Origin of the sequence: Streptomyces sp. NBC_01166 (assembly GCF_045039765.1) — a bacterium.
GTDB lineage: Bacteria > Actinomycetota > Actinomycetes > Streptomycetales > Streptomycetaceae > Streptomyces.
Genome location: NZ_CP108613.1, coordinates 5462133 through 5517981 on the forward strand (window position 1 = coordinate 5462133; position 55849 = coordinate 5517981).

The 55849-nt window shown below is 71.7% G+C and carries 57 protein-coding genes (2 of these 57 only partly in view); 34 read left to right on the top strand and 23 right to left on the bottom strand.

Annotated features, from left to right (window positions below; translation table 11 throughout):
- On the top strand, nucleotides 1-1265 hold the 3' portion of the coding sequence (locus OG379_RS25295; RefSeq protein WP_405665306.1) for a hypothetical protein. Its footprint begins 907 nt before the window's first position; only the last 1265 of its 2172 coding nucleotides appear in the window; its start codon lies beyond the left edge, outside the window; its stop codon occupies nucleotides 1263-1265.
- 91 nt (nucleotides 1266-1356) lie between these two features.
- Entirely contained in the window at nucleotides 1357-1794 is a 438-nt protein-coding gene (locus OG379_RS25300; protein ID WP_405665308.1) for a VOC family protein, read from the top strand.
- 67 nt (nucleotides 1795-1861) lie between these two features.
- Here OG379_RS25300 and OG379_RS25305 read toward each other — a convergent pair whose 3' ends face one another.
- From OG379_RS25305 to OG379_RS25315, 3 genes are all read right to left on the bottom strand, one after another.
- On the bottom strand, nucleotides 1862-3655 hold the full coding sequence (locus OG379_RS25305) for a coagulation factor 5/8 type domain-containing protein (RefSeq protein ID WP_405665310.1): 1794 nt from the start codon (nucleotides 3653-3655) through the stop codon (nucleotides 1862-1864).
- Between the two features lie 283 nt (nucleotides 3656-3938).
- On the bottom strand, nucleotides 3939-4787 hold the full coding sequence (locus OG379_RS25310; RefSeq protein ID WP_405665311.1) for a transglutaminase-like domain-containing protein: 849 nt from the start codon (nucleotides 4785-4787) through the stop codon (nucleotides 3939-3941).
- Nucleotides 4788-4817: 30 nt separating this feature from the next.
- Entirely contained in the window at nucleotides 4818-5819 is a 1002-nt protein-coding gene (locus tag OG379_RS25315; protein WP_405665313.1) for a GNAT family N-acetyltransferase, read from the bottom strand.
- A gap of 117 nt (nucleotides 5820-5936) precedes the next feature.
- On the opposite strand from OG379_RS25315, the gene fdxA reads away from it, so the two are divergent.
- Both fdxA and dapC read left to right on the top strand, forming a co-directional pair.
- Nucleotides 5937-6257, top strand: coding sequence for a ferredoxin (gene fdxA, locus OG379_RS25320; protein WP_014154250.1), 321 nt, complete (start codon nucleotides 5937-5939; stop codon nucleotides 6255-6257).
- 153 nt (nucleotides 6258-6410) lie between these two features.
- Complete coding sequence (dapC, locus tag OG379_RS25325; protein WP_405665315.1) at nucleotides 6411-7517, top strand: succinyldiaminopimelate transaminase; 1107 nt, start codon at nucleotides 6411-6413, stop codon at nucleotides 7515-7517.
- A gap of 83 nt (nucleotides 7518-7600) precedes the next feature.
- On the opposite strand, the gene OG379_RS25330 is transcribed toward dapC, so the two are convergent.
- Nucleotides 7601-7948: an ATP-binding protein gene (locus tag OG379_RS25330; RefSeq protein WP_405665317.1), complete on the bottom strand. Its 348-nt coding sequence runs from the start codon at nucleotides 7946-7948 to the stop codon at nucleotides 7601-7603.
- A 307-nt stretch (nucleotides 7949-8255) separates the two neighbouring features.
- Nucleotides 8256-9152, bottom strand: coding sequence for a hypothetical protein (locus OG379_RS25335; RefSeq protein WP_405665319.1), 897 nt, complete (start codon nucleotides 9150-9152; stop codon nucleotides 8256-8258).
- Nucleotides 9153-9213: 61 nt separating this feature from the next.
- On the opposite strand from OG379_RS25335, the gene dapE reads away from it, so the two are divergent.
- Nucleotides 9214-10293: a succinyl-diaminopimelate desuccinylase gene (gene dapE / locus OG379_RS25340; protein WP_393764328.1), complete on the top strand. Its 1080-nt coding sequence runs from the start codon at nucleotides 9214-9216 to the stop codon at nucleotides 10291-10293.
- 85 nt (nucleotides 10294-10378) lie between these two features.
- Nucleotides 10379-11164, top strand: coding sequence for a TIGR00730 family Rossman fold protein (locus OG379_RS25345; RefSeq protein WP_393764326.1), 786 nt, complete (start codon nucleotides 10379-10381; stop codon nucleotides 11162-11164).
- A 57-nt stretch (nucleotides 11165-11221) separates the two neighbouring features.
- Here the strand turns inward: OG379_RS25345 and folP are convergent, their stop codons facing one another.
- Together folP and OG379_RS25355 are read right to left on the bottom strand one after the other, a co-directional pair.
- Nucleotides 11222-12094, bottom strand: coding sequence for a dihydropteroate synthase (gene folP, locus OG379_RS25350; protein WP_393764324.1), 873 nt, complete (start codon nucleotides 12092-12094; stop codon nucleotides 11222-11224).
- A gap of 66 nt (nucleotides 12095-12160) precedes the next feature.
- Complete coding sequence (locus OG379_RS25355; protein ID WP_405665321.1) at nucleotides 12161-13102, bottom strand: aldo/keto reductase; 942 nt, start codon at nucleotides 13100-13102, stop codon at nucleotides 12161-12163.
- Between the two features lie 46 nt (nucleotides 13103-13148).
- Here OG379_RS25355 and OG379_RS25360 point away from each other — a divergent pair, with 46 nt between their 5' ends.
- From OG379_RS25360 to OG379_RS25370, 3 genes are all read left to right on the top strand, one after another.
- A complete protein-coding gene (locus OG379_RS25360) occupies nucleotides 13149-14567 on the top strand; it encodes a PLP-dependent aminotransferase family protein (RefSeq protein WP_405665322.1) in 1419 nt (472 codons plus the stop codon).
- Nucleotides 14568-14630: 63 nt separating this feature from the next.
- Nucleotides 14631-15023: a DivIVA domain-containing protein gene (locus tag OG379_RS25365; protein ID WP_405668641.1), complete on the top strand. Its 393-nt coding sequence runs from the start codon at nucleotides 14631-14633 to the stop codon at nucleotides 15021-15023.
- Complete coding sequence (locus OG379_RS25370; RefSeq protein ID WP_405665323.1) at nucleotides 15020-15604, top strand: DNA-3-methyladenine glycosylase I; 585 nt, start codon at nucleotides 15020-15022, stop codon at nucleotides 15602-15604. The genes OG379_RS25365 and OG379_RS25370 overlap by 4 nt, the downstream gene beginning before the upstream one ends.
- A 44-nt stretch (nucleotides 15605-15648) precedes the next feature.
- On the opposite strand, the gene OG379_RS25375 is transcribed toward OG379_RS25370, so the two are convergent.
- Nucleotides 15649-16449 carry an enoyl-CoA hydratase/isomerase family protein gene (locus tag OG379_RS25375; protein ID WP_393764318.1) on the bottom strand — a complete coding sequence of 267 codons (801 nt, stop codon included), beginning with the start codon at nucleotides 16447-16449 and terminating at the stop codon, nucleotides 15649-15651.
- A 314-nt stretch (nucleotides 16450-16763) separates the two neighbouring features.
- Here OG379_RS25375 and OG379_RS25380 point away from each other — a divergent pair, with 314 nt between their 5' ends.
- Nucleotides 16764-16931, top strand: a complete 168-nt coding sequence (locus tag OG379_RS25380) for a DUF3117 domain-containing protein (protein WP_003966491.1) — start codon at nucleotides 16764-16766, stop codon at nucleotides 16929-16931.
- 101 nt (nucleotides 16932-17032) lie between these two features.
- On the opposite strand, the gene OG379_RS25385 is transcribed toward OG379_RS25380, so the two are convergent.
- Nucleotides 17033-17698, bottom strand: coding sequence for an O-methyltransferase (locus tag OG379_RS25385; protein ID WP_356716108.1), 666 nt, complete (start codon nucleotides 17696-17698; stop codon nucleotides 17033-17035).
- A gap of 178 nt (nucleotides 17699-17876) precedes the next feature.
- On the opposite strand from OG379_RS25385, the gene sigE reads away from it, so the two are divergent.
- From sigE to OG379_RS25410, 5 genes are all read left to right on the top strand, one after another.
- Entirely contained in the window at nucleotides 17877-18638 is a 762-nt protein-coding gene (sigE, locus tag OG379_RS25390) for an RNA polymerase sigma factor SigE (RefSeq protein ID WP_187355817.1), read from the top strand.
- On the top strand, nucleotides 18635-19579 hold the full coding sequence (locus tag OG379_RS25395) for an anti-sigma factor family protein (protein WP_405665326.1): 945 nt from the start codon (nucleotides 18635-18637) through the stop codon (nucleotides 19577-19579). The genes sigE and OG379_RS25395 overlap by 4 nt, the downstream gene beginning before the upstream one ends.
- An 89-nt stretch (nucleotides 19580-19668) precedes the next feature.
- Nucleotides 19669-21501, top strand: coding sequence for a trypsin-like peptidase domain-containing protein (locus OG379_RS25400; protein WP_405665328.1), 1833 nt, complete (start codon nucleotides 19669-19671; stop codon nucleotides 21499-21501).
- A gap of 118 nt (nucleotides 21502-21619) precedes the next feature.
- Nucleotides 21620-22075, top strand: a complete 456-nt coding sequence (locus OG379_RS25405) for a sec-independent translocase (RefSeq protein ID WP_405665330.1) — start codon at nucleotides 21620-21622, stop codon at nucleotides 22073-22075.
- A 125-nt stretch (nucleotides 22076-22200) separates the two neighbouring features.
- Complete coding sequence (locus OG379_RS25410) at nucleotides 22201-22863, top strand: hypothetical protein (protein ID WP_393764309.1); 663 nt, start codon at nucleotides 22201-22203, stop codon at nucleotides 22861-22863.
- Between the two features lie 52 nt (nucleotides 22864-22915).
- Here the strand turns inward: OG379_RS25410 and OG379_RS25415 are convergent, their stop codons facing one another.
- The 3 genes from OG379_RS25415 to OG379_RS25425 are packed head-to-tail and all read right to left on the bottom strand — an operon-like array spanning nucleotide 22916 to nucleotide 25916.
- Entirely contained in the window at nucleotides 22916-24049 is a 1134-nt protein-coding gene (locus OG379_RS25415) for an Mrp/NBP35 family ATP-binding protein (RefSeq protein ID WP_104788851.1), read from the bottom strand.
- Between the two features lie 42 nt (nucleotides 24050-24091).
- A complete protein-coding gene (locus OG379_RS25420) occupies nucleotides 24092-24652 on the bottom strand; it encodes a DUF1003 domain-containing protein (protein ID WP_405665332.1) in 561 nt (186 codons plus the stop codon).
- The gene (locus OG379_RS25425) at nucleotides 24642-25916 is read right to left on the bottom strand and encodes a magnesium transporter MgtE N-terminal domain-containing protein (RefSeq protein WP_405665334.1); all 1275 of its coding nucleotides are present in this window, start codon (nucleotides 25914-25916) and stop codon (nucleotides 24642-24644) included. The genes OG379_RS25420 and OG379_RS25425 overlap by 11 nt, the downstream gene beginning before the upstream one ends.
- Before the next feature lie 173 nt (nucleotides 25917-26089).
- Here OG379_RS25425 and OG379_RS25430 point away from each other — a divergent pair, with 173 nt between their 5' ends.
- The gene (locus OG379_RS25430; protein ID WP_393764303.1) at nucleotides 26090-26842 is read left to right on the top strand and encodes a hypothetical protein; all 753 of its coding nucleotides are present in this window, start codon (nucleotides 26090-26092) and stop codon (nucleotides 26840-26842) included.
- Between the two features lie 9 nt (nucleotides 26843-26851).
- Here the strand turns inward: OG379_RS25430 and OG379_RS25435 are convergent, their stop codons facing one another.
- Nucleotides 26852-27370, bottom strand: a complete 519-nt coding sequence (locus OG379_RS25435) for a hypothetical protein (protein WP_405665336.1) — start codon at nucleotides 27368-27370, stop codon at nucleotides 26852-26854.
- A gap of 74 nt (nucleotides 27371-27444) precedes the next feature.
- Nucleotides 27445-28560 carry a magnesium and cobalt transport protein CorA gene (locus OG379_RS25440; RefSeq protein WP_393764299.1) on the bottom strand — a complete coding sequence of 372 codons (1116 nt, stop codon included), beginning with the start codon at nucleotides 28558-28560 and terminating at the stop codon, nucleotides 27445-27447.
- 410 nt (nucleotides 28561-28970) lie between these two features.
- Here OG379_RS25440 and OG379_RS25445 point away from each other — a divergent pair, with 410 nt between their 5' ends.
- Nucleotides 28971-29555 (top strand): suppressor of fused domain protein, encoded by a 585-nt coding sequence (locus tag OG379_RS25445; RefSeq protein ID WP_362933417.1) that lies wholly within the window; start codon nucleotides 28971-28973, stop codon nucleotides 29553-29555.
- A gap of 77 nt (nucleotides 29556-29632) precedes the next feature.
- Here OG379_RS25445 and OG379_RS25450 read toward each other — a convergent pair whose 3' ends face one another.
- A complete protein-coding gene (locus OG379_RS25450) occupies nucleotides 29633-30865 on the bottom strand; it encodes an MFS transporter (protein WP_405665338.1) in 1233 nt (410 codons plus the stop codon).
- 157 nt (nucleotides 30866-31022) lie between these two features.
- Between OG379_RS25450 and OG379_RS25455 the strand changes: the two genes are divergently transcribed.
- The 3 genes from OG379_RS25455 to OG379_RS25465 all read left to right on the top strand — a co-directional run bounded on the left by OG379_RS25455 (nucleotide 31023) and on the right by OG379_RS25465 (nucleotide 33344).
- A complete protein-coding gene (locus OG379_RS25455; protein WP_393764295.1) occupies nucleotides 31023-31667 on the top strand; it encodes a DUF6758 family protein in 645 nt (214 codons plus the stop codon).
- Between the two features lie 88 nt (nucleotides 31668-31755).
- On the top strand, nucleotides 31756-32622 hold the full coding sequence (locus OG379_RS25460) for a PHP domain-containing protein (RefSeq protein WP_405665340.1): 867 nt from the start codon (nucleotides 31756-31758) through the stop codon (nucleotides 32620-32622).
- Between the two features lie 116 nt (nucleotides 32623-32738).
- Nucleotides 32739-33344 carry a MarC family protein gene (locus OG379_RS25465; protein WP_362933428.1) on the top strand — a complete coding sequence of 202 codons (606 nt, stop codon included), beginning with the start codon at nucleotides 32739-32741 and terminating at the stop codon, nucleotides 33342-33344.
- Between the two features lie 114 nt (nucleotides 33345-33458).
- Here OG379_RS25465 and OG379_RS25470 read toward each other — a convergent pair whose 3' ends face one another.
- Nucleotides 33459-33611 carry a hypothetical protein gene (locus tag OG379_RS25470; protein ID WP_007446805.1) on the bottom strand — a complete coding sequence of 51 codons (153 nt, stop codon included), beginning with the start codon at nucleotides 33609-33611 and terminating at the stop codon, nucleotides 33459-33461.
- Between the two features lie 210 nt (nucleotides 33612-33821).
- On the opposite strand from OG379_RS25470, the gene OG379_RS25475 reads away from it, so the two are divergent.
- On the top strand, nucleotides 33822-34733 hold the full coding sequence (locus OG379_RS25475; protein ID WP_393764290.1) for an NYN domain-containing protein: 912 nt from the start codon (nucleotides 33822-33824) through the stop codon (nucleotides 34731-34733).
- 38 nt (nucleotides 34734-34771) lie between these two features.
- Here OG379_RS25475 and OG379_RS25480 read toward each other — a convergent pair whose 3' ends face one another.
- Together OG379_RS25480 and OG379_RS25485 are read right to left on the bottom strand one after the other, a co-directional pair.
- A complete protein-coding gene (locus OG379_RS25480; protein ID WP_405665342.1) occupies nucleotides 34772-35626 on the bottom strand; it encodes an alpha/beta fold hydrolase in 855 nt (284 codons plus the stop codon).
- Between the two features lie 107 nt (nucleotides 35627-35733).
- Nucleotides 35734-37722: a DEAD/DEAH box helicase gene (locus OG379_RS25485; protein WP_405665343.1), complete on the bottom strand. Its 1989-nt coding sequence runs from the start codon at nucleotides 37720-37722 to the stop codon at nucleotides 35734-35736.
- A gap of 449 nt (nucleotides 37723-38171) precedes the next feature.
- On the opposite strand from OG379_RS25485, the gene OG379_RS25490 reads away from it, so the two are divergent.
- Complete coding sequence (locus OG379_RS25490) at nucleotides 38172-38918, top strand: ferritin-like fold-containing protein (protein WP_393764284.1); 747 nt, start codon at nucleotides 38172-38174, stop codon at nucleotides 38916-38918.
- A 15-nt stretch (nucleotides 38919-38933) separates the two neighbouring features.
- On the opposite strand, the gene OG379_RS25495 is transcribed toward OG379_RS25490, so the two are convergent.
- The 4 genes from OG379_RS25495 to OG379_RS25510 all read right to left on the bottom strand — a co-directional run bounded on the left by OG379_RS25495 (nucleotide 38934) and on the right by OG379_RS25510 (nucleotide 40791).
- Complete coding sequence (locus OG379_RS25495) at nucleotides 38934-39206, bottom strand: hypothetical protein (RefSeq protein WP_393764282.1); 273 nt, start codon at nucleotides 39204-39206, stop codon at nucleotides 38934-38936.
- 196 nt (nucleotides 39207-39402) lie between these two features.
- Complete coding sequence (locus OG379_RS25500; RefSeq protein ID WP_056793994.1) at nucleotides 39403-39630, bottom strand: DUF3107 domain-containing protein; 228 nt, start codon at nucleotides 39628-39630, stop codon at nucleotides 39403-39405.
- Between the two features lie 135 nt (nucleotides 39631-39765).
- The gene (locus OG379_RS25505; protein ID WP_099174612.1) at nucleotides 39766-40407 is read right to left on the bottom strand and encodes a TetR/AcrR family transcriptional regulator; all 642 of its coding nucleotides are present in this window, start codon (nucleotides 40405-40407) and stop codon (nucleotides 39766-39768) included.
- Between the two features lie 168 nt (nucleotides 40408-40575).
- Nucleotides 40576-40791 (bottom strand): hypothetical protein, encoded by a 216-nt coding sequence (locus OG379_RS25510; RefSeq protein WP_405665344.1) that lies wholly within the window; start codon nucleotides 40789-40791, stop codon nucleotides 40576-40578.
- Nucleotides 40792-40902: 111 nt separating this feature from the next.
- Here OG379_RS25510 and OG379_RS25515 point away from each other — a divergent pair, with 111 nt between their 5' ends.
- The 12 genes from OG379_RS25515 (at nucleotide 40903) to moeZ (ending at nucleotide 55368) form a co-directional block, all read left to right on the top strand.
- Entirely contained in the window at nucleotides 40903-41868 is a 966-nt protein-coding gene (locus OG379_RS25515) for an alpha/beta fold hydrolase (RefSeq protein WP_405665345.1), read from the top strand.
- A gap of 8 nt (nucleotides 41869-41876) precedes the next feature.
- On the top strand, nucleotides 41877-43202 hold the full coding sequence (locus OG379_RS25520) for a DUF3152 domain-containing protein (protein WP_405665346.1): 1326 nt from the start codon (nucleotides 41877-41879) through the stop codon (nucleotides 43200-43202).
- 89 nt (nucleotides 43203-43291) lie between these two features.
- Nucleotides 43292-43387, top strand: coding sequence for an Ms4533A family Cys-rich leader peptide (locus OG379_RS25525; protein WP_405665347.1), 96 nt, complete (start codon nucleotides 43292-43294; stop codon nucleotides 43385-43387).
- 201 nt (nucleotides 43388-43588) lie between these two features.
- On the top strand, nucleotides 43589-45319 hold the full coding sequence (locus tag OG379_RS25530) for an ABC transporter substrate-binding protein (RefSeq protein ID WP_405665348.1): 1731 nt from the start codon (nucleotides 43589-43591) through the stop codon (nucleotides 45317-45319).
- A 2-nt stretch (nucleotides 45320-45321) separates the two neighbouring features.
- Nucleotides 45322-46329, top strand: coding sequence for an ABC transporter permease (locus OG379_RS25535; RefSeq protein ID WP_393764269.1), 1008 nt, complete (start codon nucleotides 45322-45324; stop codon nucleotides 46327-46329).
- Entirely contained in the window at nucleotides 46326-47315 is a 990-nt protein-coding gene (locus OG379_RS25540; RefSeq protein WP_393764267.1) for an ABC transporter permease, read from the top strand. Before OG379_RS25535 ends, OG379_RS25540 begins: the two co-directional genes overlap by 4 nt.
- Nucleotides 47312-48952: a dipeptide ABC transporter ATP-binding protein gene (locus tag OG379_RS25545; protein ID WP_405665349.1), complete on the top strand. Its 1641-nt coding sequence runs from the start codon at nucleotides 47312-47314 to the stop codon at nucleotides 48950-48952. The genes OG379_RS25540 and OG379_RS25545 overlap by 4 nt, the downstream gene beginning before the upstream one ends.
- Nucleotides 48953-49143: 191 nt before the next feature.
- Entirely contained in the window at nucleotides 49144-50952 is a 1809-nt protein-coding gene (locus OG379_RS25550; RefSeq protein ID WP_405665350.1) for a DUF3492 domain-containing protein, read from the top strand.
- Between the two features lie 34 nt (nucleotides 50953-50986).
- Nucleotides 50987-52186, top strand: coding sequence for a hypothetical protein (locus OG379_RS25555; protein WP_405665351.1), 1200 nt, complete (start codon nucleotides 50987-50989; stop codon nucleotides 52184-52186).
- A 138-nt stretch (nucleotides 52187-52324) separates the two neighbouring features.
- Nucleotides 52325-53290: an NAD-dependent epimerase/dehydratase family protein gene (locus OG379_RS25560; protein WP_393763347.1), complete on the top strand. Its 966-nt coding sequence runs from the start codon at nucleotides 52325-52327 to the stop codon at nucleotides 53288-53290.
- Nucleotides 53278-54105, top strand: coding sequence for a spherulation-specific family 4 protein (locus OG379_RS25565; protein WP_405665352.1), 828 nt, complete (start codon nucleotides 53278-53280; stop codon nucleotides 54103-54105). The genes OG379_RS25560 and OG379_RS25565 overlap by 13 nt, the downstream gene beginning before the upstream one ends.
- 84 nt (nucleotides 54106-54189) lie before the next feature.
- Entirely contained in the window at nucleotides 54190-55368 is a 1179-nt protein-coding gene (moeZ, locus tag OG379_RS25570; RefSeq protein ID WP_104788889.1) for an adenylyltransferase/sulfurtransferase MoeZ, read from the top strand.
- Nucleotides 55369-55433: 65 nt separating this feature from the next.
- On the opposite strand, the gene OG379_RS25575 is transcribed toward moeZ, so the two are convergent.
- Nucleotides 55434-55849, bottom strand: the final stretch of a protein-coding gene (locus OG379_RS25575; RefSeq protein WP_405665354.1) for an alpha/beta hydrolase. The gene runs 1135 nt beyond the window's last position; the window shows 416 of its 1551 coding nt (coding positions 1136-1551); its start codon lies beyond the right edge, outside the window — the gene reads right to left on this strand; it ends in the stop codon at nucleotides 55434-55436.

Consider the following 55849-nt stretch of genomic DNA (forward strand, 5'->3'; position numbering starts at 1 on the left):
AGGTGCCCGGCGGCCCGTCCGGTCCCCGGCCCGGCGGCCCCGGCGGCGTACCCCCGCGGATGTCGGACGACACCGCGATCCTGACGCCGCAGGCCCCCGCCCCGGGGCCCGGGGCCGGCTCCGGCGGCAACGTCTCCGGCGACACGCTCACCAGCGGTATCCCCGTCATCCCCGCGGAGCCCCGTTCGGCGTTCCCGGGCGGACCCGGCGGGATCCGGCCGCCCGAGGGCCCCATGGGCGGCGGACCGGTGGACGAGGGTGCCCCGGCGCCCGCTCCCGCCCCCCGGCCCGCTCCGAAGGCCGCGGCGCCCGCCAGGAAGGGCCGCTCCAAGGTGGTCCTGCTGGCCGTGGCAGTCGTCGTGCTGCTCGGTGTGGCCTACGGCGCCGGCCTGCTGATGAACCACTCCGAGGTCCCCAAGGGCACCACCGTGCTCGGCGTCGACATCGGCGGCGGCACGAAGGAGGAGGCGGTCACCAAGCTCGAGGCCGCCCTCGGCAAGCGCGCCCAGGCGCCTCTGCAGCTGTCCGTGGACGGCAAGGAGGAGAAGCTCGCCCCCGACAAGGCCGGCCTCACCCTGGACAGCCAGGAGACCGTCCGTGGCGCCGCGGGCAGCGACTACAACCCGGTCTCGGTGATCGGCTCCCTGTTCGGCGGGGCACGTCCCGCCGACCCGGTGATCCCGGTCGACGAGGAGAAGCTCGGGGTCGCGCTGACCGACCTGGCCGGCGTCTCCGGCTCCGCCAACGACGGCACGATCAAGTTCGAGCCGAACAAGGCCGTGGCCGTCCCGGGCAAGTCGGGGAAGTCGCTGGACGTCAACCGGTCGATGATCTCCGTCCGCGACGCCTATCGCGCGCAGGTCCAGACCGGTGAGCCGGCCGTCGTCGAACTGCCGGTGGCTGCCACCGAACCCACCATCACCAAGGCCGAACTGGACCGGGCGATGAAGGAGTTCGCCGAGCCGGCGATGTCCGGCCTGGTCACCATCAAGGCAGGGCCCAAGCAGATCGACTTCGGCCCCGCGAGGTCCCTGCCGCAGATCCTGTCCATGAAGCCGGTCGACGGCAAGCTGGTCCCCGTCTACGACAGGGAAGCGATCGACACCCTGCTGGACGGCGTCTTCGACGGCATCATGATCACCAAGGGTGACGGGAAGAAGCACCAGGTCAGCTCGACCGACGTGGCCCAGGCCATGCAGGGCGCGCTGCTCGGCAAGACCCCCGCGGAGCGCACCGTCGCGATCGACCTGACCGGCGCGGGCTGACCGGACGCGGCACACCGCACGACCCGCCCCCGCCCGGCCTCCGGGCGGGGGCGGTCGTCGTAAGGCCCCGGCACGCAGAGGAGACGGAATCATGTCCACCCCGTGGAGTCTGACGATCGACTGCGCACACCCGAAGGCCCTGGCGGGATTCTGGGCGCAGGCGCTCGGCTACGTGGAGAAGCCGCCGCCCGCCGGATTCGGCAGCTGGGAGGAGTGGTTCGCCCACCACGACGTCCCGGAGGAGGAGTGGGACGACGGCGCCTATCTGTCGGACCCGGACGGCACGGGCCCGAGCCTGTCCTTCCTGAAGGTCCCGGAGCCCAAGACGGCGAAGAACCGCCTGCACGTCGATGTGCAGGCGGGCGGCGGCCGCGAGACCCCGTGGGAGACCAGGTGGCCGCGGGTGGCCGAGGCGGTGGAGCGGCTGACGGCCGCCGGCGGCACGGTGATCCGGGTGCACGAGTTCCAGGGCCGGCCGGACCATGTGGAGATGGCCGACCCGGAGGGTCATGAGTTCTGCGTGGTCTGAACGGCACACGTGACCGGACGGGACAGGGCCCGGCCGCACTCGCGGCCGGGCCCTGTCTCCCCCCGGTCTACGGGAAGGACACCACCTGGGACGGGATGGTGTCCGTACCGGATGTGGGGGATCCGGTGTCGTTGATGACGTGGTCGTACTGTCCCTGGCCGCCGAGGGAGACGACGAGCAGGTCGTGGAACTTGACTCCGGGTTTCACCGGGGCCTGGAAGCCGTGCTGCTGGCGGATGGTCGGGTCGACGTTGAAGTAGCAGTAGCTGCCCATGCCCCAGCCCTCGTGGGTGGTGACGGAGTCGTCGACCTTGTAGGCGGCGTAGCCCTTGATGTCACCGTTCTGGATGGCGGCCTGGTCGGGGGCGTCGTACGCCTTCTCGTTCTGGAAGAAGATCGTCTTCCCGTTCTCCCCGGACCACTGGACGTCGTACTTGTTGAAGTGCTCGACGAACAGCCCGGTGGCGAGCACGTCGTCGCCCTTGACGTGGACGCCGTAGTCGGCGCGGTTGGTCTCCCAGCCGACGCCCTCTCCGTGGTCGGCGCGCCAGACCCAGGTGTGGTCGATGATCGTGTCGTCGCTGTTGACGACGATGCTGGTGGTCGCCTTGCCGGGGCCGGCTCCACCGATGCGTACGAACACGTCCTGGAGGCTGGTCGGGTTGGCCGAGTGGTCACCCGAAGCGCCGTCGGGGCCGACCTCGACGAGCGTCTCGGAGTTGACCGGTCCCGCGTCCACGAGGAGTCCGGCGAGCTTGACGCCGTCGACGTCGCCGACCTTGATCGCGGTCACGCCGTTGTCCGGGATGATGGTGGCGAGCCCGAGGCCGAGGGCCACGGTGTTCGCGCGGTCGATCTCGATGGGCTGGTCGACGTGGTAGACGCCCGGGGTGAACAGCAGGTGCAGCCCCTGGTCCACGGCCGCGTTGATCGTCTGCGCGGTCGCGCCCGGCTTCACCACGTAGAACTGGTCGAGGGGGATGGATTCACCCTCGGGGGTTCCGTCGGCCCAGGTCGTGCCCCGTGCGTTGGTGCGCTTGGCGGGGACGAAGACCTTGTAGTCGTCGCCGTCGAGGTAGAGGAAGGGCTTCTCGCGGGAGACCGGGGTGGTGTCCAGCGTGGTGTACGGCGGCTCGGGGAAGCTCTGGGCGGGGGCGCCCTCGACGCCGGAGAACGTCATGTTCCAGACGCCGTTGCCCCAGCTGCCGATGGAGCTGTCGCGGGTGTACCACTGCTGCTGCGAGTAGGGGCCGACCTGGCCGTCGATCTTGCTGTCGGCGATGTAGCCGCCGCTCGCCCAGCCGTAGCCGTCGGGTGCGAGGTTGAGGCCGCCCTTGACGTGCATGCGGCGGAAGGGGGCGGCCTGGGAGACGGCCCAGCGGTTGGTGCCGCTGACGGGGTTGAGGGCGAGGTTCTCGGCCGAGCGCCAGAAGTTCTGGGTGGCGTTGCCGTTGAACCAGCCCGCGTCCACGGTCACGTCACCGTTGAAGGTGGTGTCGTCGGGCTTGAGGCCGAGTCCGGCGATCGAGGTGTAGAAGCCGATCTGGGCGTTGATGTTGTCGTACGTGCCCGGCTTGAACATCAGCGCGTAGCGGTCGGTGCCGAACTGGTTCGACTCCTGCTTCTTGAAGACCTCGTCGACCTTGCCCTGGATATCGGGCGTCGAGGGGTCGAAGACCAGCACGTTGGGGCCGAGGTCACCACCGCCGGGGACCTCCTCGGCCTCGTCACCGAACGCCGACTGGGCTGTGGGGAAGGCCATGAGCAGCGAAACGGCGAGCGCGGCGAAGCCGAACGCCCTGGAGCGGCGGTGTCGGCGAGGTGCGGTGGGGGGCGCGGAACTCGTGGGGGGAGCTTGCATGGATGACGTCTCCTGGGTCGTGGTACGGGTGCACGACGGAACCTCGAGAGAGGCGAGAGAGCGCTCTCTCGTGTCGCCGATGTAACCGCTGTCGCCCTGAACACGTCAAGAGGTGTGCGTCAGGAGCCTCGGCCGATCGCCGAACGGGCAACAAATGACGTGCGCTGTACGGCAATTCAGGGGCTTTGCGTGCAGACGGCGCTCCCTGTGGGTTCACAGGGTGACCGCACGGGAGGCCACCCCGGGCCGCGTCCGCAGAGTCCCGCCCGGCCCGCGACACGCCCTAGTTCAGCAGCGCTCTGGCGGCCTGGGCGCGGTGGCGGATGGCCTCGGCCGCCGTCGGCTCGATGCCGTCGACGATCTCGGCGTACTCGTCCATCTCCGCCGCCCCCCGCAGGAACTCCCCGCGCTGCACGAGGAGCTGGGCCCGCTCGTAGCGGAGCCTGGCGGGGTGCGAGGGCAGCAGCAGGGAGAGTTCGAGGGCCCACAGCGCCACGTCCGTACGCTCGGGTCGCGCCGTCGCCCAGGCCCGGACGTTGTTCAGGATCCGCAGCACCGTCTCCAGGGGCCTGGCGGGCACCGGCGTCGCCGCCGGGGGCTCTCCGGTCATCCCGGTCACCATCAGGTCCGCGTCCTCGCCGCTCAGGGGCGCACCACCGGCGAAGGGGTCGGCCAGCACCCGCTCGGCCGGGTCGCCGAAACCGACCACGTAATGGCCGGGGAGGGCCAGCCCGTAGACGGGCGCCCCGGCCCTCCGCGCGACCTCGATCCAGACCACGGACAGCAGGATGGGCAGCCCCCTGCGGCGCCGCAGCACCTGCTGGAGCACCGACGAGTCGAGCCTCTGGTAGTCCTGGGACGAGCCCGCGAAACCGCAGCGCTCGCCGAGCAGTTCGGCCAGTGCGGACGCCCACGCGCGGGCGTCGCGGGCTCCGTACGGCAGGAGGCCGGCCAGCCGGTCCAGCTCGATCTGCGCCGCGTCGATGCCGTGCGGATCGGCGTCCCCGGACGACGGCGGCGCGGCCTCCGCGCCGAGCAGCAGGCAGAGCAGCGCGAGGTCGGGCCGTTCGGCGCGCGCCTCCTCGGCGAACCGCCGTCGTCGTTCGGCCGTGCCGGGATCGTCGGCGCTCATGTGTGCACGTCCCCCTTGCTGCTCTCCCCGCTACGCGGGCCGGAAGTGGTGATAGCGGTGGTGGGTGGCGAAGCCCATGCCGTCGTACAGCGCACGGGCACCTTCATTGTCCGCCTCCACCTGGAGCCACGCGGCCGAGGCGCCCTCGTCCAGCGCCGTGCGGGCCAGCGCCGTCATGACGGCCGTCGCGAGACCGCGGCGCCGGTGCTCCGGGCCCACCTCGACGGCCATGAACCCCGCCCAGCGGCCGTCCACCACGCAGCGCCCGATCGCGGCGGGCACCCCCGCCGGACCGTCGCCCGGGACGGAGGCGAACCACACCGAAGGCCCGCTGCCCAGCACCTTCAGCACATGCGGACCCGGGGTCGCGAAGCGCTGGTACCGGGAGAGCCACGCCTCGTCCGGCTCGCGGGCCATCCGTACGGCGGAGATGTCCGCGTCCAGGTCCCCGACGGGAGCGAGCGCCGCGATCCGCACCTCGGCGGTCACCTCGCGCCGCCACCCGTGCTCCTCCAGGTCCGCGCAGAGCGCCTCCTGCGCACCCTCGGCACCCGTGGCGGTCTGGACGTAGGCGGGTAGGCCCCGTTCCCCGTACCAGCGGCGGACACGCCCGAGCGCCTCGCCGATCGGGAGGCCCGGATCGCCGAGCGGCAGCACGGAGTTGGCGCGGCGGGTGAATCCGCCGGCGGCACGCAGCCGCCAGTCGCCCAGGAGTTCGCTCTCGACGGGCTCCCAGGCGCGCGCGGTCGCCCGGGCGAGTTCGCCGAACGACGCGGCGGGCCCGCGGCGGCGAGCCGGGGCCGGGGGTACCACCTTGCCCGCCACCAGCGTCGATTCCGCGATGCGGATGCTCTCGCCGTTCTTCGTCGTGACCGACAGCACTCCGCCGTCCCACGATGTGAGAACCCCGACCGTGTCGGTGAACTTCGTGCCCTCGCCCCGCACGTCGGCGGCGCGCCGCACGGACACGCGTTTGCCCACGTCAGCAGGGGTTATGCGAACCTCGAGTCGTCCGCCCATGGTGAATTCCACAGCTCTGTCTGCCCCTCCTGTTCGGATCGTGCCCCGGAACGGAGATACTAGGGGCGGGCATCGACGACGCCGCGCTCCCGCGCGAGAGCCAACGCCCTACCGAGGAGGAACGACAGCGTGACCTACGTCATCGCGCAGCCTTGTGTCGACGTGAAGGACAAGGCCTGCATCGAAGAGTGCCCCGTCGACTGCATCTACGAGGGCTCCAGGTCCTTGTACATCCATCCGGACGAGTGTGTCGACTGTGGAGCCTGTGAGCCGGTCTGCCCGGTCGAGGCCATCTTCTACGAGGACGACACCCCGGAGGAGTGGAAGGACTACTACAAGGCGAACGTCGAGTTCTTCGACGACCTCGGCTCGCCGGGTGGCGCCTCCAAGCTGGGGCTCATCGAGCGCGACCACGCGTTCATCGCCGCGCTGCCGCCGCAGAACCAGTAACGGCCTCACCCGCGGCAGGGAGTGAGCCGGCTCCCTGCCGCGGGGTGAGCCGCCGGCGGCGGCACGGGCGTCGCCCGGTCCCGTACGGCTTGTCACCGTGCGGGACCGAGGCGTTTCCCGGCCGTCACGCCCCGTACGAGAAAGCAGAGTTCCGTGTCCGCAGCAGTTCCCGTCTCCTCCCGTCTCCCGGTCTTCCCGTGGGACAAGCTGGCGCCCTACAAGGCGACGGCCGTGGCCCATCCGGACGGCCTCGTGGACCTGTCGGTCGGTACGCCGGTCGACCCGGTGCCCGAGCTGATCCAGCGGGCGCTGATCGCCGCGGCGGACAGCCCCGGCTATCCGACGGTGTGGGGGACCGAGGCGCTGCGTGACGCGCTGACCGGCTGGGTGGAGCGCAGGCTCGGCGCGGCGCCCGGTGTGACGCACGAGAACGTGCTCCCGGTCGTGGGCTCCAAGGAACTGGTCGCCTGGCTGCCGACCCAGCTCGGTCTCGGCGCGGGCGACAAGGTCGCCTACCCGCGGCTCGCCTACCCGACGTACGAGGTCGGCGCGCGGCTCTGCGGCGCCGAGCCCGTCGTCTACGACGACCCGACGGAGCTGGACCCGGAGGGCCTGAAGCTGCTCTGGCTCAACTCCCCGTCCAACCCGACGGGCCGTGTCCTGCCGAAGGACGAGCTGACCCGCATCGTCGCCTGGGCGCGCGAGCACGGGGTGCTGGTCTTCAGCGACGAGTGCTACCTGGAGCTCGGCTGGGAGGCCGAGCCCGTCTCCGTGCTCCACGCGGACGTCTGCGGTGGCACGTACGAGGGCGTCGTGGCCGTCCACTCGCTCTCCAAGCGCTCCAACCTCGCCGGTTACCGCGCGGCCTTCGTCGCGGGTGACGCGGCCGTCCTCGGCGAGCTGCTCCAGATCCGCAAGCACGGCGGGATGATGACCCCGGCCCCGGTCCAGGCGGCGACCGTCGCGGCGCTGGGCGACGACACGCACGTGGCGGAGCAGCGGGAGCGCTACGCGCGGCGGCGCACGGCGCTGCGGGCCGCGCTGGAGGCCCACGGCTTCCGGATCGAGCACAGCGAGGCGAGCCTCTACCTCTGGGCCACGCGCGACGAGCCCTGCTGGGAGACCGTGGCGCGTCTGGCGGAGCTCGGCATCCTCGTGGCGCCGGGCGACTTCTACGGGCCTGCCGGCGACCGCTTCGTACGGGTGGCCCTGACGGCCTCGGACGAGCGCGTGGACGCGGCGGTCAAGCGGCTCTCCTAGTCGCCCCGGTACGCCGAGGGGCCTCGGGAGTACGCACTCCCGAGGCCCCTCCGTGCGCTCGTGACAGCGCGTGTTCCGGCGGATCAGCCGATCGGCAGGCCCTTGGTCGGCAGGCTCTTGGTCGGGAGGGTGTCCTCCGTCAGCTCGCCCTCCGCCACGGTGCCGGCCTTCTGGAGGGTCTTGCCCGCGGCGGGAAGGGTCGTGCCGACCACCTTGCCGCCGGTCTCGTTCGCCACCTCGGAGCCCTGCTTCGAGGTGGAGTCCAGCGTGCTGCTGAGTCCGGCGCCGTCGAGCGAGGTGAGGCCGCCGAGCGCGGGGGTCTGCGGGAGCCCCGCGGCACCCGCGGCACCGGCCGCGCCGACCACAGGGGCCGCACCCGCGGCGATCAGCAGCGCGGCACGGGCGATCCGGCGGGTCAGGGGGAGGGACATGATGCTCCTTCGACGGGACGTCAACGGTTACGCGGCGGATGTGGAATCCGCCTGTCCGGTGATCGGACGCACTGAACAACCGGTCCGGGGGCGGGGAAGGTTGCGGGGCACCGAGGTAAAGACTGAGTAATGCGTCAGATAATCCGCAATGGAGGAACCCGGGCGAACGGCGCATTCGGCAGGCACCTGATGAACCGTCACTTCACCGCGCGGCCAAGGAAATCAGCCTGGAGTGCAGGGTCGGGGAAACGTCGTGGCAGCGGGGGTCCGGCGGTGGCCGAACGGCCCGTACGGATGACGGACCGTACTACTGAGCGAGACGCATTCGGACCGCTGTGGCGCCCGATTCCCCGCGTTCCGTCCGCCAGCCCGACTCGGTGGTCCACGTGCGGCCCGCGTACGAGACCTCCGCGATCCGCAGGGTCCCGGCCCGCGCGACCGCCCAGTGGGCGAGCTCCCAGCCGCGCCGGGGCGCGGCTCCGTCCGCGGCTCGCACGGGCACCGACACCGTGCCCGCCGCGGAGGCGCCCGCCGACCCGGCGGACGGCAGGACGTCCTTCCCGAAGGCGCGCACCAGATCGGACCGGACCTCCGCCGCGTCCCCGGACTCCCCGGCGGCCGGCGCCGGGACCGTGCAGGTCAGCGAGGCGGGGGCGCGTCCGGTCAGCGCGTCCGCCAGCAGCCGGGCGTCCGGCTCGTGCTTGGCGTACGCGTCCGGGAACGCGCTCTTCTGCACCCACTGGGCCGCGACGGTCAGCTTCAGGTCCTGATAGCGCGGGACCTCGACGAGGTGCTCGTAGAACTTCCCGGCCGAATAGACCGGGTCCATGATCTGCTCGGGCGTGCCCCACCCCTGCGAGGGGCGCTGCTGGAAGAGCCCGAGTGAGTCCCGGTCGCCGTGGTCGAGGTTGCGCAGCGTGGACTCCTGCAGCGCGGTCGCCAGCGCGATGGTCACCGCGCGCTCCGGCAGCCCCCGCGTGGTGCCCACGGCGGAGATCGTGGCGGCGTTGGCGGCCTGGTCCGGGCTCAGCTCGTACGTGCGTCCCTCACCCCCGTCCGCGGGGCCGACGGTGCAGCGGGGCACGCTCCTGTCGCCGGAGACGTACTGCACGGCCAGATAGCCGGCCAGCGCCATGAGCACGGCGAAGGAGGCCGCGACACGGAGGGCGCGGCCTCGGCGGGGGGAGGTACTGGTCCGGGGCACGGGGCCACCGTACTGGAGGGTAGGACCGGGGCCGGGACACGAGTCCCTTAGGGTCGTGGCCATGGATGGACACACGCTCGACCTCGCCCTGGACGGCCCGGCGCTCACCGCACGGCTGGTCGATTTCCCGTCGGTCAGCGGGCAGGAGAAGGACCTCGCCGACGCCATCGAGGCGGCCCTGCGCCCGCTGCCGCACCTGACCGTCGACCGCCACGGCAACAACATCGTGGCCAGGACGCAGCTGGGCCGTGCCGAGCGGGTCGTGCTGGCGGGGCACATCGACACCGTCCCGATCGCGGACAACGTGCCGTCCAGGCTCGACGACGACGGTGTGCTGTGGGGCTGCGGGACCTCCGACATGAAGTCGGGCGTCGCCGTCCAGCTGCGCATCGCGGCGACGGTGCCGGAGCCCAACCGCGACCTCACGTTCATCTTCTACGACAACGAAGAGGTCGCCGCCCACCTCAACGGCCTCGGTCACGTGGCCGAGGCGCATCCCGAATGGCTCGACGCGGACTTCGCCGTCCTCCTGGAGGGCTCCAACGGCGAGGTCGAGGGCGGCTGCCAGGGCACGCTCCGCGTCCATCTGCGGTTCAAGGGTGAGCGGTCCCACTCCGCGCGCGGCTGGATGGGGTCCAACGCGATCCACGCGGCCGCCCCGGCGCTGGCCCGGCTGGCCGCGTACGAGCCGCGCCGCCCGGTCATCGACGGCCTCGAGTACCGCGAAGGGCTCAACGCCGTCGGCATCGAGGGCGGCGTCGCCACCAACGTCATCCCGGACGCCTGCACCCTGGTCGTCAACTACCGCTACGCCCCCGACATCACGGCCGAGGAGGCCGAGGCACACGTCCAGGAGGTCTTCGCGGACTGCGGTGTCGACGAGTTCGTCGTGGACGACCACACCGGAGCCGCGATGCCCGGTCTCTCGCACCCCGCCGCCAAGGCCTTCATGGAGGCGGTCGGCGGCGTCGCGAAGCCGAAGTTCGGCTGGACGGACGTGTCCCGGTTCGGCTCCCTGGGCGTCCCCGCGGTGAACTACGGTCCGGGCGATCCGCTCTTCGCGCACAAGCGGGACGAGCACGTGCGTGTCGAGAGGATCACGCACTGCGAAGACCGCCTCCGCTCCTGGCTCACCAGCTGACTCACGGCATTCCCCTGCGCGTAACCTCCGCCGATCTACGCTGAAGCGACACACGCACATCGCAGGTCGGCGGAGGGAGCAGGTCATGGGCAACCCGGAGGACGCACGGATCCCCGAGGGCGCGCAGATTCCCGAGGGTGCGGTGAAGCCCGAGGAACAGCGAATGGGTCCGGTGCTGCGCCGCAGGGACCAGGTCCAGCCGGGCACGACCGATCAGCGGCTGCTGGATTCCGAGGGCGACTCGGAGTGGGTCCACACCGACCCCTGGCGGGTCATGCGGATCCAGTCCGAGTTCGTGGAGGGATTCGGCGCGCTGGCGGAACTTCCCAGCGCCATCAGCGTCTTCGGTTCGGCCCGCACCCCGGCGGGCGGACCGGACTACGAGGCGGGCGTACAGATCGGCAAGGCGCTCGTCGAGGCGGGATTCGCCGTCATCACGGGCGGCGGCCCCGGCGCCATGGAGGCGGCGAACAAGGGGGCCAGGGACGCCAAGGGCGTCTCCGTCGGACTCGGCATCGAGCTGCCCTTCGAGTCCGGGCTGAATCCACATGTCGACATCGGCGTCAACTTCCGCTACTTCTTCGTCCGCAAGACGATGTTCGTGAAGTACGCGCAGGGCTTCGTCGTCCTCCCCGGCGGCCTGGGCACGCTGGACGAGCTCTTCGAGGCGCTGACCCTGGTGCAGACGGGCAAGGTCACGCGCTTCCCGATCGTCCTGTTCGGCACGGCGTACTGGGGCGGCCTGGTCGACTGGCTGCGGGACACCGTGGTCGCGGGCGGCAAGGCGTCCGAGCGGGACCTGATGCTCTTCCACGTCACGGACGACGTGGACGAGGCGGTCCGGCTGGTCACGAAGGAGGTCGGCCGCTAGCGGAGCCGCCGCGTCCACCCCTCTCCCCGGCCCGTCCGCGGGAGAGGGGGTTGGGCCCTAGGCGAGGCCCCGCCGCGCGACCGCCGGCGGCCGGTGGCCCGCGATGGACGCCACCATGTCGAGGACCTGCCGGGTCTCGGCCACCTCGTGCACCCGGTACACCTGAGCTCCCAGCCACGCCGACACGGCCGTCGTCGCGAGCGTGCCGATGACGCGCTCCTTGACCGGCTTGTCGAGCGTCTCCCCGACGAAGTCCTTGTTGGAGAGGGAGACCAGCACCGGCCAGCCCGTGGCCGTCATCTCCTCCAGCCTGCGCGTCGCCTCCAGCGAGTGCCGGGTGTTCTTCCCGAAGTCGTGCCCCGGGTCGATCATGATCCCGTCCGGCCTCACCCCGAGCTCCACGGCGCGCCCCGCGAGATCCAGGGTCACGCGCAGGATGTCCGCCATCACATCCTCGTAGGCGGTCCGGTGCGGCCGTGTCCGGGGCTCGGCGCCGCCCGCGTGCGTGCACACCAGCCCCGCCCCGAACCGCGCGGCCACCTCCGCCAGCTTCGGGTCGACGCCGCCCCACGCGTCGTTCAGCAGGTCCGCCCCGGCCTCGCAGACGGCCTCGCCCACGTCGTGCCGCCAGGTGTCCACGCTGATCACGACGTCCGGGTGGCGGCGGCGCACCTCGGCGACGAAGCCGACCGTACGGCGCGCCTCCTCCTGCGCCGTGACCTCCTCGCCGGGGCCGGCCTTCACCCCGCCGATGTCGACGATCGCGGCGCCGTCCGCGACGGCCTGCTCGACCCGGGAGAGCGCGGGTTCGTCGCGGAAGGTCGCCCCCTGGTCGTAGAAGGAGTCGGGAGTCCGGTTCACGATCGCCATGATCACCGGCTCGTGCGGCCCGAACTCCCGCCGTCCCAGCCTGAGCGTCCCGCTTCGCATTCCTGGTTCCTCCCTGTAGCCCGCCTGCGACTTTAGACCGGCCGGCGAGTGGGAGGCGGCACCAGGTCACACGGCGGAGTCCAGGCGTTCGCGCTGCTCGGCGGTCAGCTCGAGCGACACCCCGGCGAGGGCCTCGTCCAGCTGCTCGACCGTGCTGACGCCGACGATCGGCATGGCGGCCGGACTCCCTCCGGTCAGCCACGCCAGCACCACGCGGTTGCGGTTCGTGCCGGTCTCCGCGGCTGTCTCGTCGAGCGCGGCGAGACGGCGGACGGTGCCGGGGTGGTCGTACTCCGCCGGCAGCGGCTTGTCCTCGCGGGTGTAGCCGCCGCTCAGCAGCGGTGTGTACGCCCACAGCTCCAGGTCCGGCTGGTGCTCCACGTAATGGAGCACCTCGTCGGTGACCATGCCGAACCGGTGCGACACGGTGGGCCGGGTCCCGGGGCGCGGTTGCAGGTAGGAGTACTGCTGCTGCACGGCGGTGAAGCCGGCGCGGCCCTGGTCCCGCGCGATCTGCCGTGCCCGCGCGACCTGCCAGACGGGATAGTTGGAGCAGCCGAGTCGGTCGACCGAACCGGCGGACACCAGCTCGTCGAAGGCGGCGACCGTCTCCTCCAGCGGCGTGGACGGATCGGGCATGTGGGCCCAGTACAGGTCGACGTGGTCCGTACCGAGCCGTCGCAGGCCGGCCTCGAACGCGCTCTTCACGGCCTTGGCCGACAGTCCCTCGGCCGTCTCCGGGAACCGCCCGGCCACGGTCGGCTCGCAGCCCACCTTCGTGCTGATCCTGACGCGGTCACGGACGCCCGGGCGGCGTGCCATCCAGCGTCCGAGCAACGTCTCGCTGTGGCCGCCGAAGCCTGCCGGGTCGGCCCAGAACGCGTAGCAGTCGGCGGTGTCGATCCAGACGCCTCCGGCGTCCACGAAGTGGTCCAGGAGCTCGAACGACCGGCGTTCGTCCTGGGCCGTGCCGAAGAGCATGGCCCCGAGAATCAGGTTCTTGATCATGTCCTTGACGGTAGGCGGATTCGGCTCGGCGCTACGCTCCAATACCGTGGACTTTTCCCGGACCAATCACGCCTGGGCGACGCTGCTGGACGTCGGCCCCCCGGAACGCGGCCGACGCCGCCTGCACGACCGCCTGGCTCACGCCCTGCGCACCGCGATACGGAACGGCAGGCTCGTGGAGGGCGCCGCCGTGCCCCCGAGCCGCGCGCTCGCCGAGGAACTCGGCTGCTCCCGCTGGGTCGTGACGGAGGCGTACGGGCAGCTCGTCGCGGAGGGATATCTCTCCGCCCGGGTCGGCTCCGCCACGCGCGTCTCGTGGTCACCGGAGACCGCGCCGCCGCGCCCCCGCGAGCGGCGCGCACCCGAGCGCCCGTCCATCCGGTACGACCTCGCGCCCGGCCTCCCCGACCTGCGGGCGTTTCCGCGCCGCCGGTGGGCGGAGGCCGTCCGGGCGGTCACGGGCTCGACCGTCCACTACGACCTCGGCCGGCCCGACCCCACCGGACACGTGGCGCTGCGGTCCACCGTCGCGGAGTACCTGCGGCGCTCACGCGGCGCGGACGCGCACGCCGGATCCGTGTCCGTGTGCGCGGGCGTCACCGACGGCCTGTTCCGCACCTGCCGGGCGCTGCGGGAGGAGGGGATCGCCGACCTGGCCGTGGAGGACCCGGGCTGGGGGCGGCTGCGGGACGCCGCGACGAGCGCAGGCCTGCGCGTGCACCCGGTGCCCGTCGATCACGACGGCCTCCGCGTCGAGGACCTCGCACGTACGCCCGCCAGGGCCGTCGTCGTCGGCGCGGCACACCAGTTCCCCACCGGCACGGTGCTGTCCCCGGAGCGCCGGGCCGGTCTGGTGCGCTGGGCCCGCGAGGCGGACGGCTTCGTCATTGAGGACGACTACGACGCCGAGTTCCGCTACGACCACCACCCGGTCGCCGTCATGCAGGGGATGGATCCGAGCCGCGTCGTCCTCCTCGGCTCCGTCAGCAAGACGCTGTCGCCCGCCCTCGGCCTGGGCTGGCTGGTCGCGCCCGCCGGGATGGCCCCGGCGCTCCGGGCGGCGAACCCCGTCGCCGCCGCACCACCGGTACTCGACCAGCTCGCGCTCGCCAGCTTCCTCGACCGCGGGTGGTACGACGCCCATCTGCGCGCGTCGCGGCGGCGGTTCCGCTCCCGCCGCGACCTGCTGGTCCGGATCCTCGGCGAACAGGTGCCGGAGGGCCGGGTCTCCGGCACCGCCGCCGGGCTGCACATCCTGCTCCACCTGCCGGACGGAGCCGGCCTCCGCGAGGCGGTCCGCTCCGCGGCCGCCCGCGGGCTGCGCCTGATGGACCTCGACGACTACCGCGCGGAGCGACCGGAGCGTCGGGCGCTCGTCATCGGTTACGGCAACATCAGCGAGACGGAGATCCCTCCGGCCGTCGCGATCCTGCGTGAAGCGCTGGGTCCGGCTGTTCCGAGGTAAGGCCCTGACTGTCAGCGGCGCATGGCACGATCTGACCTGGACAGGTATTCCGCTCCCGGGGAGATGCACGTGTTCTGGTTCTTGCTGCTCACGATGGCCGTGGTCGTGGCCGCGGTCACCCTGGCGGTGGTCGGCGGAGGCGGAAGCGCGGTGCTGCAGGACGTCGAGCCCGAGCGGCTCACCGACCCGCTGCCCGCCGACCGTCCCGTCGGCCGCGCCGATGTCGAAGCGATGCGGCTGCCCATGGCCGTGCGCGGCTACCGCATGACGGACGTGGACGAGGCCCTCGGCCGGCTGGGGGCGGAGCTCGCCGAGCGCGACGCCCACATCGCCGAACTGGAGTCGGCGCTCGCCGGGGCCCAGGCGACCGCGGTGAACGGCCCCGACCTCTTCAAGCGTCCGGGTGAGCCGCCCGCCGCCGGTGACGGCCCGCAGGACGGGGAGAGCGGGCGATGAGCGGCGCGGAGCCGGCGGCGGACGGGCGGCTGCGCTGCCCGTGGGGCCTGTCCACGGGGGACTACCTCGCCTACCACGACACCGAGTGGGGCCGCCCGGTCCACGGCGACGACGCGCTCTTCGAGCGGCTCTGCCTGGAGGCGTTCCAGTCGGGGCTGTCGTGGCTCACGATCCTGCGCCGCCGTGAGGGTTTCCGCAGCGCGTTCGCCGGATTCAAGATCTCCGCCGTGGCGGAGTTCACCGACGCCGACAAGGAGCGCCTCCTCGCCGACGCCGGAATCATCCGCAACCGCGCGAAGATCGACGCCACACTCGCCAACGCCAAGGTGCTGGCCGGCTGGGACGAGGGCGAGCTGGACGCGCTCATCTGGTCGTACGCACCGGACCCGGCCTCGCGGCCGGCCCCGCGCGCACTCGCTGACGTCCCGGCGGTCACCCCGGAGTCCACCGCACTGGCCAAGGACCTGAAGAAGCGCTCCATCCGCTTCGTCGGGCCCACGACGGCATACGCCCTGATGCAGGCCTGCGGCCTCGTCGACGACCATCTCGCCGACTGCGTGGCCCGGGGCGGCGGCCGGTAGGCCCTCCTGTCCGGATCAGGGGATCCGGACGGAGGACCCCGGTCCTACCTGCCGAGATATTTCGGCGGCTGCTTGGCGAGGAACGCCTCGACCGCGATCGTGTGGTCCTGCGACGCGCCCGCCTTCGTCTGGAGTTCGTCCTCCTTCTCCAGGGTCTCGGCGAGGGTGTGCCCGGCGCCGTACGCCACGGACGCCTTCAGGGCCGCGTACGCCACCGTCGGACCGTCCGCCAGGGCGCGGGCCACCGCGTGCGCCTCCTTCGCCAGGTCGGCCGCGGGCACCACCTTGTTCACGATGCCCAGCTCGTACGCCTCCTGGGCGGAGATCGAACGCGGGAAGAACAGGAGGTCGGCGGCGCGGCTCGCGCCGATCAGCCGGGGCAGGGTCCAGGAGACGCCCGAGTCGGCGGTCAGCGCGACACCCGCGAAGGACGTGTTGAAGGCCGCGGTGTCGGCGACCACGCGGTAGTCGGCGGCGAGCGCGAATCCGAAACCGGCCCCCGCGGCGACCCCGTTGACCCCCGCGACCACGGGCTTCTCCATCTCCGTGATGGCGCGGACGATGGGGTTGTAGTGCTCCTGCACCGTGCTGAGTGCGTTGCCGCCGCCCGACTCGCGGGCCTCGGAGAGCTTGGCGACGTGCTCCTTGAGGTCCTGGCCGACGCAGAAGGCGCGCCCGGTGGCCGTGAGCAGAACCGCGCGCACGGCGGGGTCGTCCGCGACCGCCAGAAGGGCGTCGCGGAGAGCGACCTTGGCGTCGGTGTTCATGGCGTTCATCGCGTCGGGGCGATTGATCGTGATCGTCGCGAGCCCGTCGCTCACGTCTGTGAGCACCGTGTCAGCCATTGCAGGGTCTCCTTGCGGGTCCGGCGTCGTGCCTGTCCAGGCAAGCATGGCGGACTTCCGGCGGGCCGGACATGTGACCTGCGTCTAACGATTGGACTTCGGCTGGGGGCCGACGGCGGCGCAGTATCGCAGCCGGATCGCCGAATTAGGTGGTTTTGCGAGAGCGCGTTGCGCAAGCGATGCCGACCGATGTTGGTCATCGGGGTCTCTGATGCGGGATAATGCGGAGGAAGCATTGTGTTCGACGCCGGTGAGGCAGCGCCTGTCATGGGGCCGCCGGCTGCGATGAGCTGGTTTCAGGAAGGGGAACGAGCATGGCGGCCATGAAGCCGCGGACGGGCGACGGCCCGCTCGAGGTGACAAAGGAGGGGCGGGGCATCGTCATGCGCGTTCCGCTCGAAGGCGGCGGTCGGCTTGTCGTCGAGCTGACTCCGGACGAGGCCGATGCACTCGGTGACGCGCTGAAGAAGGTCGTCGGCTGAGGCGGAGGCGCCCACACTTCACTGCTGCCCCGGCACGGATTCCGTGCCGGGGCAGCAGTGCGTCGGGGGGAGGCCCGGCGGCCGTGCCCGGGACGGCCGGCTCAGCCGCGCCGTACCGCGCACAGCAGGCCGTCGCCCACCGGCAGCAGCGTCGCCATGAGCTCCTGGCTCTCGCGCACGGCCCGCAGGAGCTCGCGCAGGCGCAGCACCTCGGCCGGCTGCGCCGCCGAGTCGATCGTGCGGCCGTCGGCGAAGACGCCCTCGAAACAGACCAGTCCGCCAGGTCGCAGCAGGCGCAACGATTCAGCGAGGCAGTCCAGGCTCTCGAGCCGGTCGCCGTCGCAGAAGACGAGGTCGTAACCGCCGTCCGCGAGCCGCGGCAGCACGTCGAGAGCGCGGCCGGGGATGAACCGGGCCCGGTTCGTGGCGAAGCCCGCGGCCCGGAAGGCCTCGCGGGCGAACTGCTGGCGCTCGGGCTCCGGGTCGACGGTGGTCAGAACGCCGTCCGGGCGCATGCCCTGCAGCAGATAGATGCCGGACACGCCGGTTCCGGTGCCGATCTCGGCCACCGCCTTGGCGTCCGCGGTGGCAGCGAGCAGGCGCAGCGCCGCGCCGGTGCCTGACGACACCGGGCGGAGCCCTGCCTCGTGGGCCCGGTCCCGGGCCCAGAGCAGAGCTTCTTCCTCGGCGACAAAGGCGTCGGCGAATGCCCAGCTCGTCTGCCGGTTGGCGGTAATGACCCTCTCCTGTCCCCGTAGTTGGCGCAACGGTGACTGTATCCGCTGGACCCGGGAACCCGCAGATGGGACCGGGCGTTATGAAGGGACGGAGGAGAACACGTGGACCGGGCCCCGCGGCCGGGTCCGGAATGTGCCTCTTGCTCCCGGGGACACCGGGACACCAGCAGGTAAAAAGGCTTATCCGGAGCTAACGGGCGAGGTGGCTATGGTAGGGGCTCCACTGGACACCACCAGAGCCGATAGGGGAGGTGCGGCTGCGCCTGTGGATCGGAGAGGTGCGCTGCGGCGCTTTCTCAGGTCGGCGGGTGAGCCGAAATCCGTGACCGACATCGCTGACCGTTCTTCCAACGATTCCGCACCGACCGCGACCTTCGCCTCAGATGCGGATTCCCAGGCGTGGACCCCGCCCTCATGGGAAGAGATCGTCAGCACCCACAGCGCCCGGGTGTACCGCCTCGCCTACCGGCTGACGGGTAACCAGCACGACGCCGAGGACCTCACCCAGGAAGTCTTCGTCCGCGTCTTCCGGTCGCTGTCGACCTACACGCCGGGCACTTTCGAGGGCTGGCTGCACAGGATCACGACGAATCTCTTCCTGGACATGGTCCGCCGCAAGCAGCGGATCCGTTTCGACTCCCTCGGCGACGACGCGGCCGAGCGGCTGCCGAGCCGTGAGCCGTCCCCGCAGCAGGTCTTCAACGACACGCACTTCGACGCGGACGTGCAGCAGGCGCTGGACACCCTCGCGCCCGAGTTCCGTGCCGCGGTCGTGCTCTGCGACATCGAGGGCCTCTCGTACGAGGAGATCGCCGCCACGCTCGGCGTCAAGCTCGGCACGGTGCGCAGCCGCATCCACCGTGGCCGCTCGCACCTGCGCAAGGCACTCAAGCACCGTTCGCCCGAGGCCCGCGCCGAGCAGCGTTCCCTCGCGGACGCGGTCCTGGCAGGGGAGGGCGGAACGGCGTGAGTGGCACAGGTCCGACCCCCGCGGAGCAGCATCTGGGGGACCGGCTCGCCGCGCTTGTCGACGGCGAGCTCAAACACGATGCCCGGGAGCGGGTCCTGGCCCATCTGGCGACCTGCGCCCGGTGCAAGGCCGAGGCCGACGCCCAGCGACGACTGAAGAGCGCCTTCGCGACCTCCGCCGCCCCTTCGCCCTCCGAGGGCTTCCTCGCCCGCCTGCAGGGCCTCCCCGGGGGCCCCAGCGGCAGCGGGGGCGGTCCGGACGACGGCTCGAACGGCCGGCGGCGCTTCGCGGACGGAAGCCTCCCCGTGCTGCAGCCCGGGGCCCCGGAGTCAGGGCGCTCCCCGCTGGACGGTTTCGGTTACCTCCCCACCCCTCACGGCTCGACGGCCGTGCTGCCGGGCGGCACGTCCGGTTCCGGCTTCCGCATCCATGACGTCGCCCGTGACCCCGACCGCTCACCCTGGCGCGCCCGGCGCTTCGCGTTCGTCGCGGCCAGCGCGGTCTCGCTCGCGGCCATCGCGCTGGGAGGCTCGCTCCCGCTCGACCACAACCCCGAGGCTCCGCTCAGCGCCGAAGGCGCGGGCAGCAACGCGACCCCGCTCGATGCCGAGGAGCGGACCGGCAGCGCCGGCACGGCGGCCAGCCGCAGCGGCGGCGGCGCACTCGCCGTCGGACAGGGCCAGGACCTCCGGCCGGGCGCCGTCCCGTCCTCGTCCGCCCAGTCGGCCTCCGCGCCCTCGCTGCTGAGCAATTCGGCGCTCACCGGGGGCACGTTCGCCTTCCCGGTGCTGAACGTGACCGTGCCGCCGCTCATACGCCCGACCGACGCGGACCCGCTGTACTCGTCCGCGCTCCGCGCGGGGGCGCTGCCGAAGCCGTCCCCGACGGCTCCCGCCCCGCCGCTGCAGGACCGCGCGATGCCGCTCACACCGCTGCGCTGACCGGGACCCTGCGCGCGGATTCGCAAACCTGGTTGAATTCCGGGAGGGACGCCTCTGTGGGGCGTGCAAGGGCCAGTTGCGGGGAGAGCATGGACGACGGGAAGCCCAGCGGGCCGAGGACGAAGTGGTGGAGCCGTCCCTCTACGGATCGGGACCGTCCGGCCGGTCCGGAGGACGCGGTGACCGTCTCCGCCGTGGATGGGACGACACCGCCGCCGCGCAGGGAGCAGCCGGCCGACGAAGCCGCCGCACCCACGGCCGGAGAGCCGCCCGCGCCCGGGACGGACGGCGACTTCATGCCCGCGCCACCGGCCGCCCGGCCGACCTCGCCACCGGCCGCCCGGCCGACCTCGCCACCGGCAGCCGGGCCGCCCGCGCCGTCGGACGGCGAGCCTCGCGATTTCACGCCCGCGCCCCCCGCCGCCGGGCCTCCGGCGCACCGTACGCAGCCGCTGCACGCGCCCGACGAGTACAGCACCCCGCCCTACGGCGGTCCGGGGCCGTGGGCGCCCGCGCCGCCCGTGCAGCGCCCGGTGCCGACACCGGCCCACGGGACTCCCGTACCGCCGCCGTACGCGGGCACGAACGGACACGGCGTGGCCGCGCCCGCAGCCGCCCCCGCTCCGGCGGCGGGCGCCCAGGGGCACTCCGAGGGCTGGGCGCCCCCGCCGCACACCGTTCCGCAGCAGCAGCCCCCCGCGCAGACCCCGCTGCAGCCCTCGCAGTGGCTGCGGTACGACCCCTGGGGCACGCCCGGGCAGCAACCGTTGAGCCACCCGGGGCCCGCCCAGGGGCCGGATCCCCGGCCGCGCGGGAGCCGCCGCGGGTCCGTCCTCGTCGGGGCGGCGCTGCTCGCCCTCCTGGCCGGTGGGATCGGCGGCGGAATCGGTGCCTACGTCGAGCGCAACGGCGGCCTGACCACGGTCGAACTGCCCCAGGCCGGCCGGGACAACGGCGGCCGGGCACCCGACAGCGTCGCCGGGATCGCCTCCAGCGCGCTGCCCAGTGTGGTCACCCTGCACGTCAACGGCTCCGCCGAGTCCGGCACCGGCACCGGCTTCGTCCTCGACGACAAGGGCCACATCCTGACCAACAACCATGTGGTCGCCCCCGCGGGCTCCACCGGCGACATCACCGTCACGTTCAGCGGCGGGGAGAGCGCGCCGGCCGAACTCGTCGGCAAGGACAGCGGCTACGACCTGGCCGTCGTCAAGGTGACAGGTGTCTCGGGCCTCAAGCCGCTGCCCCTCGGGAACTCCGACAACGTGCAGGTGGGCGACCCCGTGGTGGCCATCGGCGCACCCTTCGACCTGTCCAACACGGTCACCTCCGGCATCATCAGCGCCAAGCAGCGCCCCATCACCGCGGGCGGCGAGAAGGGCGACGGCACCGACGTCAGCTACGTCGACGCGCTGCAGACCGACGCCCCGATCAACCCGGGCAACTCAGGCGGCCCCCTGGTCGACGCCGAGGCCCGGGTCATCGGCATCAACAGCGCCATCCGCGCCGCCGACAGCGGATCCGCTCTCGAAGGCGGCCAGTCCGGCTCCATCGGCCTCGGCTTCGCGATACCGATCAACCAGGGCAAGCGCGTCGCCGAGGAGCTGATCAACACCGGCAAGGCCACCCATCCCGTGATCGGCGTCACGCTGGACATGGAGTTCACCGGCGACGGAGCCAAGGTCGGCGGCAAGGTGGCCGACGGTGGAGCTGCGGTGACCGAGGGCGGCCCGGGCGACAAGGCGGGCATCCGCACGGGCGACATCATCACCGAGGTGGAGGGCCAGCGCGTGCACAGCGGCGAGGAGCTGATCGTCAAGATCCGCGCCCACCGGCCGGGCGACCGGCTCGGGCTCGTCCTGAACCGCGGTGGCAAAGACCTGTCCATGACTTTGACGCTGGGTTCGGCGAGCGGCACCTGACGGCCACCGGCAGGTACCGCACGGACAGCTTCGCCGGGTACCGTGGAGCGGTCCGGGCCCCCTGACCTGGCGGCGGAGAACACGCGGAGACCACGCAGAGAACACGAGGAGCAGCAAGGTGTTCAATGACATAGGCGCACTCGAGCTGCTGACGCTCGTGGTTCTCGCCGTGCTCGTATTCGGTCCGGAGAAGCTGCCGAAGGTCATCCAGGACGTCACGCGCACCATCCGCAAGATCCGTGAGTTCTCGGACAGCGCCAAGGAAGACATCCGCTCGGAGCTCGGACCTCAGTTCAAGGACTTCGAGTTCGAGGACCTCAACCCCAAGACGTTCGTCCGCAAGCAGCTCATGGACGGGAACGACGACCTGGGGCTCAAGGAGATCCGCGAGAGCTTCGACCTGCGCAAGGAGATGGCCGAGGTCACCGACGCGGTGAACGGCCGCGAGAGCGCCCCGTCCACCGGCACCGCCGCGGCAGCCGCGTCCGGTACCGCCGCCACGCCGGACCTCCTCAAGAAGCCCGCGCAGCCGGCCAAGGACGAGCGCCCGCCCTTCGACGCAGACGCCACCTGAGACCGTCAATCCCGACTCGTCCGGACGGTATGGCTATTCTCCATCTGTCCGGTTGCGAGGTTGCCCATGCCCACGGGGGGAGGGCCGCTCCGGATCAGTGAAAGATCGAGGAGGCGGCCGGGCAGATGGAGACGACGAGTCGGGTAGGGGCGGATGGTGCGCCCAGCACAGTCACCGCAGAGGGGGTGCCGGCGACCCGGCGTACTGTCGACGGCTATCTCAAGGCGCCGTTCCCCTGGTACGGGCTGGACGAGGCCTTCACAGGACCGCGCTGGCTGATGACCGTCACCGCCGCGGCGGACGACACGGTGCAGCACGGTTCCACCGGGCACGGCGAGGAGCCCGTCGTACGGGCCGACGCGGGGGCGGAGAAGGCACGCTTCGCGGTGGTCGTGACCGTGGGCAGCAGCCCCGTACGGGACAGCGACGACGGTACGGGCGTCCTGGACGCCACCACGGTCTCGTCGGCGGCCTGGCTGGCGGGCTCCGGCCTGCTGGACTGCACCTGGCCCCCGCAGATGGACCACACCCTGCGTGGCGAATGGCTGAAGCAGCAGACCGAGACCGCGTTCGAGCTCGCGGACGACCTGGGCCGGGAGCCCTGGTCGACGCTGTCCCTTCCGGTGGACGGCGTGCCGGTGGACTTCCACTACCGCGAGTCTGAGTTCGGCTGGGTGCTCGCGGGCTCGGCCCCCGACGGGGTGCACATCGGCGCCTACGGACGCGGCATGAGCGCCTACGGCCTGGGATTCGCGGTGATCGGCGACATCGCGTCGTACGAGAACTGAGCGTACGGGTGGGGGCGGCCTCCTCAGGAGACCGCCCCCACCCGTACGTCGCTCAGAACTTGTTGCGCGGGGTGAGCCCCAGGGACATGCCCGACAGGCCGCGCTGACGGCCGCTCAGCTTGTCCGCGATGGAGCGCAGCGCGGAACCCGCGGCGGAGTCCGGGTCGGACAGGACGACGGGCTTGCCCTCGTCGCCGCCCTCACGCAGCCGTACGTCGATCGGGATGGACCCGAGCACCGGGACCTCGGCGCCGACCGTCTTCGTCAGCCCGTCGGCGACCCGCTGCCCGCCGCCCGAACCGAACACGTCGACGATCTCGTCGCAGTGCGGGCACGGCATGCCCGACATGTTCTCGACGACTCCGACGATCTTCTGGTGGGTCTGTACGGCGATGGAGCCGGCCCGCTCGGCCACCTCGGCGGCGGCCTGCTGCGGGGTCGTGACGACCAGGATCTCGGCGTTCGGGACGAGCTGCGCCACGGAGATCGCGATGTCACCGGTGCCCGGCGGCAGGTCGAGCAGCAGGACGTCGAGGTCGCCCCAGTACACATCGGCGAGGAACTGCTGCAGCGCGCGGTGCAGCATGGGTCCGCGCCACACCACCGGGGCGTTGCCCGGGGTGAACATGCCGATGGAGATCACCTTCACGCCGTGCGCGGACGGCGGCATGATCATGTTCTCGACCTGGGTGGGCTTGCCGTCGGCGCCGAGCATCCGGGGCACGCTGTGCCCGTAGATGTCCGCGTCGACCACGCCGACCTTGAGCCCGTCGGCCGCCATCGCCGCCGCGAGGTTCACCGTCACCGAGGACTTGCCGACGCCGCCCTTGCCGGACGCGACCGCGTAGACCCGGGTCAGCGAGCCGGGCTTGGCGAACGGCACCTCCCGCTCCGCCGTGCCGCCGCGCAGCGACGAGGCGAGTTCCTTGCGCTGCTCGTCGCTCATCACGTCGAGCGTGACCTCGACCCGCGACACGCCTTCGACGCGGGCGACCGCGTCGGTGACGTTCTTCGTGATCGTCTCGCGCATCGGGCAGCCGGAAACCGTGAGATACACGGTGACAGCGACTACACCGTCAGGATCGATCTCGACCGACTTCACCATGCCCAGCTCGGTGATCGGTCGGTGGATCTCCGGGTCGTTCACTGTCGCCAGTGCTTCACGCACCGCGTCTTCCGTAGCCATACGACGATGGTACGGCGCCGGGGGCTACGCGCGGGTAGCGCCTCAGCGGTCGCCTTCGTCACTCTCGACCTGCGAGAGGATCCGGCGCTCCTCCATGTCCTTCATCATGGCCTCCAGCTCCGAGCGGATCCAGTCCCGCGTGGCGACCTCACCGAGGCCCATCCGGAGAGCGGCGATCTCCCGGCTGAGGAATTCCGTGTCCGCGATCGAGCGCTCGTTCTGCTTGCGGTCCTGCTCGTGGGTGACCCGGTCGCGGTCGTCCTGGCGGTTCTGCGCGAGGAGGATCAGCGGGGCCGCGTAGGAGGCCTGGAGGGACAGCATCAGGGTCAGGAAGATGAACGGGTACTCGTCGAACCGGAGTTCCTGCGGCGCGAAGATGTTCCACACCACCCACAGGATGATGATCAGGGTCATCCAGACGATGAACCGCCCGGTTCCGAGGAAGCGGGCGATGCGCTCGGAGAACCGGCCGAACGCCTCGGGGTCGTACTCGGGCAGCAGCCGGCGCCGCGGCGCCTTCGGCTGGTCGAGCCGGGGACGCGGCGGGCGCACGATGCCCGAGGCGCCCGTCGGCACGGCCCTCCCGCGGTCCTCAGCGGCCACCGGTGATCTCCTCCTCGCCCAGGAAATCCGTCTCGCGCCAGTCGTCGGGCAGCAGGTGGTCCAGCACGTCGTCGACGGTCACCGCGCCCAGCAGTGAGCCGCTCTCGTCCACCACGGGCACCGAGACCATGTTGTACGCGGCCAGATAGCTGGTCACGGCGGGCAGCGGGGTGTCCGGCGCCAGGGGGACCAGATCGCTGTCGACGATCGAGCTGACCAGGGTGAACGGCGGATCCCGCAGCAGCCGCTGGAAATGCACGGTGCCCAGGTATTTGCCGGTCGGGGTCTCGTCCGGCGACCGGCAGACGTACACCTGGGCGGCGAGCGCGGGGGAGAGGTCCTGCTGGCGGACCCTGGCCAGCGCGTCCGCGACCGTCGCGTCGGGCCGCAGGATGATCGGTTCGGTCGTCATCAGCCCGCCCGCCGTCCGCTCCTCGTACGCCAGCAGGCGCCGTACGTCGGCCGCGTCGTCCGGGCGCATCAGGGCGAGGAGCCGCTCCTTGTCCGCCTCCGGCAGCTCCGAGAGCAGGTCGGCCGCGTCGTCCGGGTCCATCGCCTCGAGGACGTCCGCGGCGCGGTCCTCAGCCAGCTTGCCCAGGATCTCCACCTGGTCGTCACCGGGGAGCTCCTCCAGGACGTCCGCGAGCCGGTCGTCGTCCAGGGCGGCGGCGACCTCGGCTCGGCGCTTGGGCGTCAGGTGGTGCAGGGCGTTGGCGACATCGGTGGGGCGCAGCCGTTCGAAGGTCGCCACCAGACTCTCGGCGCCCTGCCCGTGTTCCTCCAGCGAGAAGCCGCTGATCGCCGACCACTCCACGGTCAGGGTCTCGCCCTTGCGGCGGAGGGCACCGCCGCGTCCCTTGCGCACGAAGAACTTGTCGATCTCCCAGTCGCGGCGGGCGGGCAGCTGCTGGATGGCGACGTCGAGGACGGTCACTTCCTCGTCGGTCTCCTTGAGGCGCACCCGCCGGTCAAGGAACTCGCCGAGGACGAGTCGCTCGGTCGGGCGCTGCTCGAAGCGCCTCATGTTGACCACACCGGTGGTGATGACCTGGCCCGACTCGACCCCCGTCACCCGGGTCATGGGCAGGAAGATGCGCCGCCGGCTCACGACCTCGACCACCATGCCGAGCAGCCGTGGCGGCTTGCCGCCGACCCGGAGCATCGCCACCAGATCCCGGACCCGGCCGACCTGATCCCCATTCGGGTCGAACACCGGTACGCCCGCGAGGTGTGAGACGAAAACCCTGGGAGTGACTGCCGCCATCCTGTGCGCCTCCCTCTGTGCCTCACATCCTCCTTTGCCGTGATCAGGCTAGCCCGTACCGGTCCGTCACGCCTTGGCGGGCCGTCCGTACGGCACTCTGCCGAATGGCGTACGCGGCACGGGTACGCTGCCGTCTGCCACCCCCAGACACACAGATGAGAGGCAGTGCGCCTGTGACCTCTTCCGCCCCGGCCGTCCGGGCCCACCGCCGGACCACTCTCGCCGTGGTGCTCTGCGCGGGCCTGACCGTCGCGCTCACGGCCTGCGCGGGAGAGGACCCGGACAAGGGGACCAACGGCGTCGGCAAACTGACGGCCTCGCAGATCGAGAAGAAGGCGCTGGCCGCCGCCGGGGCCGCGGACGCGGTGCGGCTGACGGGCAAGCTGGTCAGCAAGGGCGGGACGTACACCCTGAACATGCAGCTCAGCGGCAAGGGCGGCACGGGGTCGGTCACCTCGAAGCAGAACACGTTCGCGCTGCTGCGCATCGGTGACGAGCTCTTCCTCAAGGCGGATGCCGGCTTCTGGAAGGACGAGAAGGCCGACGACGAGAGCGATCAGGCCGCCGACAAGCTCGGCGGCAAGTACGTGAAGGTGCCGGAGGACGACCCCACCTACCAGCAGCTGCGCGGCTTCACGGAGAAGAAGACGCTCCTCGACGGGATGCTGTCCCTGCACGGGGAGATCAACAAGGGCGACCGGGACACGGTCGGCGGCGTGCGCACTGTGCAGATCATGGGTGGAAAGGGCGAGGGGGGCGCACTGGACGTCTCCCTCAAGGGCACTCCGTATCCCCTGCGGGTGGCCCGTGGCGGTGGCGGCGGGACGGTCACCCTCGCCGACTGGGGCAAGCCCTTCACGCTGGAGGCACCGGCCGAGGACGACACCGTCGACTACGGCGGCGAGCTGCCCAGGTCCTCCGGCTGACGGAGCCGGTCAGCGCTTCCCGCGGCGCTTCAGCAGCAGCCGGGGAAGCGCCGCCGGCGCCGTGCGCCGCGTCGTCGCCCCCGTGGGCAGCGGCGGTGCGGCCAGCGAGGTGTCCGGCAGGTCCGTGCGGGACTCGCCGGGCGCCAGCCGTACGACCCGGCACTCCCGCGCCCAGCGCTCCGTCATCTGTTCGGCGTCCGGCGCGTTCAGCCGCTTGCCCTTGAGCTCGCCGACCGCCGCCTCCCACTCCTCCGAGTGCGGCTCCAGCACCTTGACGGCGGCGGTCCAGGCCACGAGCCTGCCGCCCTTGTCCTTGCTGCGCACGGTCACCTCGGCGGCGGCGCCGGCATCGAGCCCGGCGGGGAGCGGCTGCTCCCCGGGGCCGTCCCCGACGAGCACGGCCGCACCCTCGTGCCACACGTGCCACAGCGCCCGGGAGGGGCCGGTGCCCCGCACCCAGATCAGGCCGGACTTCTTGGTGGCCTCCTCGACGAGAGCCCGGGCAAGCAACACGTCAGCAGCAGTCATGCCCGAACTCTATTGGGTCTTCCGTTCGGATCAGGCCCCGCCGGCCGCGGGACCGACCTCCCGGGACAACACACCTAGAGCCAGCCGTTGCGCTTGAGGGTGCGGTGGATGGAGAAGCAGACGACGCCGATGAGCGCCAGCACCATCGGATAGCCGTACGTCCAGCGGAGTTCGGGCATGTGCTTGAAGTTCATGCCGTACACCCCGCAGATCATCGTCGGTACGGCGATGATCGCCGCCCAGGACGTGATCTTGCGCATGTCCTCGTTCTGCGTGACGGTCGCCTGCGCCAGATTGGCCTGGAGGATCGAGTTGAGCAGTTCGTCGAAGCCGATGACCTCTTCGTGCACGCGCGCCAGGTGGTCGGCGACATCGCGGAAGTACTTCTGGATGTCGGGGTCGATCAGCCGCATCGGGCGCTCGCTCAGCAGCTGCATCGGCCGCAGCAGGGGCGACACGGCGCGCTTGAACTCCAGCACCTCGCGCTTCAGCTGGTAGATCCGGCCCGCGTCCGACCCGCGCGGGGTCCCTTTGGCGGGGGTGGAGAACACATCGATCTCCACCTCGTCGATGTCGTCCTGCACCGAGGCCGCCACCGCGATGTAGCCGTCGACGACGTGGTCGGCGATGGAGTGCAGCACGGCGGACGGGCCCTTGGAGAGCAGCTCGGTGTCCTCCTGGAGCCGGTGACGAAGGGCGCGCAGCGAACCCTGCCCGCCGTGCCGGACGGTGATCACGAAGTCCCGCCCGGTGAAGCACATCACCTCACCGGTCTCGACGACCTCGCTGGTCGCGGTCAGTTCGGCGTGCTCGACGTAGTGGATCGTCTTGAAGACGGTGAACAGCGTGTCGTCGTAACGCTCCAGCTTCGGCCGCTGGTGGGCGTGGACGGCGTCCTCGACGGCGAGCGGGTGTAGGCCGAACTCCCTTGCGATACCGGCGAATTCCTCCTCGGTCGGCTCGTGCAGGCCGATCCAGGCGAAGCCGCCCTCCTCCCGTACGCGCAGAATCGCCTCACGCGGTGTCAGGCAGGAGGCCTCGGTGCTCCGGCGCCCGTCCCGGTAGACCGCGCAGTCGACGACGGCGCTGGAGGCGGACGGGTCACGGGTGGCGTCGTAGCTGTTGTACGGAGTGTTGCTCTTGCGCAGGGACGGGCGCACGGCGGCGCGCAGGTCACGGATCATCGACATGGCTGGCTCCTCTTCACGGAGGGCCGTCGGTGGGCACGTGGAACTGCCCGGAATGGGGACGTGCGCTCACGTCCGCAAAGCGGGCGGCACCGCGTGGGCACGATGACGGCGTTCGCTACAGACAGGCAAAAACGCGGGGCTCTTCCGGTGCGCGAACTGCCGTGGTGACGTCCGGGAAGGGCGTCAGATCACAGAAGGAAGGCGTCGTGCGGAAGGGCGGTTGGTACTGCACGGTCGACTTGGATCCACCGCAGCCCCACCTCCTCCGGCCGGTCCCCCGTGGGGGATCACGTGTTGTCAGGACTGAGAGCGCGCTCCGCGTGCTGTCCCGACCGACGCCTCAGGCTATCAGCCGGTCGAGGAGCCAATCCCTTTCTGTTCCCATTCCTTACGCGATCTATGCTCGCGGCATGGGAGAAATTCTTGATCTGGTCGAGGCCCGGCTCCGTACGGCGCTCGGGGAGCCGGACGCACGCGCCGATGTGACGTTCCTCGGCACGGACCGCATCGAGGTGCTCCGCTTCATCGACGGCGATGTGGTGCGCTACGCCACGCTCGGCATGTCCGCCCAGCCGATGGCCGACCCGACCGCGCCGCTCGCCGACCCCGTGAAGGGCCCGCGTGCCGAGCTGGTCCTGTCCGTAAGGGTGGGGCTCGCCGACACCGACCAGGTGCTGCGGCCCCTCGCGGTACTGGCGGCATCTCCGCAGGTGGAGGGGCTGATCGTGGCCCCCGGGGCGTCACTGGACCTCGGGCAGCCGCTGTGGACCGGGGCGCCCTTCAGCTCCGTCCTGGTCGCCGAGCCGGGCGGTCTGGTCGAGGACCTGGAGCTGGACGCCCCGATGGACCCGGTGCGCTTCCTGCCGCTGCTGCCGATGACGCACAACGAAGCGGCCTGGAAGCGGGTCAGGGGAGCGCAGGAGCTCCAGGAGCGCTGGCTCTCGCAGGGGACGGACCTGCGGGACCCGCTGCGCGCGTCCGTACCGCTGGACTGACGCACCGGAACACGGGAAGCCCCGCCGCGCGGCCAGGAGGGGGACCGCGGGCGGGGCCGGAACGAAGGGGACCAGCGTCAGTCGGCGAAGACGATGACGCCGTCCTCGGTCGCGTGGCGCGGCTCGAGTTCCTGCGCCTCGTGGGTCAGCGCCGCGCGCCGGACCCGGACCACCACCGCGCCGACGAGGGCCGCGACGGCGGCGACCACGAACGGAATGTGGATGTCGCTCCACTCCTCGATCTTCGGGGCGAGGTAGGGCGCGGCGGCCGCGGCGAACCAGCGGACGAAGTTGTATCCGGCGCTCGCCACCGGGCGCGGCGCGTCCGACACACCGAGGGCCAGTTCGGTGTAGACGGTGTTGTTCATGCCGATGAAGGCGCCCGAGACGATGGTGCAGACGATGGCCGTCGTGTGGTTGCCGTAACCGAGGATCACCAGGTCCGCGGCGAGCAGCACCAGGGAGCCGCCGACCACCTTCAGGGAGCCGAAACGCCGCTGCAGACGCGGCGCGACGAGCACCGAGAAGACGGCGAGGAGCAGGCCCCAGGCGAAGAACACCGCCCCCGACCTGTACGGCGACATGTTCAGCACGAACGGTGTGAAGGCCAGGATCGTGAAGAACGCGTAGTTGTAGAAGAACGCCGAAGCGGCGACCGAGGCCAGGCCGCCGTGGCCGAGCGCCCTCACCGGGTCGAGCAGCGAGGTCTTCCGGGCCGGCTTGGGCTGTTCCTTGAGGAACGCGGTGATGCAGAGGAACCCGATCGCCATCAGGGCCGCGGTGCCGAAGAACGGGTAGCGCCAGCTCGCGTCGCCGAGCAGGGCGCCGACCAGCGGCCCGCAGGCCATGCCGAGGCCGAGCGCCGACTCGTACAGGAGGATCGCCGCCGCACTGCCGCCTGCGGCGGCGCCGACGATCACCGCGAGGGCGGTGGAGACGAACAGGGCGTTGCCCAGGCCCCAGCCCGCCCGGAAGCCGACCAGTTCGGCGACCGACGAGGACGTTCCCGAGAGTGCGGCGAAGACGACGACCAGCGCCAGGCCGGCCAGCAGCGTCTTGCGTCCCCCGATGCGGCTGGAGACGAAGCCGGTCACGAGCATCGCGACGGCGGTGATCAGGAAGTACGAGGTGAACAGCAGGGACACCTGGCTGGGTGTCGCATCGAGTCCCTTGGCGATGGACGGCAGGATCGGGTCCACCAGACCGATCCCCATGAAGGCGACGACCGAGGCGCCCGCCGTGGCCCAGACGGCCTTCGGCTGACGCAGGATGCTGGTCGCCCCTTCGTCGAACGGATCCTCTGCCGGCATGGGTTCTCTCGCTCTCCACTAGGCCGTTGGGTTATACACAGAATAAGTTAGGCAAGCTAATAAGTGCAACCCACATCTATTTCTCCCGGTCAAAGCCGCGCTGCGGACGGGTGATCGTCCTTGACGCGGCGACCACCGGGGAGGACCGTTGGGCGTTATGAGGGGCGAACCCAGTTGCCCGAAGTGCGGTGGCCGGGTCAGGGCGCCCGGCCTTTTCGCCGATGCCTGGCAGTGCTCCGCGCACGGCCAGGTGCACCCGATGCAGCCGGTGGTCCCGCCCAGCGTCGAGGCGCTGGGCGTGGTGGTGCACCGGGCCCAGGTGCCGGTGTGGATGCCCTGGCCGCTCCCGGTGGGCTGGCTGTTCACGGGCGCGGCGTACGCGGGCGACGACCGCAGCGGCGGCCGGGCGACCGCCGTCGCGTGCTCGGGCCCCGGCCCGCTCGGAGGCATGGGGGAGCTGCTGCTCGTCGCCGAGGAGCTCGGCGTCGGGCTCGGCGCGCGCTACGCGGGCATCGACGGCCCCGACCCCGGCTCCGGACTGGCCGTCGAGGCCGCCCCCGACGCCAAGGTGCACGCGGCGGGACGTCCCACCCCGCTCTGGCACGTCAAGAACGCCCCCGCCGACCGTGCGGTCTTCGCGGGCGAGGCGCGTGGCCTGTGGCTGTGGGCGATCGTCTGGCCCGAACAGTCCGGGCTGCTGATGTACGACGAACTGGTGCTGACCGACCTGCGCGACGCCGGAGGGGAAGTGGACCTCCTGCCGTGCGGGGCGCTCACGCCCCGGCTGCTCACACCGCCCTGACCCGGCGGTGGGAGGGGGCCGGACGGGTGACGCCCGGCGGTTATCCTTGAGCGTCCCCTGTCCGCCCGCCAGCTCCGGAGTACGCGTCGTGCGCATCGATCTGCACACCCACTCCACCGCTTCGGACGGCACGGACACCCCCGCCGAGCTGGTGGCCAACGCGGCGGCGGCCGGCCTCGACGTCGTCGCGCTGACCGACCACGACACGGTGGGAGGCCACGCGCAGGCGGTGGCCGCCCTCCCCGAAGGGCTCACGCTCGTCACGGGCGCCGAGCTCTCCTGCCGCGTCGACGGCATCGGCCTGCACATGCTGGCCTACCTCTTCGACCCGTCCGAGCCCGAGCTGTCCCGTGAGCGCGAGCTCGTCCGGGACGACCGGGTGCCGCGGGCGCAGGCCATGGTGCGCAAGCTCCAGGAGCTGGGCGTCCCGGTCACCTGGGAGCAGGTCGCGCGGATCGCCGGGGACGGCTCGGTCGGCCGCCCGCATGTCGCGACCGCGCTCGTGGAGCTCGGCGTCGTCGACACCGTCTCCGACGCCTTCACCTCGGCCTGGCTGGGCAACGGCGGACGGGCGTACGCAGGCAAGCACGAACTCGACCCGTTCGAAGCCATCCGGCTGGTCAAGGCCGCGGGCGGCGTCACCGTCTTCGCCCACCCGCTCGCCGTCAAGCGCGGCGAGGTGGTTCCGGAAGCCGTGATCGCGCAGCTGGCCGACGCCGGGCTCGACGGCATCGAGGTCGACCACATGGACCACGACGAGCGCACCAGGGCCCGGCTGCGGGGGCTCGCCTCCGAGCTGGGGCTGCTGCCCACCGGGTCCAGCGACTACCACGGCACCCGTAAGACCGTCCGGCTCGGGGAGTACACCACCGACCCCGAGATCTACGGCGAGATCACCCGGCGCGCCACGGGAGCGTTCCCCGTGCCGGGCGCCGGTGGACCGGTCCCCGCGTAACGGGTTCCTCTTCCCCTCTTCCCTCCTCCGTCGCACCCCGTGCGCCCGGGCGCTCTCATGGCGTGCCGGCGCGTGCGTCCTCCTGTTCGGCCCGCTCTTCTCTCGCAAGGCTCACCGTGTTCGACATCGCTGTCTTCGGATCCCTCTTTCTCACCCTTTTTGTGATTATGGATCCGCCCGGAATCACCCCGATCTTCCTGGCCCTCACGGCGGGCCGCCCCGCCAAGGTGCAGCGCAGGATGGCTCTGCAGGCCGTCGCCGTCGCCTTCGGCGTGATCGCCGTCTTCGGCCTGCTCGGCCAGCAGATCCTCGACTACCTGCACGTCTCCGTGCCGGCGCTGATGATCGCGGGCGGGCTGCTCCTGCTGCTCATCGCGCTGGACCTGCTCACCGGCAAGACGGACGAGCCGACGCAGACCAAGGACGTCAACGTCGCCCTCGTGCCGCTCGGTATGCCGCTGCTCGCCGGACCCGGTGCGATCGTCTCCGTGATCCTCGCGGTGCAGAACGCCGACGGGACGGCCGGTCAGATCTCGGTCTGGGCGGCGATCGTGGCCATGCATGTCGTGCTCTGGGTGACCATGCGGTACTCGCTGCTGATCATTCGTGTGATCAAGGACGGCGGTGTGGTCCTGGTGACCCGTCTCGCCGGGATGATGCTCTCGGCCATCGCCGTACAGCAGATCATCAACGGCGTCACCCAGGTCATCCAGAACTCCTGAGGCCCGCCCGGTCCGGACACCACAGCGCCCCCGCACGGGTCTTCCGTGCGGGGGCGCTTCGTCTTCAGCTCATGTCATCCGCTCGAAACCAGCGACGCCGAGCAATGCAAGGTGTTACGAAGCCGACGAGTCGGCCGGCCGGATGTAGATGCGCTGGCCCATTGCCGCGGCCTGCTGCACGATCCGGTTGACGGAGGCGGCGTCCACGACGGTGCTGTCCACGGCGGTACCGTCGACATCGTCGAGTCGCATGATCTCGAAGCGCATATGGCTTCCCTTCGTCTGATCCTCCTGCTGGAGAACTACTGGGAGGACGGGCTTGCCGTCCGCAAGGATGGGGAGCGCAAGGCGTCTGCGTCTCGCGCTCCACAGGGGGTACAACGACTTGCCTACTGCAAACATTCCCTACGCTAAGGAAATTTTTTGGATGTCTAAGTACCCGTCGGTAATCAGCCATGCGCAGACAATGAGGCCCGAATGAGCCACCCGGACACGCGGCCGGACGAAGGGCCGGGCATCCGCGAACAGCTGGACCGCACCAACGAACTGCTCCAGCGCGTACTCGCCGAGGTGTCGAAGACCCCCTCCACCCACGCGATCTTCGTCGACGCGGGTTACGTCTACGCGGCGGCCGGGCTGCTCGTCACCGGCACGGAGGACCGCCGGTCCTTCGACCTGGACGCGGAAGGACTGATCGAGGCCTTCATCGACAAGGCCCGCACGATCTTCGCGGACAGCAGGCTGCTGCGCGTGTACTGGTACGACGGGGCCAGGCGCCGGATCCACACCGTCGAGCAGCAGTCCATCGCCGAACTCCCCGACGTCAAGGTCAGGCTCGGCAACCTCAACGCCAACAACCAGCAGAAGGGCGTCGACTCACTCATCCGCACCGACCTCGAGTCGCTCGCCCGGCACCGCGCCATCAGCGACGCGGCGCTCGTCGGAGGCGACGAGGACCTCGTCTCGGCCGTCGAGGCCGCCCAGGGCTACGGTGCCCGCGTCCACCTCTGGGGTATCGAGGCGGGCGAAGGCCGCAACCAGGCCGAGCCGCTGCTCTGGGAGGTCGACAGCCAGCGCACCTTCGACCTCGACTTCTGCCGCCCGTACGTGACCCGGCGCTCCGTCACGATGTACGACGACGACAGCCCGGCGCCCGCGCGCGAGGACGTCCGCTTCGTCGGTGCGCAGATCGCCGCCGGATGGCTCTCCTCGCGCGGCCGCGACGCCCTCGCCGACCTGCTGCCCGGGCACCCCTACCTGCCGGGCTCCGTCGACCAGGACCTGCTCGTCGAGGCCGAACGGCTCCTCCAGCACTCGCTGCGCGGCCACGCCCATCTGCGCAGGGCACTGCGCGACGGCTTCTGGCAGCACCTCCAGGCGCAGTACTGACCCCGGCCACCGCGGCGGACCGGGCCCTCGGGTGAAGCTCAGACGCTCTTCCAGAACGAGACGAGGGCCGCCGCGGTCTCCTGGGGCCGGGCCGTGTTGGGGGAGTGCTCGGCGCCCGCGATCACGGTGCGGTGGGCGCCGAGCCGCTCCGCCATCCGGTCGAGCAGCGGCACCGGCCAGACGTCGTCGCGCTCGCCCGAGATCACGTGTACGGGGAGGGGGAGCGCGGCGAGTTCGTCCACCCGGTCGGGTTCGGACGACAGTTGCGCGCCGGTGGCGATCAGCTGGGCCGGGTCGTGCAGCATCCAGCGGCGGCGCAGATCCTCGCCGTCACCCGTGTCCGCGTCCTCGGGCGGGTCCATCGCGCGCATCATCTGCCAGACCTGGGCCATGCTCCAGCGGCTCAGTGCGTCGCTGAGCAGCCGCGCCTTCTGCTGCTGCGCGGGGTCGATCTCGGCGGGGCCCGACGACATCAGGGTCAGTGAACGGAAGGGTGTGGCGTCGAGCAGCACCGCCGCGCGGGCGATCTGGCCGCCGAGGGAGTGCCCGAGCAGATGGATGGCCCCGGGCAGCGCGGTGTCGTCGGCGGCGGCCGCCTGAGCCAGCACGTCACGGGCCAACTCGCCCTGTGCGTAGGGATTTTGACGGTCGGTCCGCTCGGTCTCGTACTGTCCTCGCCCATCGACGGACAGCACGCGGAACCCGGCGTCGGCGAGGGGTTCGAGCAGCGCGACGAAGTCCTCCTTGCTGCCGGTGTACCCGGGCAGCAGGAGGGCGGTGGAGTGCGCGCCCGCGGGCGGCGCGGCGTCCAGCACGGCGAAGTCCCCGCGGTCGGTACGCAGTACGCGGGCGCGGGCACAGGGGGGCGGGGTGAAGGTGGGCGGCCGGCTCATGGGGCCGAGGGTATCGCCGGGTGCCCGGCCGCGCCCGGGCAGACGTACGGCCCCGGCCCCCGCAGTGCGGGAACCGGGGCCGTACGGAGGTGAAGCGGTGCCGGAGATCAGCCCTCGGCCGACTCGGCGGCTGCCGCCGCGCGGGACCGGCGCCTGCGAGGCTTCGCGGGCGCCTCACCGTCCGTCACGGCCTCGGTGACCGCGGCGGTCTCGGCCTTCTCCGCGGCAGCGGCGCGCGGCCGACGACGGCGCGGCTTGGTCTCCGCCGCGTCCTCGGCGGGGGCCGTGGAGACCACGGCCTCGGCCTTCGGCTTGGCGGCGGCACGCGGACGACGGCGCGTCCTGGTCTCGGTCGCCGGCTCGGAGACCGGGGCGATCTGGAAGTCGACCTCGTCGGCCGGCTTCACGACCCGGGTGCGGCGGCGCGGCTTGGTGGCCACGGGCTCCGCAGTGGGCGCGGCGATGGCCACGGTCTGGAAGTCGACCACGGGCTCGGCGGCCGGGGCCGGCGCGAGGACCGGCTCGGTGGCGGCGGCCGTGGCCGTGGCACGCGCACGGCGACGGCGCGGCTTCGCCTCCGGGGCCGGCTCGGCCTCCGCGACGGGCGCGGGCTCGGCGACCGGGGCCTCGGCCACGGCGACCGCGGCCTCGGTCACGGCCTCGGGAGCGGCGGCACGGGTACGGCGGCGACGGCGCGGGGTGCGCGGCTCGGACGTGTCCTCACCGGTCGCCTCGGCGGCGGGGGCGGGCACGGTGACGGCGGCGGCCTCGTCGGTGACGCTGCCGCCCCTCGTGCGACGACGCTGACGCGGCGTGCGCGGCGGGCGCTCCTCACGGGGAGCAGGGGCGGTGACGGCGGCGGACTTGCGGCCTCGGCCACCCGTCTCGCCGAGGTCCTCGACCTCCTCCGCGCGCAGACCGGCACGGGTCCGCTCGGTGCGCGGCAGGACACCCTTGGTGCCCGCGGGGATACCGAGCTCCTCGTACAGGTGCGGGGACGTGGAGTACGTCTCCGGCGGGTCCGGGAACTTCAGGTCCAGAGCCTTGTTGATCAGCTGCCAGCGGGGGATGTCGTCCCAGTCGACCAGCGTGATCGCGATGCCCTTGGCGCCCGCGCGGCCGGTACGGCCGATGCGGTGGAGGTACGTCTTCTCGTCCTCCGGCGACTGGTAGTTGATGACATGGGTCACACCCTCGACGTCGATGCCACGCGCGGCGACATCGGTGCAGACGAGGACGTCCACCTTGCCGTTGCGGAACGCGCGCAGGGCCTGCTCGCGGGCTCCCTGGCCGAGGTCGCCGTGGACCGCGCCGGACGCGAAACCGCGCTTCTCCAGCTGCTCCGCGATGTCGGCGGCCGTCCGCTTCGTACGGCAGAAGATCATCGCCAGCCCGCGGCCCTCGGCCTGCAGGATGCGGGAGACCATCTCCGGCTTGTCCATGTTGTGCGCGCGGTAGACGTACTGCGCGGTGTTCTTGACGGTCGTGCCCTCGTCGTCGGGCGACGTGGCGTTGATGTGCGTCGGCTGCGACATGTAGCGGCGCGCGAGGCTGATGACGGCGCCGGGCATGGTGGCCGAGAACAGCATCGTCTGGCGCTTGGGCGGCAGCATGGTGATGATGCGCTCGACGTCGGGCAGGAAGCCCAGGTCGAGCATCTCGTCGGCCTCGTCCAGGACGAGGACACGGATGTGCGAGAGGTCGAGCTTGCGCTGGCCGGCCAGGTCGAGCAGCCGTCCCGGGGTGCCGACGATCACGTCGACGCCCTTCTTGAGAGCCTCGACCTGCGGCTCGTACGCCCGGCCGCCGTAGATCGCGAGAACGCGGACGTTACGGACCTTGCCGGCGGTCAGCAGGTCGTTGGTGACCTGCTGGCACAGCTCGCGGGTGGGGACGACGATCAGGGCCTGCGGCGCGTCGGTCAGCTTGTCGGGCGCGGCGCGGCCGGCCTCGACGTCCGCGGGGACGGTCACACGCTCCAGGAGCGGGAGGCCGAAGCCGAGCGTCTTGCCGGTGCCGGTCTTGGCCTGGCCGATGACGTCCGAGCCGGAGAGCGCTACGGGGAGCGTCATCTCCTGGATGGGGAAGGGGGACATGATGCCGACCGCCTCGAGGGCTTCGGCCGTCTCGGTAAGGATTCCGAGGTCGCGGAACGTAGTCAGGGTGCTGCCTCTTCTGTGAGACGCGGCCCGAGGCGAACGCTGGGGGTCGTACCGTGCCGGGGTTGGTCATCCGGCCGTGGATGGGCCGGGTGGCGCGGGACCACTGCCGTCGCTCGAGCGCTCGTGCCGCTGAGGGGGCCCCTCATCTGCGGTCGTACGTGGTGTACGCCCCGCGTGGAGGGCTGTCGGGTCGGAGCCGATCGGGCCACCGACCGGGCATCCTCATTCAATGTCGCGCTCCTGGCACAGCAAATGCTCAGTAAGCGCAATACCACTGTACCCCGGATTCGCGCATGCGTGTTGGGCGAATTCATCGGATCGGTGTGATGCCTCTCGCTGAGCGGGCCCTTCGGTCCCCGGCGGGGCGGGCTATTCTGCGCTCCATGGAGACGCCTGACAACGCCACTGAAGCATCCGACGAAGCACCCGCCCCGACCGGTATCGCCGCCCAGGACTGGGCCACCGCGTCCGAGGAACCGCAGTACCGCGCCGCGGTCGTGGATCTGCTCGGCGCCCTCGCCTACGGGGAACTCGCGGCCTTCGAGCGGATCGCGGAGGACGCGAAACTCGCGCCGACACTCGGCGACAAGGCGGCACTGGCGAAGATGGCGTCCGCCGAATTCCACCATTTCGAACAGCTGGCCGACCGCCTCACGGCCATCGGCGAATCCTCTGCCGCCGCCATGGAGCCGTTCGCCAAGGCACTGGACGACTTCCACCGTCAGACGGCCCCGTCGGACTGGCTGGAAGGCCTGGTCAAGGCGTACGTCGGCGACTCGATCGCCAGCGACTTCTACCGGGAGATCGCCGCCCGCCTCGACACGGACACCCGCTCCCTCGTCCTCTCCGTGCTCGACGACACGGGCCACGGGAACTTCGCGGTCGAGAAGGTGCGGGCCGCGATCGAGGCGGAGCCCCGTGTCGGCGGCAGGCTCGCCCTGTGGGCGCGCAGGCTGATGGGCGAGGCTCTCTCGCAGGCGCAGCGGGTGGTCGCGGACCGCGACGCCCTGTCCATGATGCTCGTGGGCGGTGTGGCGGACGGCTTCGACCTGGCCGAGGTGGGCAGGATGTTCTCCCGGATCACCGAGGCGCACACCAAGCGGATGGCCGCGCTCGGCCTCGCGGCCTGATCCGGACGGTGGGCCCTACTGGGCCGCCGCTGATCGCACCTGTCGGCCGGAGCGCGGGCGGATCAGCAGGGACAGGGTCACCGCCCCGACCAGCACGGCGCCGGCGGGCGTGGCCAGGACATGGCCGGAGCCCAGTGTCGAGTGCGTCAGATACGCGCCGAAGAGGGCACCCAGCCCGCCCGTGACGAACACCACGCGGGAGGACGGGAGCCGGCCGGGCAGGGAGCGGAGCGCGACCCAGGACAGGGTGAGTCCGAGCACGACGGCGCTGATGGATTCCCAGAGCACAGGGGTCACCTCGCTACTGATTGCGTGACGGTCGGTCGGTCGTAGGCCGTCTTACCCGGGGCCTGCGGAATACAACCCTCCCCGGCCGCTGTGAACCCCGCCGAGGGAAGAACACCGAGCCGATCCGGAGGAGAAAAGGTGGAGGCCCGGCGGACGATTCCGCCGGGCCTCCACCTCTGCTGCCGTGTCGCGCGGGCTACAGCGCGCCGAATCCCACCCGTCGGGTGCTGGGCTCGCCGATCTCCACGTAGGCGATCCGGTCGGCCGGCACCAGGACCTTGCGGCCCTTGTCGTCCGTGAGGCTGAGCAGCTGCGCCTTGCCGCTGAGCGCCTCGCCGACCGCGCTCTCGACCTCTTCGGCGGAAAGTCCGCTCTCCAGAACGATCTCGCGGGGCGTGTGCTGCACCCCGATCTTGACCTCCACGGCTATGTCCCTCCGACGGTCCGTCTCTGCGCGGTGAACCGCGCCGTACGCAGCACACATTAGCCCGGTGAAGGGACGGACCACGGGTCGACCGGCAACGCCCGCAGCGAACACCGGCCGCGGCTCACGCCGTGCTCAGTGCTGATCGGCGCCGTGCAGCGGGAATCCGGCGATGCCCCGCCAGGCCAGCGAGGTCAGCAGCTGTACGGCGGAGTCGCGCGGAATGCCGGACGGGCTGGAGAGCCAGTAGCGCGCCACGACCTGGGAGACGCCGCCGAGGCCGACCGCGAGCAGCATCGATTCGTCCTTGGACAGGCCCGTGTCACCGGCGATGACGTCGGAGATGGCCTCCGCGCACTGCAGCGAGACCCGGTCGACCCTCTCGCGGACCGCCGGCTCGTTGGTCAGGTCGGACTCGAAGACCAGACGGAAGGCGCCGCCCTCGTCCTCCACGTACGCGAAGTAGGCGTCCATCGTCGCCTCGACGCGCAGCTTGTTGTCCGTGGTCGAGGCGAGCGCCGTACGGACCGCCTGGAGCAGTGACTCGCAGTGCTGGTCGAGCAGGGCGAGGTAGAGCTCCAGCTTTCCGGGGAAGTGCTGGTAGAGCACCGGCTTGCTGACGCCGGCCCGCTCCGCGATGTCGTCCATCGCCGCGGCGTGGTAGCCCTGGGCGACGAAGACCTCCTGGGCGGCGCCCAGCAGCTGATTGCGTCGGGCACGGCGGGGCAGCCGGGTGCCCCGCGGGCGCGCCGCCTCTGTCTGCTCGATGGCTGTCACGCCGCCTCCCAAATTCGTGATCGAACACAGCCGTACCGTGAACGCTGCGCCGTCGGGCCATCGTACTTTTGAGTAACCCGGGTGCGCGCGGCGCGGACGCAGAATTTCACGGACCGGACGGCTGCGGAAGCCGCAGAAACGTCGGCCCATGCCGCAAAGCGGTGCGTTTTACCGGTAATCGTCCTCATCTTGTGTGACAACGCGGGCCTGCTCCGCCGCATCCGCCTCGTTCGCGGTGGAGCGATCGATTCCGGTGAGCGGTTCGTCGCTCTCCGGCCGGACGGCGGCCTGCTGTTCGGCGGTGTCGGCTTCGGGGGCTTCGGGGTCCGGTTCGTCCGGCTGCGGATCCTCGAATGTCTCCGGGTCGCTCGGGTCGACCGTCATGATGGCTCCCTTCCTTCCCTTGCAGCCTAGGAGCAACCCCCCAGAGGCGCGATGCGGCCTGTGACGGCGAACACATGAACTACCGCGTGATCGTCTCGTAACATTGCCTCCATGTCTTCGACCGAGCTGCCCGGTATCAACGCCGCCGCCGCCGCGGTGGCACCCACGGTCAGTGCCGTCCGGGTCGCGGAGGGTGAGGAGCTGCGCCCCGTCGCGCTGCCCGGCCTCACCCTGGCCGTCCGTTCCCGCCCGCCGGAGACGGAGGGCGCGGATCCCGCCCTCTTCGTGCACGGGCTGGGCGGCTCCTCCCAGAACTGGTCCGCCCTCATGCCGCTGCTGGAGGACACGCTCGACAGCGAGGCGGTCGACCTGCCCGGCTTCGGGGACTCCCCGCCGCCGGACGACGGCAACTACTCCGTCACCGGACACGCCCGGGCGGTGATCCGGCTGCTTGACGCCGGCGGGCGCGGTCCCGTTCACCTTTTCGGTAATTCTTTGGGTGGCGCCGTTGCCACCCGGGTCGCGGCCGTCCGGCCCGATCTGGTGCGCACCCTGACGCTGATCTCCCCGGCCCTGCCTGAGATCCGGGTCCAGCGGCCCGCCGTGCCGACCGCACTGCTCGCACTCCCGGGCGTCGCATCGCTGTTCGTCCGGCTCACCCGGGACTGGACCGCGGAGCAGCGCACCCGCGGCGCCATGGCACTCTGTTACGGCGATCCGGCACGTATCTCCGACGAAGCCTTCCGCCACGCGGTGGCCGAGATGGAGCGCCGGCTTGAACTGCCGTACTTCTGGGACGCCATGACGCGCTCGGCACGGGGCATCGTCGATGCCTACACGCTGGGCGGACAGCACGGGCTGTGGCGCCAGGCCGAGCGGGTGCTCGCACCGACCCTGCTGGTGTACGGCGGACGGGACCAGCTGGTCTCGTACCGGATGGCACGCAGGGCGTCCGCGGCCTTCCGAGAGTCGCGCCTGCTGACACTGCCCGAGGCGGGGCACGTGGCGATGATGGAGTACCCGGAGGCGATCGCCCAGGCGTTCCGGGAACTGCTCGACGAACGTGGCAGGAGCTGATCCGGGGCGTGGGACGACACAGCCGAAAGGGCCCCGAGGCCACCCGGCGCGATACCGGGACCGCAGCGGGCACCGGTGCGGAACGCGGCACCGGCCGGCGCGGGCGGGATCCCGTCACACCGCCTCAGCGGGACGGCCACAGCCTCTTCCACGAGGCCCCGCAGGTGCGCGGCGGCCACCCCGAACAGCGTGAGCCGGGCGGCGGCTGGGGGACGGACCCGCAGCCGAGGCACGACGGCCGGAGGGACCCGGAGGGTCCCGGCGCCCAGGAGCTCTTCCGGGCCAGGCAGGACGCCATGGAGCGGCAGCGGGCGGCGCAGCAGGCGTCCGGGCGGCGCACGGCCGGACCGCAGACCGGCAGTGCCGCGCTGATACCTGGCCCGCGCAGGGAGTTCCTGGAGGCCTTCGACACCGCTCCCTCGCGTCCCGCACCCGAGGCTGCGCCCGAGGACACCGCCCGGACCCCCATGGAGCCCGGCGGGCCCGACGAGGCCCTGGCCGGCGAGGACACCCCGCCGGCCAAGGGAGGCAAGGGCCGCGCGTTCACGGGGATCGCGGCCGCCGCCGTGACCACGGTGCTCGCGGTCGTGGTCGCCGGGCAGGTGGCGCAGGACTCGGGGAAGGCGGGGGACGGCCCGCAGACCACGGGCGTCGACCGGCAGGACTCCGAGGACGCCTCCCGTTCGGTGGACCGGGCGACCCCCGAGGTGCAGCGGCAGGAGGTCAAGCCCCTGTCGTACGCGCAGAAGATGGCCACCGCCTTTCCGCTGGCGCCGGACCTGAAGGCGTCCGGGAAGTTCGAGGCGGTGCCGGGGCTGGCGAAGGCTCCCGGCAAGGGGCACAAGTACCGGTACCGGATCGATGTCGAACAGGGGATGGGCCTCGACGCGGGACTGTTCGCCGAGGCGGTGCAGAAGACGCTGAACGACGACCGCAGCTGGGCGCACAACGGCACCATGACCTTCGAGCGGATCTCCTCCGGCGAACCCGATTTCGTCATCACGCTCGCCAGCCCGGGGACCACGGGCGTCTGGTGCGCTAAGTCCGGCCTCGACACCACCGAGGACAACGTCTCCTGCGACTCGGCCGCCACCGAGCGCGTGATGATCAACGCCTACCGCTGGGCGCAGGGCGCCTCGACCTTCGGGGCGGACAAGCTCCTGTCGTACCGTCAGATGCTGATCAACCACGAGGTCGGCCACCGGCTGGGACACAACCATGTGAGCTGCCGCACCCCCGGCGCCCTGGCGCCCGTGATGCAGCAGCAGACCAAGACCCTGAACCTGGACGGGATCAAGTGCCGCCCCAACCCCTGGGTCTATCCGGGGAGTTGAGTCACCTCCGAGGCCGTTCTGTCCGTATGGCGGGACGGCCGTCTCAGCGCGCGTTGACATCGGGAGAGGGGTCGTCCATATTTCTCCGCATGTCACGCAGCCCCGCATTCTCCGAGAGCGCCGCCCTTGAGCTGGCGCTCCTCGGCGTGGCCGGGCACTGCGTAGCCGACATTCTCTGTCGCTGACGCCTGCTCGAGCGCGCGTCGGCCCCCTGACGAGCCCTTTCCGGGATCGTCGGCCCCTCTCCGCCGCGCCCGGGCGTACTCCGTCCGCAGGCGCGGCATTCCGGTATCCGGTCCCCCTCCCCGTCATCGGGGCAGGACCCGCTGCGCCCGCGGGACATGTCTCCTCCTCCCTGCCGCAGCACACCGAGAGGTCATCTTCCGATGAGTCAGCCGTCCGTCATATCGCGCCGCGTGGCGACCACCGCCGCTGTCAGCCTTGCCCTGGTCGCCGGCCTCGCGGCCTGCGCAGGGCCTCAGGACAACGGGGGAAGCGGCGGCGGCTCCGGCGCCTCGGGCAAGCCGCAGAAGGGCGGCACGCTCACGGTCCTCAACAGCAACCCGCAGGAGGACTTCGACCCGGCGCGGCTCTACACCTCCGGCGGCGGCAACGTTCCGTCCCTGGTCTTCCGCACGCTCACCACCCGCAACCGGGAGAACGGTGCGGCGGGCGCCGAGGTCGTCCCCGACCTCGCCACCGACCTGGGCACGCCCAGCAAGAACGCCACCGTCTGGACGTACACCCTCAAGGACGGGCTGAAGTACGAGGACGGCACCGCGATCACCAGCGCGGACATCAAGTACGGCATCGAGCGGTCCTTCGCCGCCGAACTCTCCGGCGGCGCGCCCTACCTGCGCGACTGGCTGATCGGCGGAGCCGACTACCAGGGCCCGTACAAGGACAAGAAGGGCCTCGACTCCATCGAGGTGCCGGACGAGAAGACCATCGTCTTCCACCTGAACAAGCCCGAGGGCGAGTTCCCGTACCTCGCCACCCAGACCCAGACCACCCCGGTGCCCCAGGCCAAGGACACGGGCACCAAGTACGAGGAGCACCCCGTCTCCTCGGGGCCGTACAAGGTCGTCTCGAACGAGAACGACGGCGAGCGGCTCGTCCTGGAGCGCAACGAGCACTGGTCGGCCGACACCGACGAGGAGCGCAAGGCCTACCCGGACAAGATCGACGTGCGCTCCGGCCTGGACTCGGCCGTCATCAACCAGCGGCTCTCCGCGTCGCAGGGCGCCGACGCCGCGGCCGTCACCACCGACACCAACCTCGGCCCGGCCGAGCTCGCCAAGGTGTCGGGCGACAAGAAGCTCGCCGCCCGCGTCGGTACCGGCCACTTCGGCTACACGAACTACATCGCCTTCAACCCGAAGGTGAAGCCGTTCGACAACCCGAAGGTGCGTCAGGCGATCGCGTACGCCGTCGACCGCTCCTCCGTGATCAACGCGGCGGGCGGCTCCTCGCTCGCCGAGCCCGCCACCACCTACCTGCCGAACCAGAAGTCCTTCGGCTACACGCCCTACGACCACTTCCCGGCGGGCGAGACCGGTAACGCCGCGAAGGCCAGGGAACTGCTGAAGGAGGCGGGCTACCCGAAGGGCCTGACCGTCACCCTCACGCACTCCAACGACAAGGACTTCGAGACCAGCCCGGAGATCGCCACGGCGCTCCAGGCCGCCCTCAAGAAGGCCGGCATCACCGTCGAGCTCAAGGGGCTGGAGAGCAACGACTACTCCGACACCATCCACAGCGCGTCCAAGGAGCCGGGCTTCTTCCTCGCCCACTGGGGAGCCGACTGGCCCTCCGGCGGCCCGTTCCTCGCGCCGATCTTCGACGGCCGCCAGATCGTGAAGGACGGAGCCAACTTCAACACCGGCTTCCTGAACGACGCGTCGGTCAACAAGGAGATCGACGAGATCAACAAGCTCACCGACCTGGACGCCGCCGCGGTGCGCTGGGGCGCGCTCGACAAGAAGATCGGCGAGAAGGCGCTGACGGTGCCGCTCTTCCACCCGGTCTACAAGCGGCTCTTCGGCCAGGACGTCAAGAACGTGGTCATCAGTGACTGGACCGGCGTCCTCGACATCTCCCAGACCGCGGTCAAGTAACCATGTCGGAAGTACTACTGGTCCAGGAGGCGGGAGCGGCGCCGGTCGCCGCCCCCGCCTCGGGGGCCCGGCAGTTCTGGCGGCGGCTGCGCGCCCAGCGCGCGGCCACCGTCGCGGCGGCCGTGGTCCTCCTGCTCTTCCTGACCGCGATCGGTGCGCCACTGCTCGCCGCGCTCGCGGGCCAGGACCCCGACACCTACCACCCCGGCCTCGTCGACTCGGCGGCCGGCGGTGTCCCCATCGGCTCCTTCGGCGGCATCAGCGCGGACCATTGGTTCGGCGTCGAACCGCAGACCGGCCGCGACCTCTTCGCCCGCGTCGTCTACGGGGCCCGGGTCTCGCTCGGTGTGGCCGTCGCGGCCACCGTCCTCCAGGTGGCGATCGGCGTGGTCGTGGGGCTCGCGGCCGCCCTCGGCAACCGCTGGGTCGACCAGGTCCTCAGCCGGATCACCGACATCAACGTCGCCCTGCCGCTCATGGTCATCGCCCTGGGCCTGCTCGCGATCGTGCCGTCCTCCTTCCCCCGGCCTGTCCTGATCGCGCTGGTCATCGGCGGCATCAACTGGGCGGGGACGTCGAAGATCGTGCGCGCCCAGGCGCTGGCGCTGAAGTCGCTCGACTTCGTCTCCGCCGCCCGGCTGAGCGGCCGCGGGCGGTGGAGCATCGCCCGGCGCGAACTGCTGCCGTCGCTCGCCGCGCCCGTCATCACGTACGCCGCGCTGCTCTTCCCCGTCAACATCACCGTCGAGGCCGCCCTGTCGTTCCTCGGCGTCGGCATCAAGCCGCCCACACCCTCCTGGGGGCAGATGCTCACCGAGGCCGACACCTGGTACCAGTCGGCCCCCACCTATCTCCTGCTGCCCGCCGGACTGCTCTTCGTCACCGTGCTCGCCCTGACCGTCCTCGGCGAGGGCGTCCGTACGGCACTCGACCCACGGGCCGCGTCCCGGCTGCGGATCGGCACCGGACGCAAGGAGCGCAAGGAACGTACGAAGGAGCAGGCATCGTGACCGGATTTCTGCTGCGGCGGCTCGGCGGCGCCGTCTTCGTGCTGCTCTCCCTGACCGTCATCCTGTACGCGGTCTTCTACGTGGCCCCGGGCGACGTCGCCCAGATCGCCTGCGGTCCGCGCTGCTCACCCGCTCAGGTCGCCCAGGTCACCGAACAGCTCCGGCTCGACGACCCCGTGTACACGCAGTACTGGCACTTCCTCCAGGGCATCGTCGCCGGGCGCGACTTCTCCACCGGCACGGGCGTGGAGCACTGCTCCGCACCCTGCCTCGGGGTCTCGTACCAGAGCGACCAGCAGGTCATGCAGCTGATCCTGACCAAGCTGCCGGTCACCGGCTCGCTCGTCATCGGCGCGTTCGCCCTGTGGATCCTGCTCGGCGTCGGCACGGGCGTGCTGTCCGCCTGGCGGCGGGGCCGGATCACCGAGCGGGTCCTCACCTGGCTGACCCTGGCCGGGACCGCCACCCCGGTCTTCGTCATCGGGCTGCTGCTCATCATCATCTTCTGCTCCACGCTGCAGTGGCTGCCGTCGCCCACCTACGTGCCCTTCGGCGAGAACCCCGAGCAGTGGGCCTGGGGGCTCCTGCTGCCCTGGGTCTCCCTGGCGCTCATCGAGTCCGCCAAATACGCCCGGCTGACCCGTAGCTCCATGCTGGAAACGCTCGCCGAGGACCATGTGCGCACCTTCCGCGCCTACGGCGTCAGCGAGCGCGCCATCATCGGGCGGCACGCGCTGCGCGGTGCGCTCGCCCCCGTGATCGCGCTCAGCGCCCTGGACTTCGGCTCCATGTTCGGCGGCGCCGTGCTCACCGAGTCCCTCTTCGGGATCCCGGGCATCGGGCGTGAACTGGTCCACGCCGTCAAGGTCGTCGACCTGCCCGTGGTCGTCGGCATGGTGCTGGTGACCGGCTTCTTCGTGGTGCTCGCCAATGCCGTCGCGGACATGCTGTACGCGCTGGCCGACCGACGGGTGGTCCTGTCATGACAACGCCGCTGGTCCAGGTCGAGGACCTCACCATCGACTTCGGCACCGTCCGCGCCGTGGACGGGCTCTCGTTCACCCTGGAGGCCGGTGCCGCCCTCGGCGTCGTCGGCGAGTCGGGCTCCGGCAAGAGCGCCTCCGCCTCCGCGCTGCTCGGGCTGCACCGGGGCACCGGCGCCCGGGTCACCGGGACCGTCCGGGTCGCCGGTACGGACGTGGGCGCGGCGGACGAGGCCGGACTGCGGGCGCTGCGGGGCGCGAAGGCCGCGATGGTCTTCCAGGATCCGCTCTCCTCGCTCGACCCGTACTACACGGTCGGCGACCAGATCGCCGAGGTGTACCGGGTGCACAACTCCGCCTCCCGGCGCGCCGCCAGGGCCCGGGCCGTCGAGGTGCTGGACCGGGTCGGCATCCCGGACGCCGCCCGGCGCGCGCGGTCCCGGCCGCACGAGTTCTCCGGCGGGATGCGGCAGCGCGCGCTCATCGCGATGGCGCTGGCCTGCGAACCCCGGCTGATCGTCGCGGACGAGCCGACCACCGCCCTCGACGTCACCGTGCAGGCCCAGATCCTGGACCTGCTGCACGACCTGCGCCGCGAGACGGGCATGGGGCTGCTGCTGGTCACCCACGACGTGGGCGTCGCGGCGGAGAGCGTGGACGACGTCCTGGTGATGCAGCACGGCCGTGCGGTGGAGCGCGGCCCGGTCGCCGAGGTGCTGGGCGCCCCCCGGCAGCCGTACACCCGCGAGCTCCTGGCGTCCGTCCCGAGGATCGACGGGAAGCGGGCCGGTGTCCCCGGCCCGAGGACCGTGCCCCAGGACGCCGTGCCGCTCCTGGAGGCGGACGGTCTCCGGCGCGAGTTCGGCCGGGGCTCCGGCCGTGTCACCGCCGTGGACGGCGTCTCGCTCACCCTCCACGCCGGTGAGACCCTCGGCATCGTGGGGGAGAGCGGGAGCGGCAAGACGACGCTCGGGCGCATGCTGGTGCGGCTGACCGACCCGACGGCCGGCCGGCTGCGGTACGGCGGCCGGGACATCGGCTCGCTGCCGGAGAGGGACCTCCGTCCGTTCCGCCGCGAGCTCCAGATGGTCTTCCAGGACCCCGTCGCCTCGCTCAACCCGCGCCGCTCGATCGGCGAGTCCGTGGCCGATCCGCTCCGGGCCGCGGGGGAGACCGACGAGACCCGGATCCGGGACCGCGTGCGCGAACTGCTGGAGCGGGTCGGCCTCGACGCCGGCCGGTACGACCGCTATCCGCACGAGTTCAGCGGTGGTCAGCGTCAGCGGATCGGCATCGCACGCGCCCTCGCCGCCGAGCCGAAGCTGATCGTGTGCGACGAGCCGGTCTCCGCGCTCGACGTCACGACCCAGGCCCAGGTGATCGCACTGCTCGCGGAGCTCCAGCGGGAGCTCTCCATCGGCCTCGTCTTCATCGCCCACGACCTGGCCGTCGTACGGCAGGTCAGCGACCGGGTGGCAGTGATGCGCCAGGGCCGGATCGTCGAGCAGGGCGTCGTCGACGAGGTCTACGGGTCGCCGCAGGACCCGTACACGAGACAGCTCCTGGCGGCCGTACCCGCGCTCGATCCCGCACACGCCGCTGCCCGCCGTGCGACCCGCTCGGAGCTGGCCGCAGCCTGACTCTGTGTCACCAGGCACCCCGCTTATCGCAACAGAACGCGACTGGGGCGGGAAAGTTACGCCGGTTCACCCCTTTCGGTGGTGCGACGGACAACCGTCCGTCGCACCGCCCATGTATCCGCATACGGTCGTCCCCGCTGCGAGTCGCCGATCAACGGCGGCTGCCCACAAGGGAGATCGGGGGTGTGCTCGTGCGGATCGGACTCCTCACGGACGGTGGCTATCCGTATGCGACCGGTGAGTCCAGACTCTGGTGCGACCGTCTGGTGCGCGGTCTTCCCCAGCACGAGTTCGACCTCTTCGCCCTCAGCCGCTCCGCGGACCAGGAACAACAGGGCTGGGTCAGACTCCCCGACCGGGTCGGCAGGGTGCGGACGGCGCCGATGTGGACGCACGAGGAGGACCCCCGGCACACCGGCCGCCCCAGGGGACTGACGGGGAGGATCGCCACCGGCCTGGGGCGCTCGTACGGACGACGGGACCGGCGGCGCTTCACGGCGCACATGACGGCACTCGTCGGCGCCGTCTGCGCCGGCCCGGAGGCGGGGCCTGGATCCGGGGGCACGGACGCCGGGACGGCCGCCGGCCTCTTCACGGAGGGCCTCTACGGCCTGGCCGAACTGGCCCGGGAGCGCGGGGGACTGCACCACGCCCTGCGCTCCGAGACGGCCGTACGCATCGTGGAGGCGGCCTGCCGCGCGCCGGGCACCGGGCGGACCGTCCACAGCGCCACCGTCCCCGACTACCTCGCCTTCGTGGCCGAGCTGGAGCGCACCCTGCGCCCCCTCTCCCTCGACTGGTACGACGAGGACACCCTGGGTGCGGTCGACCTCTGTCATGCGGCCTCCGGCGGCGCGGCCGCTCTTCCGGGGCTGCTGGCCAAACGCTTCTTCGGTGTGCCGCTGCTGGTGACGGAGCACGGCGTGCCGCTGCGGGCCCACTACCTCGCGGCGCCCGAAGCCCCGCTCGGTGCGCCGGTGCGCGCCCTGCTGGCCAACTTCCACGGGCTGCTCGCCTCCGAGGTCTACCGGCAGGCCGCGCTGATCACCCCCGGCAACACCCATGTCCGCCGCTGGCAGGAGCGGTTCGGCGCCGACCGCAGCAAGCTGCGCACGGTCTACCCGGGCATGGAGGCGGAGCGGTTCGGGGCCGTGGGCGAGGGCGACGACCACGGCGGCCCCGGCGCCCTGGTGTGGATCGGGCGGATCGAACCCGCCAAGGACCTGATCGCGCTGCTCCACGCCTTCGCCGAGGTGCGCAGGGCCGAGCCCGACGCCCGGCTGCGCATCTTCGGCGCTCCCGTCCAGGGGGGCGAGGGTGGCACCTACCTCGCCCACTGCAGGGCGCTGGCCGCCCAGCTCTTCCCCGACGAGGCCACGGACGCACACGCCGTCGGCGACAACCCGGTCACCTTCGAGGAGATCGGCGGTCCCGAGGTGCCCGACCTCGCGGAGGCCTACGCCGCGGGTGGCGTCGTCGTGCTCTCCAGCGTCGTCGAGGGCTTTCCCATCAGCCTGGTCGAAGCGATGTTCTGCGGCCGGGCCACCGTCTCGACGGACGTGGGCGCCGTCGTCGAAGTCGTCGGTGGCACGGGGCTGGTGGTGCCCCCGCGCAATCCGCGGGCGCTCGCCGACGCCTGCGTCGCGCTCCTGCGTGACCCGGAGCGCCGCGCGCGCCTGGGCGCGGCGGCGCGCGCCAGGGCGCTCGAACTCTTCACCGTCGAGCAGAACCTCACGGCATTTCGCGGCATTTACCTCGACCTGGTGGGCCACGCACCGGCCCGTTGGGCGACGCCGCCGGATCCGCAGGATCCGGCCGGCCCGCCGCGACCCTTCGCCACACCACCGGAGGCCCATGTGCTGGGTGCTCTGTCCTCCGACCGCATCCCGGTGGCGCTGCCCGCCGGGGTCGCCGCGGGTGCCTCCCGGGTGCCGAGCTGGGCGCTCGGCGAGGAGGGCGTGTGCGCGGGCGCACGCGGGGCGGGTGACGGCGATGCGTGACGGCACGAGCGGACGCGATCATGGAGGAGCCCCGATGGGCAGACCGAACGACACCCCGGGCCAGGACGCCGGGGGCGAGCCGGCGGACGAGAGCCCTGGCGCGGTCCGCTCCGCCGTCCGGGCACCCGAGATCGCCTACCGTCCCGGCCGCAGGTCAGTGGTCCGGCGCGGGCCCGCTGACCCCGTGAAGGCGCTCATGCACCGGCACCGGGACCTGTGCGAGCGCGCCGTCGACCCCCTGGAGATCGCCGCCGGTCTGGAGGCGCACGGGCTCACCGACCGGACCGCCGCGCGCTACCGGCACCGTGACGTCTTCTCGCTCGCGGAGGAGCTCTACGCCCGCGTCCCCGGCGCGGGCAGGTCCGTCCCCCGTACCCCGGGGCCGCAGCCGGACCCCGGCAAGGAGGCGCGGGCCGGATGGACGCTCCCGGCGCTGCTCCCCGGCGCCGCCTGCCTCGCGACCGCCGGGGCGCTCAGGGCGACCGAGGGGGTGCTCGGCGGCGATACCCGCCTCGCGGTGACCGCCGCCGGGGCGGTGCTCGTCCTCCTCGGGCTCCGGCTCGCTCTGCGCGGAGGCCCGCTGCGCGCCCCGGACGGCACGGGCGGCGTCACGCTGTACGTCTGCTGGCTCCTCGGCTACGTCGTGTACGGCGACGGCCTGCTCGACCAGGTCATCAGCGGCGGACCCGACGGGCACTGGACCGCCGCCCCCGCCCCCCTGCTCGGGCTCGCACTCGCCCTGGCCCCCGCGGCCTGGTGCGCCCACCTGTTCGCGGTGCACGCGCGCCGCCGGCTCGCCGGATCCCACGGCCTGTCGGACTTCGGCGCCGGCGTGCGCCCCCTGCTCTTCGGCGTCCTCGCGCTCTTCCTCTGCGTGCTGACCGCGCTGCTGTTCCTCGCCGACCTCGGTCAGCCCGGCGCGGGAGGCCCTCTCGTGGGCCCTGCTGCCCTCGGTGCCCTGCTCTTCCTGGCCCGGCTGCTGGCCGTCCACGGCTTCCCCGAACCCGCGGCCACCGGACTCGCCGCCGCCTGCGCCGTGGAAGTGGCTGCCCCCTTCCTGGTCCTGGCGGGGCGGCTGCCCGGCCTCGGCCTCCTCGCCCGGCCCGTCGACGCCGTCGTCGTCGCGGCCGGACCCGGCGGCGTACCCGTGCTCGCCTGCGGCATCGCCGCGTTCGGGCTGCTGGTCCACGCATCGGTCACCCTCACCCGGGCATCCGCCCACGCCACGGCCTAGCCGGGCCCCCCTTCTCCACCCCGCGGAGCCGACGCCGCGGGTCTCCCGTACCGCACACACCTTCCTCAAGGAGACACCGGACATGACCCCCCAATCCCCCGCACCGGCAGCTCGCCGTCGGCACCGAGGGGGCGCGCGATGAGGGTTCTGCTGCTCGGAGCGAACGGGTTCCTCGGGCGCTTCGTCGCCGACCGGCTGCTCGCCGACCCGGCCGTGCACCTCACGGCGCTCGGCCGCGGCGACGACGCCGACGTGCGCTTCGACCTCGCGGGCGGAAGCCCGGGAGCGCTCACCCGCTTCCTGGACGCCGTCCACCCGGGGGTCGTCGTCAACTGCGCGGGCGCCACCCGCGGCGGGGCCCGGGACCTGACCCGCCACAACACCGTCGCCGTGGCCACCGTCTGCGAGGCCATGCGCCGCAGCGGCTGCAGCGCACGGCTCGTCCAGGTCGGCTGCGCGTCCGAGTACGGGCCCTCGCAGCCCGGCTCGTCCACCGCCGAGGACGCCGTACCCCGCCCGGGAGGCCCGTACGGCGTCAGCAAGCTCGCCGCCACCGAGCTGGTTCTCGGCTCCGGCCTGGACGCGGTCGTCCTGCGGGTCTTCTCGCCGGTGGGCCCCGGCACCCCGGCCGGCTCCCCGCTCGGCCGGCTCGCCGAGACCATGCGGCGCGCCATGCAGACCGGCGACCCCGAGCTCAAGCTCAGCGGCCTCGGGGTTCAGCGCGACTTCGTCGACGTACGCGACGTGGCGCGTGCCGTCCACGCCGCCTCGCTCTCCGCAGCCCAGGGTGTCGTCAACATCGGCACCGGCCGGGCCGTACGGCTGCGTGACGCGGCGGCGGTCCTCGCCAGGGTGGCCGGTTACGCCGGCGCGCTCCACGAGCTCGACACGCCCCCCGGACGGCTCCCCATCGGTGCCCCCCGCGCCTCCTCGGAATCGGTCGGGGAGCACCTCGCCGCGACCCCGTCCCCCTACCCCGACGGCTGCGGCGCCTGGCAGCAGGCCGATGTGCGCACCGCCCGGGACCGGCTCGGCTGGCGTCCGCGTATCAATCTGGAGGAGTCCCTCGCGGACATCTGGATGGAGGCGGCGTGCCGTATCTGACCAGCACCGGCTCCACCCTGCGGACCGGCGGGGCGGAACAGCTCGGCGTCGGTGTGCCCGGGTACGCGCACCCGCTGCTCGCGCCCGCCGAATGGGCCGGACTCAACCGGCCGGGCACGCCGCTGCACTGGGCGGTCCTCAACATCGACGACGGGCCGGGCGCCCGGCCCGACCCGCACTGCCTGGAGGCCGCCGGGCGACTGCGGAACGCCCGCGAGCGGGCTCTGCACGGAGAGGCGCCCGAGGACACCGTCCGGGCCTCGGGGGGCAGGCTGCTGGGCCACCTCGACCTGGCCTTCGGCGGCCGTCCCTTCGGTGAGCTGATCGCCGACGCACAGTCCTACCTCGACTGGTACCGCGTCGGCGGCTTCTATCTGGACCGCTGCCCGGACGGACGTGACGGGCTCCAGGGGGTCCGCCGGCTGACCAGCACCCTCTCCGCGCTCCTGGCCGACAGCGACAGCGCGGACGAGGAGGGCGGGCGGCTGGTCCTGGGCCACGGCACCCACCCGCACCCCGGCTACGCCGAGGCCGCCGACCAGCTGGTCACCTTCCGGGGGCCGTGGACCGACTACCGCTGGTCCCAGGTGGCCGAGTGGACCGCCGCGTACGAACCGGGCCGCTTCGCGCACTTCGTCCACGGGGTTCCGCGCACACATCTGGAGGAGGCCATGCGCATCGCCCGATGGCAGGGCGCGGGCACGATCTTCTTCACGGACCGGGACGGAGCGAAGGGGCAAACCGACCCATTTGCGGCACTGCCCAGCTACTGGGACGAATTCGTCTCGCGGATCGGACCTGGTATCTCGGAATGAGGAGCGGCGTGGCAGTGTTACGGGAGAACAACCGTACGTAGATGAAGTACGTAGAAACCGACCACCTGCATTGTTGAGGTTCCTGTGTCGCTGCCACCCCTGGTCGAGCCAGCTGCTGAGCTCACCGTCGATGAGGTCCGCAGGTACTCCCGCCACCTGATCATCCCGGATGTCGGGATGGACGGACAGAAGCGGCTGAAGAACGCGAAGGTGCTCTGTGTCGGCGCGGGCGGCCTCGGCTCGCCCGCTCTGATGTACATGGCCGCGGCCGGTGTCGGCACGCTCGGCATCGTCGAGTTCGACGAGGTCGACGAGTCGAACCTGCAGCGTCAGGTCATCCACAGCCAGGCCGACATCGGCAAGTCCAAGGCCCAGTCGGCCAAGGAGACCGTGCAGGGGATCAACCCCCTGGTGAACGTGGTCCTTCACGAGGAGCGGCTCGAAGCCGACAACGTGATGGACATCTTCGCCCAGTACGACCTGATCGTGGACGGCACGGACAACTTCGCCACCCGCTATCTCGTCAACGACGCCGCGGTCCTGCTGAACAAGCCGTACGTCTGGGGCTCGATCTACCGCTTCGACGGCCAGGCGTCCGTCTTCTGGTCCGAGCACGGCCCCTGCTACCGCTGCCTCTACCCGGAGCCGCCGCCCCCCGGCATGGTTCCCTCCTGCGCCGAGGGCGGTGTCCTGGGTGTGCTCTGCGCGTCCATCGGCTCCATCCAGGTCAACGAGGCCATCAAGCTGCTCGCCGGTATCGGTGACCCGCTGGTCGGCCGTCTGATGATCTACGACGCGCTGGAGATGCAGTACCGCCAGGTCAAGGTCCGCAAGGACCCCGACTGCGCGGTCTGCGGCGAGAACCCCACCGTCACCGAGCTCATCGACTACGAGGCCTTCTGCGGCGTCGTGTCCGAGGAGGCCCAGGAGGCGGCGGCCGGTTCCACGATCACTCCCAAGCAGCTCAAGGAGTGGATCGACGGCGACGAGAAGATCGAGATCATCGACGTCCGCGAGCCGAACGAGTACGAGATCGTCTCGATCCCGGGCTCCCGGCTGGTCCCGAAGAACGAGTTCCTGATGGGCACCGCCCTCCAGGACCTTCCGCAGGACAGGCGCATCGTCCTGAACTGCAAGACCGGTGTCCGTAGTGCCGAGGTCCTCGCGGTCCTCAAGTCGGCGGGCTTCGCCGACGCGGTGCATGTCGGCGGCGGCGTCATCGGCTGGGTCAACCAGGTCGAGCCCGAGAAGCCGGTCTACTAGACCTGCGACGTGACGTACGAAGGGGCCGGCTCCGAGGGGAGCCGGCCCCTTCGCGTCTCTGGATCTCAGGAGCAGATGCGCCCGTCCGCCGGCACCTTCCCGTCGAGGAAGTAGGCGTCGACGAGCGAGGTCACGCAGGTGCTCTCGCCGTAGGAGCCGTGTCCCTCACCCTTGTTGGTCAGCATGACGCCGACGCCTTCACCCAGTTCGTCCGCCATCCGCTGCGCGCCCTCGTACGGGGTCGCCGGGTCGCCGGTCGTGCCGATGACCAGGATCGGGGCGGCGCCGGGGGCGTCGGCCTCCGGGTTGTCGTGCTCCCCCTCGACCGGCCACCCCGCGCACCAGCCGGCCGTGTCCCAGGCCAGGAACGGGCCGAAGACCGGTGACAGCTCCCGGAATTCGGGAAGCAGCGCCCGGGCCTCGGCAGCCGTCGGCCTCGCCTTGGCGTCGGCGCAGGAGATCGCCCGCTGGGAGTGGCTCT

Bases quoted from the DNA above. Each gene is read 5' to 3' on its own strand.
- OG379_RS25560 (WP_393763347.1), top strand. From the start codon at position 52,325: ATGAGGGTTCTGCTGCTCGGAGCGAACGGGTTCCTCGGGCGCTTCGTC.
- OG379_RS25425 (WP_405665334.1), bottom strand. From the start codon at position 25,916: ATGGCGGCAGTCACTCCCAGGGTTTTCGTCTCACACCTCGCGGGCGTA.
- OG379_RS25480 (WP_405665342.1), bottom strand. From the start codon at position 35,626: ATGAGCCGGCCGCCCACCTTCACCCCGCCCCCCTGTGCCCGCGCCCGC.
- OG379_RS25515 (WP_405665345.1), top strand. From the start codon at position 40,903: ATGTCTTCGACCGAGCTGCCCGGTATCAACGCCGCCGCCGCCGCGGTG.
- OG379_RS25450 (WP_405665338.1), bottom strand. From the start codon at position 30,865: ATGCCGGCAGAGGATCCGTTCGACGAAGGGGCGACCAGCATCCTGCGT.
- OG379_RS25300 (WP_405665308.1), top strand. From the start codon at position 1,357: ATGTCCACCCCGTGGAGTCTGACGATCGACTGCGCACACCCGAAGGCC.
- OG379_RS25330 (WP_405665317.1), bottom strand. From the start codon at position 7,948: ATGTCCCTCCCCCTGACCCGCCGGATCGCCCGTGCCGCGCTGCTGATC.
- OG379_RS25415 (WP_104788851.1), bottom strand. From the start codon at position 24,049: ATGGCTACGGAAGACGCGGTGCGTGAAGCACTGGCGACAGTGAACGAC.
- OG379_RS25380 (WP_003966491.1), top strand. From the start codon at position 16,764: ATGGCGGCCATGAAGCCGCGGACGGGCGACGGCCCGCTCGAGGTGACA.
- OG379_RS25355 (WP_405665321.1), bottom strand. From the start codon at position 13,102: ATGATCAAGAACCTGATTCTCGGGGCCATGCTCTTCGGCACGGCCCAG.
- OG379_RS25375 (WP_393764318.1), bottom strand. From the start codon at position 16,449: ATGGCTGACACGGTGCTCACAGACGTGAGCGACGGGCTCGCGACGATC.
- OG379_RS25445 (WP_362933417.1), top strand. From the start codon at position 28,971: ATGGGAGAAATTCTTGATCTGGTCGAGGCCCGGCTCCGTACGGCGCTC.
- OG379_RS25490 (WP_393764284.1), top strand. From the start codon at position 38,172: ATGGAGACGCCTGACAACGCCACTGAAGCATCCGACGAAGCACCCGCC.
- OG379_RS25365 (WP_405668641.1), top strand. From the start codon at position 14,631: ATGCACGTGTTCTGGTTCTTGCTGCTCACGATGGCCGTGGTCGTGGCC.
- OG379_RS25470 (WP_007446805.1), bottom strand. From the start codon at position 33,611: ATGCGCTTCGAGATCATGCGACTCGACGATGTCGACGGTACCGCCGTG.
- OG379_RS25370 (WP_405665323.1), top strand. From the start codon at position 15,020: ATGAGCGGCGCGGAGCCGGCGGCGGACGGGCGGCTGCGCTGCCCGTGG.
- OG379_RS25475 (WP_393764290.1), top strand. From the start codon at position 33,822: ATGAGCCACCCGGACACGCGGCCGGACGAAGGGCCGGGCATCCGCGAA.
- OG379_RS25400 (WP_405665328.1), top strand. From the start codon at position 19,669: ATGGACGACGGGAAGCCCAGCGGGCCGAGGACGAAGTGGTGGAGCCGT.
- OG379_RS25410 (WP_393764309.1), top strand. From the start codon at position 22,201: ATGGAGACGACGAGTCGGGTAGGGGCGGATGGTGCGCCCAGCACAGTC.
- OG379_RS25485 (WP_405665343.1), bottom strand. From the start codon at position 37,722: ATGTCCCCCTTCCCCATCCAGGAGATGACGCTCCCCGTAGCGCTCTCC.
- folP (WP_393764324.1), bottom strand. From the start codon at position 12,094: ATGCGAAGCGGGACGCTCAGGCTGGGACGGCGGGAGTTCGGGCCGCAC.
- OG379_RS25545 (WP_405665349.1), top strand. From the start codon at position 47,312: ATGACAACGCCGCTGGTCCAGGTCGAGGACCTCACCATCGACTTCGGC.
- OG379_RS25510 (WP_405665344.1), bottom strand. From the start codon at position 40,791: ATGACGGTCGACCCGAGCGACCCGGAGACATTCGAGGATCCGCAGCCG.
- OG379_RS25530 (WP_405665348.1), top strand. From the start codon at position 43,589: ATGAGTCAGCCGTCCGTCATATCGCGCCGCGTGGCGACCACCGCCGCT.
- OG379_RS25345 (WP_393764326.1), top strand. From the start codon at position 10,379: ATGGGCAACCCGGAGGACGCACGGATCCCCGAGGGCGCGCAGATTCCC.
- OG379_RS25305 (WP_405665310.1), bottom strand. From the start codon at position 3,655: ATGCAAGCTCCCCCCACGAGTTCCGCGCCCCCCACCGCACCTCGCCGA.
- OG379_RS25310 (WP_405665311.1), bottom strand. From the start codon at position 4,787: ATGAGCGCCGACGATCCCGGCACGGCCGAACGACGACGGCGGTTCGCC.
- sigE (WP_187355817.1), top strand. From the start codon at position 17,877: ATGGTAGGGGCTCCACTGGACACCACCAGAGCCGATAGGGGAGGTGCG.
- OG379_RS25535 (WP_393764269.1), top strand. From the start codon at position 45,322: ATGTCGGAAGTACTACTGGTCCAGGAGGCGGGAGCGGCGCCGGTCGCC.
- OG379_RS25555 (WP_405665351.1), top strand. From the start codon at position 50,987: ATGGGCAGACCGAACGACACCCCGGGCCAGGACGCCGGGGGCGAGCCG.
- OG379_RS25525 (WP_405665347.1), top strand. From the start codon at position 43,292: ATGTCACGCAGCCCCGCATTCTCCGAGAGCGCCGCCCTTGAGCTGGCG.
- OG379_RS25455 (WP_393764295.1), top strand. From the start codon at position 31,023: ATGAGGGGCGAACCCAGTTGCCCGAAGTGCGGTGGCCGGGTCAGGGCG.
- OG379_RS25440 (WP_393764299.1), bottom strand. From the start codon at position 28,560: ATGTCGATGATCCGTGACCTGCGCGCCGCCGTGCGCCCGTCCCTGCGC.
- dapE (WP_393764328.1), top strand. From the start codon at position 9,214: ATGGATGGACACACGCTCGACCTCGCCCTGGACGGCCCGGCGCTCACC.
- OG379_RS25435 (WP_405665336.1), bottom strand. From the start codon at position 27,370: ATGACTGCTGCTGACGTGTTGCTTGCCCGGGCTCTCGTCGAGGAGGCC.